Source organism: Tritonibacter mobilis F1926, from assembly GCF_000376545.2.
GTDB lineage: Bacteria > Pseudomonadota > Alphaproteobacteria > Rhodobacterales > Rhodobacteraceae > Epibacterium > Epibacterium mobile.
The window spans coordinates 1-57,671 of record NZ_CP015230.1 but is presented as its reverse complement, the minus strand read 5'-3'; the positions used below and the strand labels follow the sequence as shown (position 1 = coordinate 57,671).

The following is a 57,671-nucleotide window of genomic DNA, read 5'->3' as shown; positions in this document are numbered from 1 at the left end:
CACGCCATGACTGTCCAATTCCGCGAGCCATGCCCGCAACAGAGGCGATCCTTTCATAACGGTAGGAAAGACCCGCCCCGTAGAGCCTGTAAACAGCTCCTGCCCCAATCCACGCGCCCAATCCTGCACCGCGGCTGCATCAAAAGCCCGGATCATCGGCCCCAGCCACTCTGCTGCTTCACGGTAATGCTCCAGCAACGCCTCACAAGGTTCGTCCTTGGTCAGGTTCAGGCCGGATTTCCCTGCCATCAGGAATTTGCGGGCTGGTGAGGGCTTGGCCTCAACCAACAGAACCCGGTGACCCTGGCGTGCGATTTCGCCCGCAGCCATTAACCCGGCCGGGCCACCACCGATCACGACTGCATCCCAGTCCTGCATGCTTTTGCCTCTTGCTTGCCTTCGCGATGTGGGATCTGCCGGAAGCATATGCCCGCAGCCCTTACATCCCACGTCCTGCCGGTCATCACCAGACATGATGCGCGCCTGCGTCTGCACAGATCCCTCACAGTTGCAGCGGACGCGCCTATGGTGCCACTCTTGCAAAACACGTATAGCGATGCCGGGATTGAAACCGCCCCACGCATTTGACATAGAAATACACCGCCATGATCCGACAGTTTTTCGACTATTATCGCCCGTGGAAGACCCTGTTCTTTCTCGATTTTGGCTGCGCCGTCGCTTCCGGCTTATTGGAGCTTGCGTTCCCTGTGGCCATCAAAGGTTTTATCGATGTTTTGCTCCCGCGTGGCGATTTGTGGCTCACGGTTCTAGCCGCGATTGGCCTGCTGGCTATCTATCTGGTCAACTCCGGATTGATGGCCATTGTGATCTACTGGGGGCACAAGCTGGGCATCAACATCGAAACCGAGATGCGTCGCAAAGCCTTTGACCAGCTGCAACGGCTGTCGTTTTCCTATTTCGACAAAGTCCGCACCGGCAAACTGGTCGCGCGCGTGACCCGCGATCTGGAAGAAATCGGCGAGGTTGCGCACCACGGCCCCGAAGATCTCTTTGTCGCGCTTATGACCTTTATCGGCGCGTTTCTCATGATGCTGATGATCGACATGCGTCTTGCGCTCATTACCGCGACGATTTTCCCGCTCTGCGTAATTATCGTAATGGTCTTTGGTGGGCGCATGACGCGCACATGGCAGGCGATCTATTCTCGCGTCGCGGATTTCAATATTCGCCTTGAGGAAAATGTCGGTGGTATTCGCGTGGTGCAGGCCTTTGCCAATGAAGAGCATGAAAAGCGACTCTTTGCCGACGATAACGCCCGCTACCGCGACACCAAGCTTGCGGCCTATAAGGTCATGGCCGCCTCCTCGACCATCAACTATATGGGCATGCGCTTTGTGCAGGTTCTGGTGATGGTGGCAGGCGCAATCTTCGTGCTGCGCGGAGAGCTGACAACCGGCGGCTTTGTCGCCTTCCTGTTGCTGGTCGGGCTGTTCTTTCGCCCACTCGAAAAAATCGCTGCCGTGATCGAACTTTACCCACGTGGGATTGCCGGGTTTAAACGATATCTGGAGCTTCTGGCCATTGAGCCAGAGGTGGAAGACAGCCCCGATGCCCGCCCTGCCCCCAATCTGCGCGGCGCAGTTCGGTTTGAAAACGTGACCTTCGGCTATGACCAAGAGCGCCCGGTGCTCGACGGGATCTCGCTTGATGTCGCCGCTGGCGAAACCGTGGCCTTTGTCGGCCCGTCCGGCGCGGGCAAGACGTCGCTATTGGCGCTGGTGCCACGTTTCTATGAACCCCAGTCTGGCCGGGTGCTGATCGACGGGCATGATATTCGCGCGCTTACTTTGCGCTCCTTGCGCACGCAGATCGGGATCGTCAGTCAGGATGTATTCCTGTTTGGCGGCACGCTGCGCGAAAACATCGCCTATGGACGATTGGACGCCACCGAAGAAGAAATCCGCCTCGCCGCCGAAAAAGCCCGCCTGAGCGATATGATCAATCAATTGCCAGACGGGCTTGATACTATCGTGGGCGAACGGGGCGTAACGCTCTCGGGCGGGCAGAAACAACGTGTGGCCATCGCCCGGATTTTCCTGCGCAACCCGCCAATCCTCATTCTGGATGAGGCCACTTCCGCACTTGATACCGAGACCGAACGCCAGATCCAACGAGCCCTCGAAGATCTCTCGGTCGGGCGCACGACATTTGTGATCGCCCATCGGCTCAGCACGATCCGCGATGCGGACCATATCGCCGTGATGGAAGCCGGGCGCATTGTAGAAGTTGGCACCCATACGGAACTCCTCGCCCGAAATGGGAGCTATTCAAGGCTGAGTGCTGCGTGAAACAAATAAGCGGGCCGGTGAGATCCCACTCACCGGCCCGCATCATTAATACCCTAAGCTTAGCGCGTGACGTGGTCGCGGGCGAGCATGTGGTAGACCACGCCCCCCAGAAGCGCGCCAATTACCCAATTGTAGCCTGACAGGAAGGCAAACCATGGCACCCAGACGGTTGCGACCGAGAAGATCGCCGCCAGCCCAAAGGCCTTGACCGCTGCACCGTTCCAACCCTCGTTGTAATGATAGGTGCCGCCATCCATGTTATAGAGATCATCTACGTTGAGCTGTTCTTTGCGGTGGACGTAGTAATCCACGATCATGATCCCAAAGATCGGGGCGAGCGTTGCGCCGAGTGTATTCACAAAACCGCCGATGCCGAACTGACTAATAAAGCTGGTCCAGAAGCCGCCAATGACCAGCGCAAACACCGATGTAATCAGGCCCGCTTTGCGAAAGCTGATCTTTTCAGGAGACAGGTTGGCAATACCATTCACCGCAGGGATGAAATTTGCCACGAGGTTGATGCCGACTGTTGCCGCAAAGAAGGTGATCGCTGCGATGATGCCCAGCAGCACACTGTCCGTGCGCTCCACAATTTCAGCCGGGTTGATGATCGCCTCGCCGTAAACCACCGCCGCACCACCGGTCGTCAACAGGGCCAATGCTGAGAACAGGATCATGTTGAAGGGCAACCCCGCAAGGTTTCCGAGCACCATCGTCGGCTTGTCCTTGGCGTAGCGGGAAAAGTCGCTGAAGTTGATCATCACCGCCGCGAAATAGGCGACCATCGTGCCAACGATGGCAATAAACCCTTTGAATTCAGTCCAGAAAGTGCCCTCTGGATTGGCAAAGATGGTAGCCGTCGCCGCCAACAGCTGCCCGTCCGAGCGCTGCCAAAGTACAGCCAGCAACCCGATCATGACCAGATAGACAAACGGCCCCGCGATATTGAGGAAGGTCTCTACCCAGCCCATGCCGCGCCAGAAGATCACGATGTGAAACGCCCAGACCATCACAAACGAAATCCAGTCGATCCCTGTGAGGCCCAGTATCTCCGCACCTCCGCCAAGGCCGGTAATCGACCGGATCAACAGCGCCAATGCGGTTGAGGCAAAATAGACCTGCACCCCATACCAGAACACCGCAACCGTTGCGCGCAATACTGCAGGCAACTTCGCGCCCTGTGTACCGAGGCTCGCGCGTGCCAGCACCGGGTAAGGAATGCCATATTTCTCACCCGCAGCGCCGGAGAGATTCACCATCCACATCACAAAGACCCCAGAGGCAATCAGCGCTGCAAACGCTGTCCAGCCGCCAACCCCATAGGAGATGAACAGCGACGCCACCAATGAGTAGCCAAAGAGCGACTGCACATCATTTGCCCAGATGTTGAAAATGGCAAACCAGCCCCAGGTTTTTTCATCCTTGCCAACAGGGTTGAGTGTATTGCCGTCCGGGTCCAGCGTATCGCCGCTGGTCACATGTATTTCATCAGTTGCGGTCATGTTTTTCTCCCTAAAGCCCCGTGCCCGGGCGACCGTCAACCGGGCCACCTCATTCATGCGATTATTGAGCTTGCAACTGACATGTTAGAAGGTATTCTAGAAACTACACTATAAAAAATTTTAGGTAGGACCTTACGGGAACTCTAGGAAATACCGCATGAGGGTCTGTCGATGAACCAGATGCAGGACGGCCAGCTTCTAGCAGAGCAGGCACAAGAGGCGCTTTGGGATGCGCTCCGCAACGGCACTCTGCGCGACGGGCAATTTCTGTCTATGTCTCAACTGGTTGAGATCCTTGAGTTTCCCCTTGCCGCGACTCGTGAGGCCGTGAAACAGGCGTGCTCACAAGGGCTGTTGACCACATGGCCCAAGCGCGGCGTACAGGTGATGGAAGCCCGCTCTGAAACGATCCGTGACTGTCTCGACTTTCGGATGGTGCTTGATCAGGAAGGCGCACGCAGGCGGATTCAGCAGGGCGACCTGACCGGGCTGGATACTTTGCGTGCGCAACATGAGGCGCTTCGCGACGCTGCTGCAAATAGCACTGCCAGCGATCTGCCGCCGAAAGCGATCGGGATTGATTTGTCGCTGCATGACTATCTGGCGGCGGGGTTGAATAATCCGCAATTGGCAGCGGCTTGTAGTGCCAATCGCATGCGTATGGCCATTATCCAGAATGTGCGCCCCTTCCTTCAGGTGCGGATTGTGTCCGCAATGGAAGAGCATCTTGCGATTATTGAAGCATTGCAGAGCGGGGACACAACCGCTGCAACCGATGCGATCCGCCATCATTGCGAACAAACTCTGCAATGGTGGGGCGTGGATTAGAGCCGCTCTTTTCTATCGCCAAAATCAGAACACCCCACCCGAAGACTCCCGGCTTTCGGTATTTTAGGCGCGCTCTGCGCTTCCAGAAATTTCGCCCTTAGGTGGAACTATTTTATTCACGTCTGCGTTGGGTCAACGCGCCTCCATCGGGCGCCAATAGTTGATTTATAGAACAAAGGGATCATTGGATGCAGGGATTGATTAAACGCCTCGGCCTCAGAACCGACCCATATATTTTCTTCATCTCCGCCATTTTTACAGCCCTATTTGTGCTCGCTCTGGTGATCGCTCCCGAAGAGATCGGCAACGCCTTTGCAGTGGGGCGCGCATGGATTGTTTCCCGGCTTGGCTGGTTTTTCATACTAGGTGTCAACGTCTGGCTCGGCTTCTTGATCTGGGCAGCGATGAGCCGCCACGGCCATATCCGCCTTGGGCCGCGGAACTGTCGACCGGACTACTCCAGCCTGTCATGGTTCACCATGTTGTTTGCCGGTGGGATCGGCACCGTTTTGATGTTCTGGGGTGTCGCTGAACCCATCAGCCATTTCTCCAACCCGCCGCTGCCGGGGGTTGCACCGCATTCTGAAGAGGCCGCGCGCGATGCGATGTCCATCGCGATCTACCATCTGGGCTTGCACACATGGACCATCTTCGCCCTTCCGGGGCTGGCCTTTGCCTATTTCATCAACCGTTATGATCTGCCGGTACGTGTGAGTTCCGTTTTCTATCCGCTCCTCAGAGAGCGCATCTATGGCCCATGGGGCAAAGCCATTGATATCGTTTCTATTCTTGGCACTTTGTTCGGTGTCGCCGTGTCGCTGGGCCTTGGTTCATCACAAATTGCGGCAGGCCTGTCCGCGCTCTTTGGCTGGGATGCGGGTGTGCCGCTCAAGGTCGCCATTCTCGCGGTACTCACCGGGGTTGCAGTAATCTCGATCGTGGCGGGCCTCGACAAAGGGGTGAAGCTGCTCTCCAATATCAACATCGGGATGGCAGTTGGCCTGATGGTGTTTGTGCTGGTCACCGGATCGACGCTGTTCCTCTTGCGCGGCATGGTCGAAACGCTCGGCCTCTATCTCAGCAACTTGCCGAGGCTCGCCTTTTGGAACGACATGCTGGCCAATACCAATCCAGATAACGGCGACTGGGGCTGGCAGGGCAGCTGGACTGTATTCTATTGGGCGTGGACTGTGACATGGTCGCCCTTCATCGGCCTGTTTGTGGCGCGTATCTCGCGTGGGCGCACCATTCGTGAGTTCGTGTTCGGCGTCCTGATGGCACCTTCGCTCTTTACCTTGGTGTGGTTCTCCATCTTCGGCTGGCAGGCCATGGAAATCGACGGCCTTGGTGTCGCCGCCCGTGCGGCATTGGGTGATCAGGCCGGAGCACTGAGTGCAGCCGTTTCCGAATCTGTCCCACTTGCCATGTTCGCGTTCTTTGAGAACTTTCCCTTCGCCACTTTTGTGCAGGGCATTGCGGTGTTGGTGGTTGCGATCTTCTTTGCCACCTCATCTGACTCGGCCTCTCTGGTGGTCGACATGCTCTGTACCGGCTCGTCCAAGCCCGGACCGGTCCAACAGCGCGTGTTCTGGGGCGTCTCAGAAGGGTTGGTGGCTGCGATGCTGCTGATACTGGCCGGGGATCTGGGACTTACGGCTTTGCAACAGGTCATCACTGTGGTCGGACTGCCGATCTTCTGCCTCGTGTTCATGATGATCCCCTCACTCATCCGAGGGTTCCGTAATGAGGATATCGACCATATCACCATCGGGAAACGGCCGGGCCTGAGAGAGTTCTGACTGGAAAGCCATTACAGAGCCACAAAAACTCAGAACCGGCTTAACCGGACAAAGCCTGTGATCGGCCCCACTGCGGGCCGATCTTAAGATATCAAAGCACAAGCCACAGCCACATCATCGGGCCACATGTGACGTGTCGAAGGATGCATTCTATCCGGTTTGTTTTTTGCACTGGACCAAGGGGGCTTATCTGCAGCGGCCGAGATCCGACGGTTTTCCGTCGGTCACATGCTCAAAACCGGGTGATGACGGTCGCGCCAACTGACTGGAATTTATCCATATTCATCAACGCTGATGGGGCTTCTTCAAGGCTGATTTCACGACCCACAAGTTTCTTTGGATCAAGTTTTCCCGAACCGATCATATCCAGCATGGCACCATAGCGATGCGCTTGCATCCCGTGAGACCCGAGGATTTCCAGCTCCTGCCCAATCACTTTTGCCATCGGAACCTGAGGGGAGCTATGTGCACCCAACATAAGGCCCACCTGGACGTGTTTACCACGCGGGCGCAAATTCTGGATAGAATTGAAACAAGTCACCGGATGCCCCAACGCATCCAAGGAGACATGCGCGCCGCCACGGGTCAATTCGATCACCGCCTCAGCCACATCCGCCACCTGAGCACCGTTGATGGCGGCAACCGCACCAAGCTCTCTGGCGAGCGCCAGTTTGTCATCGTCTATATCAATGGCGATGGCATTTGCCCCAACTGCATGGGCGATCATGACGGCCGACAAACCCACTCCGCCGCAGCCATGCACCGCAACCCATTGTCCAGCGCCAACTTTACCCTGATCGACGACAGCTCGGAATGAGGTTGCGAAACGACAGCCAAGGCTCGCGGCGGTCGCGAAATCCATAGCATCCGGCAGCGCCACCACATTCAGATCCGCCTGATGAATGCCAACGTATTCCGCAAATGACCCCCAGTGCGTAAACCCCGGTTGCTGCTGGTTGAGGCATACCTGTTGCTGGCCTGCGTGACATTCTGGGCATGAACCGCAGGCCGAAATGAATGGCACAGTCACACGATCACCGACCTTCCAGTTGGTCACGCTCCTGCCCACCGCTTCGATCACGCCAGCCAATTCGTGACCGGGTACATGTGGCAGATCAATGTCGCTGTCGTGCCCCATCCATCCATGCCAATCTGATCGGCACACACCAGTTGCCTCCACCTTGATGACCACACCATCAGGTTCTGGCGTCGGATCATCTACTGAGACGACCTTTGGAGCCTGTTCGAATTTCTCGTAGAGGACGGCTTTCATCGCGGCTGACCCTTCTGTAACGCGCTTGGATTGAGGTCACTCTACCCCGCAACAGCAAAATTACTTTGCCAATCTCCTCTGATCTGAAACAAAATGAGGCAGAACCCACTCGAATCCAGAAACAACGCAGAGGTTTCTGCCCCATGCCCGATATTGATGCCGCAAACGCCAAGATACTGTCTCTGCTGCAGGAGGATGGCCGCATGACCAATGCCCGTCTGGCTGAGCATTTGTCGATGAGCGAGACACCCTGCTGGCGTCGACTAAAACGGCTGGAAGACAGTGGCATTATCGAAGGCTATCAGGCCAATCTCAATCGTCGCAAACTGGGCCTTGGTGTCATGGCGTTTGTGCAGCTCAGCTGTTCAGAGCACGATCAAGCGGCCACCGCTGAGTTCCAGCGTATCGTAGAGATCACTCCCAACATCCTTGCCTGTCACAACACGACCGGGGCGGACGATTTCCTGTTGGTCGTGGTGGCGCGCGATCTGGATGACTACAGCCGGTTTATTGACACAACGCTGCGCCAACTACCGGGTGTGACCAGCATTCGATCCAACCTGTCGCTTAAAGAGATGAAATCGTCGAGCAAACTACCCGTCGAAATCAGCCGCAGCTGATCGCCTTTGCAAGAGGCTGGCAGCCATTCAGTTGCGCGACGACTCCCGCTCTATCCTTGCCAAGTGAAGAAACTTCGAGCAGGTTTTACTATAAGTTACCGATCACATAGAAGCGACAGCCCCCGTAGCGTGCGACAATGCACTGCGTTGGGGGAGCATATTTATTGGGTGGACAATGAAAACACCGCTGATTTTCGACGGTCACAACGATCTCCTGCTGCGCCTTCATAATGGCGATGTGAGCTTGGACGATGCCGGGGTTTTAGGGGGAGGAGGGCGTCAGATTGATGTCCAGAAAGCCCAAACCGGGGGATTTGCGGGCGGTTTTTTCGCAATCTTCATTCCGGGCGGAGATTCCCTTTCTCATGATGATGAGATGATGAAGGATTCCTATGATTTGCCACTGCCTGCGATGGTAGACTGGCAAGACGCGATCAAGGTTGCCTTGTCTCAGGCCTCAATCTTGATCGAGTTGGAGCGCCGGGGCGCTGTGCGCATCTGCCGTTCCACCGCAGATATTCGTGCCGCCATGAAGGAGGGCCGTATGGCCGCGATCCTGCATATGGAAGGCGCCGAAGCGATCGACCCGGAGTTCAATACGCTGGAGGTTCTACATGCGGCGGGCCTACGCTCGCTGGGGCCGGTCTGGAGCCGCCCGACGTTGTTTGGGCATGGTGTACCGTTTCGCTTTCCTTCCAGTGGTGACACTGGCGAAGGGCTGACACCCGACGGCATTCGCCTGATCAAACGCTGCAACGAACTGCGGGTAATGATCGATCTGTCGCATATGAACGAAGCAGGCTTTTGGGATGTCGCCCGCATCAGCGACGCGCCCTTGGTTGCAACACATTCGAACGCCGGGGCCCTGACGCGCCACAGCCGCAATCTCTCAGACCGCCAATTGCATGCGATCCGCGAGAGTGACGGGATTGTGGGACTGAACTTTGCCGTCGCTTTCCTGCGAGAGGACGGGCGGATGGACGAGAACACGCCAATTTCGCGAATGCTCGATCATCTGGACTATCTGATTGCGGAAATGGGTGAAGACCGGGTTGGCATGGGGTCCGATTTTGACGGTGCGACGGTGCCCGCGGAAATCGGCACCATCGCGGGATTGCCTGCCTTGCGCGAGGCCATGATCCAGCGCGGCTATGATGCCGCACTGATGAAGAAACTCTGCCATGAAAACTGGCTGCGTGTCCTTGGGGAAACCTGGGGAGAATAACAAAAAGCCGAAGAAAAAATCGGCACCATAATAACCAAATCACAAACAGGGAGTTCATTACATGAACGTGTTTACAAGACTGATTAGCTCGGCGGCTCTGGGGTTGGCCATGGGGATCACTGCACTGCCAGCATTATCCGCCACGCCGGACAATATGCTGGTGATCGCAAATCGCATCGACGACATCACCACGCTGGATCCAGCCCAGAGTTTTGAGTTTGCGGGCGCAGACGTCATCCGCAATATCTACGGCAAGCTGGTGAATTTCGACCCATCCAATCTCGACGCAGGTTATCAGCCCGACCTAGCAGAAAGCTGGACAGTCTCAGAAGATGGCAAGACGATTACTTTCACCATGCGTGAGGGCGTGAAGTTCCATTCCGGCAATCCCGTGCGCGCAGAGGATGCGGCCTTCTCGCTCCGACGGGTTGTCAAACTGAACAAAACGCCTGCGTTTATCCTGACGCAATTTGGCTTCACGCCTGAAAACGTGGATGACGTCATCACTGTCGACGGCAACACTCTGTCGATCACCACCGACAAACGCTATGCGACTTCGTTTGTCTTGAACTGTCTGACAGCAACGCTAGGCGCAATTGTCGACGAAAAACTGGTGATGGAGCACGAAAAAGACGGCGACATGGGCAACGAGTGGCTGATGACCAACTCTGCTGGGTCCGGCCCCTACACGCTGTCCTCTTGGAAGCCCAAGGAAAGCGTCACGCTGACTGCCAACCCAGATTACTACGATGGCGCACCTGCGATGCAGCGCGTTATCGTGCGTCACGTTCAGGAAAGCGCGACCCAGCGCCTGATGCTGGAACGCGGCGATGTCGACGTGGCGCGCGACCTGACGCCCGCTGATGTGGATGGCCTTGACGGCGTTGAGGGTGTCGGAGTCCAGCGCGAGATGCGTGGCCGCCTGATGTATGTGTCTTTCAACCAGAAACACCCCGAACTGTCGAAGCCACAGGTGCGTCAGGCGCTGAAGTACTTGATCGACTATGATGGGATGGAAAACAGCTTTCTCAAGAACTGGTATGTGAAGCACCAGAATTTCCTGCCCAAAACCTATCTAGGTGCGGTGGATGAAAATCCGTTCTCGCTCAATCTGGAAAAAGCAAAAGACCTGCTGGCAGAGGCGGGCGTCGCTGAAGGCATGGAGCTGACCGTGGGTGTGCGCGAAGCACAAGAGCGGCTGGAAATTGCACAATCGTTGCAAAACACCTTTGCGCAGGCAGGCATCAAGCTGAACCTTGAGGTGGGCACCGGCAAGCAGATCCTTGGGAAATACCGGGCGCGTGAGTTGGACATCTACCTCGGCGCATGGGGTCCGGATTACCCTGATCCGCAGACCAATGCGGGCACCTTTGCTTACAATCCAGACAACTCTGATGAGGCCAATGCCACCGGTCTCTTGGCATGGCGCAACGCATGGGACACCGGTGGGTTGACCACTGAGGTCGAGGCGGCTGTGGTTGAAGGCGACACTGAAAAGCGTGCTGAGATGTATCACCAGATTCAGGCTCAGTTCCGTGAAACCTCACCCTTTGCAATCATGTTCCAACTGGTCGAACAGGCCGGCATTAGCGAAAATGTCGAGGGCCTGAACCTTGGCGGTGCGATCACCGCTGCGGCGTATTGGGACGTGACCAAGTAAGATGGCGTTCTACAGCAACGTCCCGAAGAGGCAGCCTTGGCTGCCTCTTCCCCCATGGGCGCGAAGCATGGGGATTACCCTGCTTTCCGTGTCGATCACCATGCTCGGGCTTTTGTTCGTCACCTTCCTGATCGGGCGCGTCATGCCGATTGATCCGGTTCTGGCGGTTGTTGGCGAACGGGCGAGCGAAGAGCAATACAATGCCGTCTATCAAGAGCTCGGCCTTGATCGTTCGCTCATTGTTCAGTTTTTCTACTACGTCGGGGATGTGTTGCAGGGTGATTTCGGCAAATCGCTCCTGACCGCGCGCCCGGTGTCGCAGGACATCGTGCGTGTCTTTCCCGCCACGTTTGAGCTGGCAACCATCGGCATCATCTTCGGCTGTGTGCTCGGCATACCCCTTGGGGTCATCGCAGCTGTACGCCGGGGGAGCTGGGTCGACCAGATCGCTCGCGTGGTCGCGCTTGTGGGTTATTCGATGCCGATTTTCTGGCTGGGTCTGATGGGGCTTTTGCTGTTTTACGGCATGCTCGGCTGGGTCGGCGGCCCCGGACGGCAAGGGATCTTCTACGAAGATATGATCCCGTCGGTCACTGGCATGATCCTAGTGGATTCGATTATCGCAGGCGACTGGGGTGCCTTTTGGGATGCCTTTTCCCATATTGTGCTGCCCGCATCGATCTTGGGCTATTACTCGCTGGCCTACATCAGCCGGATGACGCGCTCTTTTATGCTGGAGCAGCTCTCGGCAGAATATATCACCACCGCACGTGTCAAAGGCATGAGCGAATGGGCCGTGGTCATGCATCATGCGTTCAAGAACATTCGCGTGCAGCTCATCACGGTGATCGCCCTGTCTTATGCCAACCTTCTGGAAGGGTCGGTTCTGACCGAGATCATCTTCTCGTGGCCGGGGATCGGAAACTACATCACCACGGCACTGCTGTCGGCAGATATGAACGCGGTGCTGGGCGGCACTGTCGTTGTGGGGCTGGTGTTTATCGTTCTCAATGTCTTTTCCGACCTCCTCTACAAAGTCTTTGATCCGAGGTCGAAATGAGCATCCAGAGCATGACACTTCGAGAGTGGCTTTTGTCGGAGACCCCCACGTCGCGCCGTCAGGCCAGACTGGCCGCTTATTACAAGGGTTGGCTGACGTTGCGGGCCAATCACATGGCGATGGCGGGGCTTGCCATCATTGTGCTGCTGGTTGGCGTTGCCATATTCGCGCCGCTGCTTGCGCCGCATGATCCCTATTATCAGGATCTGGGGAACAGGTTGCAGCCCCTGGGCACCGAGGGGCATATCCTCGGGACGGATTCACTGGGTCGCGACATCCTGAGCCGTTTGATCTGGGGGGCGCGGATCACGCTTTATATCGTGGCGCTGGTGGCGATGATCGCGCCCATTGTCGGTCTGCTGGTCGGAACCGTTTCCGGGTACGCGGGCGGCTGGGTCGATATCGTGCTGATGCGGGTGACGGATATTTTCCTCGCATTTCCCCGCCTTGTGCTGGCGCTGGCCTTTGTGGCGGCGCTCGGGGCCGGGATCGAGAATGCGGTTCTGGCAATCTCGCTCACAGCGTGGCCACCTTATGCGCGTCTGGCGCGGGCTGAAACCTTGACCATCCGTTCATCGGATTTCATCAGCGCGATCCGGTTGCAAGGGGCGGGGCCGCTTCTGATTATCACCAAACATATATGGCCGCTGTGCATTAGTTCGCTGATCGTGCGGGTGACGCTGGATATGGCAGGGATCATTCTGGCGGCGGCGGGCCTTGGCTTTCTGGGTCTTGGTGCGCAACCGCCAAGCCCCGAATGGGGCGCGATGATTTCCGAGGGGCGTCGGTTCATTCTGGATTACTGGTGGGTCGCCACCATGCCCGGTCTTGCCATCTTTGCCGTTTCGCTGGCCTTCAACCTGTTGGGGGATGGTCTGCGCGATGTGCTTGATCCAAAGGATAGCAGCTCATGAGCACGCTTCTGGATATTGAAAACCTCTGGGTGAAGTTCCCGACCCGCAGCGGCATGTTCGATGCAGTGCGCGGCGTGAGCTTTTCGCTCGGCAAGGAACGGCTTGGCATCGTGGGCGAAAGCGGCTCTGGCAAATCCATGACCGGGCGCGCCATCCTGCGACTGATCCGCAAACCCGGCATTGTCGAGGCCGGCCATATCAACCTACATGACACCAACCTTCTGGACCTGTCTGAGCGTGACATGCGCAAGGTGCGGGGCGAGAAGATTTCCATGGTGATGCAGGATCCCAAATTCTCGCTCAACCCGGTTGTCACGGTGGGCGATCAGATCATCGAGGCTTATCGCTTGCATGCCAAGGCCAGCAGGGCAGAGGCCCGCACCAAGGCCGTCGAGATGCTGGAGGCGGTGTCGATCCGTGACCCCGAACGGGTGATGAAAGCCTATCCGCACGAGATGTCGGGCGGCATGGGCCAACGCATCATGATCGCGATGATGCTGATCCCGAACCCGGAAATATTGATCGCTGATGAACCCACATCGGCGCTGGATGTTTCCGTACAGGGGCAGGTTCTGTCCATCATGGACAAGCTGGTGCGTGAACGTGGCATGGGGCTGATTTTCATCAGTCATGATCTCAATCTGGTGTCGCAGTTCTGTGACCGGGTGCTGATTATGTACGCGGGCCGCATCATCGAGGTCTGCGATGCGGATAAGCTTCATGAGGCTCAACATCCCTATACTCAGGGGCTCTTGGGGTCGTTGCCGCGGTTCGATCAACCCAAGGCGCGGCTGCAGGTGCTGGATCGCGACCCCGCATGGCGAGACGCCGCAAGCGTGGAGGGCAGACCATGAGCACAGCCATCGACATCAAAGGGTTGAACGTCTACTTTGGGGACAGTCACAACCTCTTTCACGCCGTCAAAAGTGCTACTTTTGCGGTGGAAAGCGGCGCGAGCTTTGGTCTTGTGGGCGAATCTGGATCAGGAAAATCCACGATCCTGAAGGCGATCACCGGCCTTGCGCCCTATTGGGAAGGCGAGATGACCGTGGCTGGCCAGCCGCTCGCGGCCAAGCGCGACCGAGCTTTTTACAAGACGGTGCAGATGGTGTTTCAGGACCCCTATGCATCGCTGCATCCGCGCCAGTCGGTCGATCAGGTGCTGTCGGAAACCCTGCGGCTGCACGGGTTCAAGGACATCAACGACCGGGTCGACCAACTGCTGAGGGATGTCGGTCTTGGACCGGCGTTCCGGTTTCGCTATCCGCATCAGCTCTCGGGCGGGCAGCGCCAGCGCGTCGCCATTGCCCGTGCGCTTGCGCCAAACCCAAAAATCCTGCTGCTGGATGAGCCAACATCGGCGCTGGATGTCTCGGTGCAGGCCGAAATCCTCAATTTGTTGAAGGATCTGCAGGCCGAGCATGACCTGACTTATGTGATGGTTTCGCATGATCTCGCAGTCGTGGCGCATATGTGTGATGCGGCAGCGGTGATGCGAAATGGTGAGATTGTGGAGATCCTCAGCATCGAGAATATGCGCGCCGGCAAAACCGCGCATGACTACACAATGCAGTTGTTGAACGCGTCAGCAAACCGCGTCGCCACAGTGGCGGCGGACTAAGCATAGGTGCGGGGCTGGCAAAACAGTCACCCGGCCCTGCACCCATTAGATCGCCGTGATGCGGCTACTGATCGGTTTTGCCGCCCATTCGACCAATCCGTGTCGCGAGTGGCGTGGACGTCAGCCCATGCAACAGGATCGACAGGCCCACCGTCAATGTCACACAGGCCAGCAATTCTTCTTCGTTTGGAATATCAAACTGATCCATCATCAACAGGGTGAACAGGATTGAGGCCAGCCCACGCGGCCCGAACCACCCAAGAAACAGCTTTTCTCTGGTCGCCAACCCACTGCCCGACAGGGATAGAAAGATTGGGACCACGCGCACCACTGTCAGAAACAAGAGCGCAAGTATCACTGTGGACATGCCAGCATGTGCCAACCCGTCAGGCAACAGAAATGCCCCAAAAACCAAGAACGCAGCCATGGTGAGCAATTGCCCAGCGCCCTCCATAAACTCGCTGATGAAGTGAATATTGTGGCGATAGGAGTTGCCAAAAACCATCCCTGCAACAAAAGCGGCTATGAAGCCGTTGCCGTGGATTGCAACCGCCAAGAGATAGGCGGCGAAGGCCGTGACCAAAAACACAATAGCGCCCGCCGCTTCCTGCATCACATCGCGGTTTTGCGCCCAATCCATCATCTTGGCAGCAGTCCACCCCACCGCAATTCCTGCCAGCGGACCAAGGATCACTTCGATCAGCGCCTCAAGTGCCAGCCCATCGGTATTGGCTTCTCCGCCGACAGCAGAGGCCAGAATTGCCCCCGTAAGCACAAAGGGTAAAACCAGCCCATCGTTCAACCCGCTCTCAATATTGATCGTTTGCGCCAAGCGGTCGGGAACATCCGGGCTGTTGACAACAGATTGCCCCAGCGCCGCATCGGTCGGCGTCAGCACAGCCGCCGTAAGCAATGCGACAGCCAGACCAGAGGTCGGGTTCAGCCAAAATGCCACGGCGGTCCCCAGCGCAATCGTAAGCGGCAAACCAATGACCAGCATGCGCGTGGGATATTGCCAGTCCATCACGAGCTTGCGAAATCGTACGTGGCTCGCATCTGAAAAAAGCACGAGGATCAATGTCACCTCGGCGAGGCCCTTCTTACCCTCATGGATCACATCACCCGGCAGCGCGTTCTGAAGTGGGGCAGAAAGTGCCAAGCCAAGACCAGTAAACAAAATTGGCAACGTCAAAAGGCTTCGATCAATTGCTTTACTGAAAAGGGAGTAAGCAGCAAAGGCAACGAGAACGATCAAAAAGAGTTCAGTCATTGGGCGTCTGGTTCCTCGTATCGTACCTTACGTTTTTCAAAGAATCCCTCGGAGAAGTAGCTCGCTGAGGGTGTCATTTGGTCGGACGCATCGCGACATTCTATGTACTTCGGCCCGAAAGCCCTGCTCTCGATACTGGCTGACATACGCATTCCTCGAGTTTGCAGATGGCGCGCCACTCAAATTCTGTCTTTGCGCCGCCTACAACGGCATTCGACCCTTTGCTTCCTGACAACAGGCACTGCGAGACCCGATTACGCCAGACATTTATTACATAAGGAAATCATAAATTGGATTGCGGTGGAACTGCAGACCCCTCTTCGAACATGGGTAGAGGCCAGAGACTGCGTTGATATACCCCAAGGGAGACATCTGCCTACATTTGGACTATCAAAATAAGGATGCAGGACATGTGATATTCGGTGCTAGGACATGTTGACAAAAGGGATTCACACTGGGGCTTCGACGTGATTCAAGCTGGTATCTGCTATGGAGATCAGCTTGCCCCGAAACCTGATGAGCGACGACGAGTGGTCGCTGTTTGAATACTTCATTCTTGCGATCCGAGCCCGGAATGGGCGCAAGCCTACCAACCATCGCCTTGTACTGGATGGGATATTCTGGATTGCACGCACCGGATCACCTTGGCGAGATTTGCCCGAAGAGTTTGGCAAATGGTCCAGTGTTTACCGCCAATTCCGGCGCTGGACGTTGGCTGGGCTGTGGGAGGACATACTCGAAGCCTTGAACCAAAGCGGGGCCGTTCCAAACGCTCTCCAAATGATCGACAGCACTGTTATTCGCGCGCATCATCAAGCAGCGGGCGCAAAAGGGGGACTCCGAGACAGGGTTTTGGCCGTTCAAGAGGTGGCTTCACGACCAAGATCCACCTCCGCGTCAACGCGCACGGGTTGCCCATGAGAACAGACATCACACCGGGGCAAACTTCGGACTACCTTGGTTTTGATCTCGTCATGTCTGATAATCTGCCTGAGCCGAAAGTGCTACTGGCAGATCGGGGCTATGATGCTGATCGCATTCGGAAAAACATGAATGAACGTGATATCCTGACCCAAATTCCGATGCGAAAGACCCGCAAGATGCGCGTCGGCGTGGATCATGGGCTGTATCGATTGAGAAACCTGGTCGAACGGTGTTTCAATAAGCTCAAGAACGCCCGCCGCGTTGCTACCCGGTATGACAAAACTGCAGAAAGTTACCTCGGGTTCATCGACATCACATCCATCCGGCTCTGGGTGCGCCATTTGTCAACATGACCTAGGTTGAGGTCATGAAACGCTTTTTTCGAAAACTTGCTGCCCTTGGTATTTTCTTGGCCGTGTTGGTCATGTTGGCACGAATTGCATTCCCCCTGCCTGACCTGTCAGATCGCCCCGCAAGCAACGCAATTGCCGCAAGTCGCGACACCCAGATCGGTGCCGCCGTGACACAAGCCAGTGCCGCTCATAGTGGTCAGACAGGTGTCATCGCGCTGCAAAATGGTCATGACGCTTTGGCGAGTAGAATTGAACTTGCCGCGGTCGCTGAACAGTCCATCGATGCGCAGTATTACATCTGGCACAATGACACCTCCGGGATCATGTTGCTCGGTGCGTTACTGGATGCCGCAGCGCGCGGAGTTCGCGTGCGTTTGCTTTTAGATGACAATGGTGTGCCCGGACTTGACGACATCATGGCCACCCTGAACGCACAGGAAAACTTTGAAATCCGGCTCTTTAACCCCTCAACCGTCCGCCAGCCCAAACTTCTTGGATACGCCTTCGATTTCTTCCGCATGAACCGACGGATGCACAATAAATCCTTCATTGTGGATGGGTCGGTTGCGATCATCGGTGGACGCAACATTGGGGATGAGTATTTCGACGCCGGTGCAGATAGTTTCTACATCGATATGGACGTGCTGGCAGCAGGACAGGTGGTGCCGGAAACCGCTCAGGTTTTTGATGAGTATTGGAACAGCGCATCTGTGTTCGAGCTAGAGACAATCGTTGATGGCACAGGTGATCTACCCGCGTTTGAGGCACGCGTTAGGGACGTGATGCAAAGCCTAGAGGCACTCACCCTCATCGGCAATATTCAAAGCAGCGCGGATCGATTTGCGCGTGGCGAAATGCCGATGGAATGGACGACCGTTCAACTGGTTGCAGATGACCCTGTTAAAGGACTGGGAATAGCCACCCCTGACCAGTTGATGATAAGCCGTCTCGGCGAAATTTTGGGCGAGGTCGAGAGGCGCATGGACGTGGTCTCAGCCTATTTCGTGCCAGGACGCAGGGGGACCGAGTATCTCGCAGGTTTAGCCGCCGCCGGCGTTGATGTGCGCGTGCTAACCAATGCGATGAATACAACCGACGTCCTGATGGTGCATTCTGGGTACACGCGGTACCGGCGGGAGTTGCTCGAGGCGGATGTATCGCTCTATGAGTTGAAGCTGCGCGGTGAGATGTCTCCTGAGGCTGACATGCAAGTCAAACCCTTCGGGTTGTCTGGGGCCAGTCTCCACGCAAAGACATTTGCGGTGGATGGGGAGCGTATTTTTATCGGATCGTTTAATTTCGACCCGAGGTCGGCAATCCTGAATTGTGAAATGGGCTTTTTGATCGAAAGCCCCACGCTCGCCGGTCGGGTGAATGCGGGCTTTGATGGTCCTTTGGAGACGATTACCTATCAGCCCGCGCTCACGCCCGAGGGTAAAATGGTGTGGCAAGAACCGCTGAAGGACCAAGATACCGTTATCTACCAAGAAGAGCCGGGGGCGACGTGGTTTCAACAAATCGCGATTGCCGTGATCGGAATATTGCCGGTGGAGTGGCTCCTCTAGAGATCCTTACTGACGGTAGGTGTCTCTGTGGTACAGGGTTAAGGAAACTCCGTTCAGCGATCCACGCGCAACCCGCTGGGAACGCTTTCGGGCACCCCGAGCCGCCCCGCTGCCGCGTCCTCATCTGTCAGCGCCCGTAAAAAAGCGACAATATCAGCCACTTCATCCGGATTAAGTGATATCGGTGGCACGTCCACAGGTGCGATGAGAGCAGCGCGCTCTTGTGCGTTTTGTTGAATGTTCCAGTCTTCCGCCCCGTCCAGATTGGGAAGTATGGCTTCTGTTGTGTCATACCCATTTAAGGACTGCTCAGGCGACATGTGGTGCTGCACCACCCCCTCCAGCGTCGTAAACGCACCAGAATGGCCATATGGCGCAGTGAGGCTCACGTTTCGCAAAGAGGGCGTGCGAAAGGCAAAGGCATCCTGTGATTTGCCTGTGACGCGGATGCGGCCTTCGTCGCGGTTGTGGGTCTCGAACCGCGCAGCCTTGCCCGGCCCGATCTGCGGCATTGCGAGCGCGTGAAAATCATGATCGGTCTGAAACCAGCCGGAGTGGCACTGGCTGCAATTGGCCTTGTTGTAAAACAGCTCCATTCCGCGCAAGGCGGGCGCGGGCAGATCGCCCTGCCCCAGCATATAGGCGTCAAAGGGGCTCATATCGGCGCGCCACTCGAACCGGATGAAATCCGCTAACACATTTCCGATGTCGGCAAAGGTGATGGGCGCGCCCTCCCCCAGCACCGCATCAAAACCAGCGCGATAGGCTGGGATGGCCTCAACGCGTGCGGCGATCCGGTCCCATGCGCCACCCGGTGTGGACAGTTGCCCCAGCCGCACCGCCTCTGCGACCTCGTTTTCCGAGTAATGCCCGGCCATCTCATCGGCAGAGAGCACCGGGAACATGGCCTGTGCGGCAAGCGCGTCGTCAAAGCCAGCAACCATATCATCACCCAAGGGGGTGCGGATACCGCCGGGGTGCTCAGGGTTATCCTCCAGTCGTCCATCGTGAAACATCACGGTGAATTCCGGTGCCCCAAGGTTCCACAGACCCGGCGCATTGCGCGGGATGCGCTGTTCCGGCAGGTTTGCGGGATCAGCGCGCCGGTCAGGTCCAAGGCCGATGCCGCCCTCGCCCAAGCCCAGCGACAGACCATCGCCGGTGCCAAAGCGCGGGTGATGGCAGGTGGCGCAAGAGATGTTGCGATTGCCCGACAGGATCGGGTCGTAAAACAACATTTGCCCTAGCTCCACCGCCGCCATATCCGGTGCCGGGAACTGCGGGCGCGGGCCAAGGTCAGGGCGCATATCCGCCTGTGCGGACGTAGCTCCCAGCAGGGCAAGCGCGATCATCCGGTGCATCAGATCCTCCCGAGTTCAAGACGCAGGCGTTGACGGTAGGGGTGATCCGGGGTCGCGATCACGCTGGGAAACTGCGGCAGGTTTACCGCGTTGGGAAAGCCCTGCGGCTCAAAACAGACTCCCATGGCGGGGCCGATCTGCTGTCCTGACAGAGCACCGGACTGGGGCGGCAGGGCGGCGGCGGTATAGATCTGCGCGCAGGGCTGATCGCTGACGATCCGCATCTGCAGCCCATCCGGTGCGGTCAGTGTCGCCACCGGCAATTGCGGATCACGGCAGGTGTCGAACACAAGCGCCACATCGCTGCCTCGGTGTTCCGGGTCGAGGTCGGCAAAACTGCGCCCCAGACGAAGGTCATGATGGCTGCCATCCAGCGCCGCGATTTCACCGGTCGGGACATTGGCGTCGTCCAATAAGAGAAAGCTGCTGGCGTCCACTTGCAGGCTGTGATCGCGGACCGGCTGCGCGCCGCCCGTCAGGTTATAATAGTTGTGCTGCGCGAGGCTGATCGGGGTCGCTGCGCTCACGTCCGCCCGCATGTCATAGACAATCGTCAGCCCATCCAGCGTGACAGTCAGAGACACATCCACTGCGCCGGGAAACCCCGCCTCATCCTCCGGTGAGTGGTAGCGCAGGCGCGCGCTGGCATCAGAGAGCAGTTCAAGCTCCCAGAACACATGAGAAAGCCCCTGTGCCCCGCCATGCAGCAGCGTATCGCCTTCATTTGCTGCGAGTTGGTAGCTCTGCCCATCAAGGGCAAAGCGCGCGTTTTTGATCCGCCCGGCCACGCGGCCCGCAATCACCCCGAGATAGCCCGGGTTGTACAGATAGGCGGCCGGGTCCTCAAACCCGAGGACCAGCGGGCGGTTGCCCTGCAAAAGACGCAGATCGCGGGTCACGGCACCAATGTTCAGCAGGCTGACGGAGAGGCCCGCGCTATGCAACCGCGCTTCTTTCAGCATGTGGCCTTGGTGGAGGCCGTGATCCACGATCTGCGCGTTGCTCATTCAGACAAACCGGTTGATGACGTTTTCCAGATATTCCTGCCGCCCGGACCGGGGTTTGGGGTTGATGTCTTCGGCTTCGACCCGGTGTGCGATGTCCTCCAGCGACAACTTGCCCGAGAGCATATCCTGCGCGTCGTCCCGCTGCCACCCGGCGTAGCGGTCGGTGACGAACTGATCCAATGTGCCGTCCTCGATCATCGCCGCAGCGGCCTTAAACCCACGGGCACAGATGTCCATGCCGCCGATATGCGCCATCAGCAGATCCTCCGGGTCGATGGACTGGCGGCGCAGCTTGGCATCAAAATTGGTGCCGCCCGAGGTAAAGCCGCCGTGTTTCAAGATGTGGTAATAGGCCAGCGCCACCTCCGGCGTGTTGTTCGGGAATTGATCGGTGTCCCAGCCGGACTGGTAATCGTTGCGGTTCATGTCAATCGAACCAAAGACGCCCAATGCCTGAGCGGTGGCAATCTCGTGCTCGAACGAATGTCCCGCGAGGATTGCGTGGCCCTGCTCCAGGTTCAGTTTGACCTCGTTTTCCAGCCCGTGGCGCTTGAGGAAGCCATAGACGGTCGCAGCGTCGTAGTCGTACTGGTGTTTGGAAGGTTCCTGCGGTTTCGGCTCCACCAGGATCGCACCCTTGAAGCCGATCTTGTGTTTGTAGTCGACCACCATGTTGAGCATGCGGCCCATCTGCTGATCTTCTTGTGCAAGATCGGTGTTCAGCAGGGTTTCATAGCCCTCACGACCGCCCCAGAGCACATAGTTTTCGCCGCCCAGACGGTGGGTTGCGTCCATACAGGTCTTGATGGTCGCCGCCGAAAAGGCAAAGACATCCGGGTCCGGGTTGGTTGACGCCCCTGACATAAACCGCGCGTTGGAAAACAGGTTGGCGGTGCCCCAGAGCAGTTTGACGCCGGTTTCTTCCTGTTTTTGCGCGAAATACTCGACGATCTCATTCAGATTGCGGGTGTTTTCCGCAAAATTCGCCCCCTCCGGCCGCACATCCGCGTCGTGGAAACAGTAGTAGGGCGACTGCAACAGGGTGAACATCTCAAACGCCACATCGGCCTTCAGCTTGGCCGCTTCCATCGTGTCCTTGAACCATGGGCGGTCAAAGGTCTGGCCACCAAACGGATCGCCGCCCGGCCACACAAAGTTGTGCCAGTAGCAGGTGGCAAAGCGCAGATGTTCTTCCATCCGCTTGCCGAGGATCACCTCGTCGGGGTTGTAGTGGCGAAAGGTCAGCGGGTTGGTGCTGTCTGCGCCTTCATATTGGATTTTGGAAACGTCGCCAAAGAAACCGGTGGTCATGTCATCAGTGCCTTCATGTTGGGATAGAGCGCGCGATACCGGGCGTAGGAGGCATCATAGGCCTCGGTCAGGTCGCGGCGTGGATCAATGGTGTGGGCGATGGGCGGTGCAGTCATCACGGCGGAAATGTCGGCGCCGGTGGCCGTCATCGCCAGTCGGGCGGCGCCCAATGCTGCGCCAAACTCGCCCTTGTCGGGAATGTCGAGGGACACGCCAAGGACAGTCGCGAGGGTTTCCACCCAATAGGGCGACCGGGTGCCACCCCCCACCGCAAGCAGGCGCGTGAGGTTGGTGTCGGTGCCCTTGAGCGCCTCAAGGCAATCGCGCAGGGCAAAGGCCACGCCCTCCATCACCGCCTGTGTCAGCTCTGCCGGGCCATCGCCAATATCAAGCCCTGCAAGCGTGGCGCGAATGCGGGCATCGTTGTGCGGTGTGCGCTCGCCAGAAAGATAGGGCAGGAACGTCACCGAAGACGGATCCGAAATCTGGTCCGGCAGCAGTCCTGCCAGCGTTGCCGGGGTCTGCCCAAGCGTGCGCGACAACCAATTGAGACAGTCCGTTGCCGCCAGGATCACCCCCATCTGATACCACGTATCCGGCACCGCGTGGCAGAAGGTATGCACAGCCGAGGCCGGGTCAGGTTTATAAGCGGCTTTGGCGGCCAGGAGCACGCCGGAGGTGCCAAGGCTCACAAAGCCCTCACCCTCACGGAAACACCCGGCCCCGCAGGCGGCAACCGCATTGTCGCCACCGCCCCCGGCGACAACCACCGGGCCGTCGATGCCCCATTCATCGCGAAGCGCGTCACGCAGATCGCCGCTGGCGGCGGAGCCTTCGACGAGATCGGGCATCTGATCCCGGCGCATGCCGGACACTTCCAGCAGCTGCTCCGACCAATCCCGCGCGCCTACATCAAGCCATGACGTCCCGGCGCTGTCTGACATGTCAGAGACATAGGCGCCGGTCAGCCAGTAGCGCAGATAATCCTTTGGGAGCAGAACCTTGGCGACCTGAGCATAGATCTCCGGCTCATGCGCCTTGACCCACGCCAGTTTCGGCGCGGTGAAGCCGGGAAACACGATATTGCCCGACAGATCCCGCACGCCTTCTGTACCATCCAGCTTGGCCGCCTCGGCAGCCGAACGCGTGTCATTCCACAGGATACAGGGGCGCAGAACCTTGCCCGCCGCATCCAGCAGAGTGGCCCCGTGCATGTGCCCGCTGAGGCCGATGCCGCGCAGGGCAGCCAGCTCGGTCGGGTGGTCCCGACGCAACGCCGCAATCGCGGTCTGGCAGGCAGTGATCCAGTCCTGCGGGTCCTGTTCGCTCCATCCCGTACGTGGGTGCGAGACCCCATAAGCTGCATCCGCCACGCCAATGACATTGCCACCCTCATCGGCCAGCAACGCGCGCAGCCCCGACGTTCCCACGTCAAGACCAAGAAACATAAGATGTCCTCCCAATCGCCAGACGCACACGTCTCTCATGATCGTGCACATATTTATTTCGGCTAATAAAATAAAAACAGATTTAGCGCGGGCTGTCAATCGGCGAGCAGACAAACAGGTGCATCGACTGGACCAGTGGCCAGCCGGTTTAAGATCTCTGATTTTGAGGGGAGGAGGGCCTGACCATCTCACGAAGCATCGCGTGTGGTATCAGTTTGCCTCAGCACGTGGCGCGTGGGCGGGCGTCATTAACTGCGACGCCAATCAAGGTCCGCATCTTTGCGGGAACGCCTGCGGAAGCATTCTCCGCAGGCGCATCTTCGTCGCTTAGGAATTCATTTCTTCCAGCAAGCCATCGTAATACTCGCACACTTCGGACAGGTCCTCGGCGTTTTCGAACATGGCGGATTTCTCCATCATCTCAGTGGCCACTTCCTGCATGCGCTGCGGATCCTTGGCTGCCAACTTCTGCAGACCTGCGTTTACTTCCATGGATTTCGCCTGTGCAAGTTCCGCGGTGCACTCCTCAGCAAGAGCGGGTGCGGAGAACGCAACGGTCAGTGCGAGTGCGGCAAGTTTCGTTTTCATAACAATAGCCTATAAATCAGTGGTGATAGTCATGCGCCGGTCAATCCGGGCCGCGCTCACCTACTCAGATCGCGCAGGGCGTTCCAGCCCAGAAGCAGGCTCAACCAAAAGAGGAGCGAAATTTCGCCAACTGTGGCAGGAAATCGCCACACCCCGACGGTGGAATGCGGCGAATTCAAGGGCGTGTTTAGCCGAGATACACATCGCCTTTGGGATACCGCACCCGTGGCCTGCTGTGGGTCGCAAGGAAAAACCCAAGCGTCAGAGGCCCAACTCGGCCCAAGAACATGATCGCGATGATCACCGCCCGGCCAAAGCCATCAAGTTCCCCAGTGGCACCGCGCGAAAGACCAACGGTTCCAAAGGCAGAGGTGGCTTCGAACGCAAGGTCCAGAAACTCTTCGTCATGAGAAATCGAAATCAAGAAGATCCCCGCCAACACGATGAATATGCTGATGGTGGTCAGCGCCATCACTTTCATCACATCCTCCACCCCGAGGCTGCGACCAAAGACGTGCAGCGCGGTTTGGCGGCGAAAGAATGCAACAGTGCCGATCAACAGGACGATAAGCGTCGTCACCTTGATACCACCCGCCGTGGAGGTGCTGCCGCCCCCCACCAGCATCAGCGACATGGTCATAAGCGTGGTGCTGTCGTGCATACCGCCTGTGTCGATTGTGTTGAAACCGGCTGTGCGCGGGGTCACCGCTTGAAACCAACTGGCCCAAAGGCGACTGGCCGTGTCCGGCAAACCACCAAGCGTCGCCGGATTTGTCCATTCAAGCGCGGCAAAACCCACCCAACCCAAAAGGATCAGCGACAAGGTGCCCGTCAGCATCAACTTACTGTGGAGATTGAGCCGCCGCCACGACCGCGCCCGCACCAGATCCCCCACCACAACAAAGCCCAGCCCCCCGAGAATGAACAGTGCCGGGATGGTCAGATTAATGATCGGGTCATTTACATAGCCCGAAAGACTATCGGAATAGAGCGCAAAACCTGCGTTATTGAAGGCTGAAATGCTGTGAAACACCGCATGCCATAGTCCCATCGGCCAGCCTAGATCCGGCACAAACACAAAAGACAAAATTGCGGCTCCGGCCAGTTCGCACACCAATGCCACCAGCATGATTGTCCGCACGATGATCGCCAGCCCGCCAAGGGAACGCTGGTTGAGATCTTCTCGTAGCACCAGCCTTTGCGGCAAGCCGACCGGGAGGCCCAGCGCCGACAGCAAAAGGACCGCAAAAGCCATCAACCCCAACCCACCGAGCTGGATGAGCAAGGCCAAGATAACCTGCCCGATCACCGTAAGATCACTGCCGGTATCGACAACCGCCAGCCCCGTCACCGTCACAGCCGAGGCAGAGGTGAAAAACGCATCACCAAATCCGACCGCACCGGTATGCGACATTGGCATCCACAAGAGCAGCGCCCCGACAAAGATGCTGGAAAAGTAAAGAAGAGCCAAAATAAGTGGCGGCGGCAGCCCGCGTTCAACCGGCGGAGCGGTCTTGATTGTAGGGCGTTTCACGACAGGCTCGCTGCAAAATTGCGCAGGTCAGAGCGTTTGCCCAGCAGGATCAACAGATCATCCTGCGCAAGGGTACAATCAGAGCCATCCTGACCAAGAAACTCGGTCCCGCGCATCACGCCGATGCAGCGTAGATTGTGGCCTGAAGCGTAGGGGATATCCACCAGTGCCTTGCCTTCCAGCGACTGCGGGATCTTAAAGTTCACTACATGATAGCCATTTCCAAGGCTGACATAATCACGCACCAATGGGTTGTGGAGAACCTGCGCGATGTGCATGCCCACGTCGACCTCTGGGTGGATGATCCGATCCACCTTCAGTTTGCTGAGGATGCGGTGATGAGTTTTGGTGGTCGCCTTGGCCCAGACCACAGGCACACCGATGGTTTTCAGGTTGATGGCCGCCAGGATAGAGGCCTCCAGATCCGATCCCATGGCGACCAGCGCCACGTCACAATCCGCAATCCCGGCCTGTCGCAGAGCGAGATCATCACGGGCATCGATTATTAGGGCCTGAGACAGCTCATCAGCGCATTGGCTGACTCGAGCTTCGTTGCAGTCCACCCCAATCACATGATTGCCGAAGCGGCTCAATTCTCGGGCGACGGTAGTTCCGAAGTTTCCAAGACCCACAATCACAAAGGTCTGGCGTCGCTCCGCGCTTTTGCGTTTGGCAGTTAGCATGCGCGTTTTGCTCTCTGTGGCGTTGCCGGCTATGTCCGGCGACTCTTGGACAGAGCAAAGCCCTACGCGCTTGGCAAGCCTTTCTGACGGCTGTTCACTGACATTCCCTCAGGGCACATCTCGATCACAAATACAGAAGGAGCGCCCAAACGGGCGCTCCTCTCAATCTGATAACATGTTGTGATCAAAAAGATTTCACCAGCGTCAGGGTTGCCTCACGACCGCCCCCATAAGAACAGACATAGGCCGTTTGGCACCCAGTCACATATGCATCATCTGCAAGGTTGGTGATCGCCAGACGCATATCTATGCCATTGTTAAAGCCATAACTGACATAGGCATCATAGAGTGTGGCGCTTGGAACCTGCAGCGTATTGGCGGCATTTGCCTGACTGGCACCGCGATGACGCAGACCTGCGCCGATACGCAATCCATTCAACTGCGGTGTGCTAAATTCATACTCAGCCAACAGACTCAACTCCAGTTCCGGCACCAGTGTCGGAGACAGCCCGATCAGGCTGGAATTGCTGTCCGCAGTGATCTCTGCATCAAGCTTGGTTGCAACACCGCGCAGATGCAGACCATTGCCATAATCATAGGCTGCTTCCAGTTCCACCCCGCGCATGCGCACTTCTCCGAGTTGATCAAAAGTCGGCCATGCGCCCGTGACGACGTTTTCCTGATCGATCTGGAAAATCGCCCCGGCGAGGCTGAAATTCCCACCCGTAGGCATCCACTTGAACCCCAGCTCAAGCTGGTTGCCCTGCTCGGGCATGGTAACGCCGTTCGCGGGTGAGGAGATCAGCGGGTTAAAGAAGCTCGCATAACTCAGGTAGGGCGTGAAACCATTGGCAAACTCATAAGCTGCGGCCGCGCGATAGGAGGTCTCACTATCGGAGCGCTCAAACCCGGCGCTACCGTCTTGTTTTGTTTCCACCCAGTCGTGGCGAAGGTTCCCGGTAAGGATCAGGCCGCTCGCAAAAGTGATCTGGTCCTGCAGATAAAGACCAACCTGTGTCTGGGTGGTCAGCGCGTCCTGATACACCGAGGTCACGGGCGTGCCCGGCGCGGTGGGGTTCACCACCGTGTTGGAGCCAAAGCCAGAAGCCTGAACTTCGTCCAGTTGGTAGCGGCGCGCATCCAGACCAAAGAGCAGATTATGTTCTGCGCCGCCGGTGTTCACGCGACCGAAATACCGGATATCCGCCTGTGCACTGCGTACAGTGGTGTCATGCTCAAAGGCGATAAGGCTGAGGGTGCCATTGGGGTCCGCTGGTTGCAGTGCGTAGCCTGCGTAGCCATAGGGGTAGTAATAAAACTCCTCGACCGAGGCATAGCCCAAGCGTGTAATCCCGGTCAGGGTAAACCCATTGGCGAACTCATGCTCAACGATCGCAGAAACGGTAGCCTGATCGCGGCGATAGCTGTCCCAGTTGGGGTCGGAAAAGTTGGTGTCAGGGTCGATATAGCCAAATTCTGCGGTGGGCACGACCGTGCCATAATAGGGCAGAAAGGTGCTGCCGTTATGTTGCTCATCCGCCTTATGGAGATTTGCGAGCAGGGTAATTTCGGTGCCCGTATCAAGCGCCATTTTGAAGCCACCCGCCAAGGTGCCGCGCCAGCCGGAATTCAGATCGTCATAGCTGTCGCCCGCCTGCAAGCGCCCGGTTAGGCGAAAGGCACGATCCGCGCTCAGGTCCTCGCCATAGTCAAATGCCAGACTGCTCTGCCCCGCATCATTGATACTAAGGGACAGTTCGCCCACATGTCCGCCCGGACGTTTGGACACGTAATTCAGAATACCGCCGGGATTAGACCCCCCATATAGGGCCGAGGATGGTCCGCGCAGCACCTCGATGCGTTCCAGCGTATAGGGGTCGATAAAGAAAGATCCGAACGCAAACGCGAGGTTCTGGGCATTATCGAGGTAAACTCCCGTCTGGTCGGCCTGAAAGCCGCGTACGCGAATCCAGTCGTAGTCCTGATCGTTGCCGAAAACCTCTGTGGTGACGCCTGCGGTGTAACGCAGGGCTTCGCCGACTTGCGAGGCGGAAAAGGTCTCAATCTCTTGGCGTCCCAATACCGAGATCGACTGCGGCACCCGGTTTACCTCAAGTGGAACCTTGCCGCCCGTTGCCGTGAGTGGATTCACAGTCCCATTGACCGGCCCGGTGGCGCTTTCGGTATAGGCCACGTTGATGTCCTGTAGAACAATGACATCCTCACCGATCGTCTGAGACGATGCAGATGTTGCACTACACAGGAGGAGGGCTGTGGCCGACATGCAGAACACATCCGACCTGAATAGAGTTTTTTGCACTGGCATGGAGCGCCCCTGTTTCGTTTCGATACGCTAGGCCCGTGGCCTGCGGTTCCCGAAAACTGTGGTCCGTGGGGCGGGCGGGTGCGGTTCCATAGATCAAGTCAGGAGGCGCGGTCTTGTAGGATCGGCGCAGAAACTGATTGGGTTGGTTCATTCATCCAATCGCTGGGCACCTGCCCGGTCAGGGATTTGAACACCCGGTTGAAGTGCGCCTGATCCGCAAACCCCGAATGCAATGCCACCTCGGCAAAGCTCTGCCCACTCGCAAGCTGCGCTTTGGCATGCTCGATGCGTTGCGCCAAGACCCAGCGGTACGGCGACAGGCCAGACGTGCGGCGCATCACGCGGTTGAGCTGGCTGCGTGACAAGCCAACATCAGCGGCCATGCCATCAACTCCGATCTTGCGGTCGAGGTTTTGACGGACATACCCCTGCAGACGGCCCACCACATGCGCATCTGAGACAATCTCGCGTTGCGTCGAACGCTGATTGAGAAGCTCCAGAATAATGCAATCAGCAAGCTTCTCGCGCAGCGGCTCCGGTCGGTCAGGGTCCGCCAGCATTTGAACCAGAGGGCTGATGGTGCGTAAATCGCGCAGGAAGAATGGAGCAACGGTTTCGGGCGGACGCCCCATCAACCCGTGTAGCCGATCCTGTGACACATGGATATCCATGTGGCGCAACGTGCCGGGTTGCGCGATCTTGCTCCAGACCTCCATGCCTGCGGGAACAAAACAGGCGGCGCAATGCTGCAGATCACCATCTCGGGTCTCGCTCAGTGGGATGCGATACCCATCGCGCATAATCACAAAACGGGGATGACGTGACACATAATGCCCGCCCGCATGCGCGCTGTTGCGGACATGCCAACAATCCACCGCTAAGCCGTCTGCGGTAAACGTGCTGCTGTCAGAAAGCGGCGTAAAGCCATGAATGGCAGCCATCATACGGGGGTGAAAACTCATAACATCCTCAGACCTTACAGGTATTCGCGCAGACAATGACGCGCGAGAATACGATCAACAGGCTGGACTGAGGACTCAATCTAGCTGTCAGATATTAGCATTTCACGATATACAACGCCACAGGGAGCAATGCATCGGGCGATAATGGGATCGAGATGCGCGCTTTCCCCCTGTTCCGGAGGGGCGAGCCTGTTGAGTTCACCATCCAAAGCGCCTATGTCGATCTCAATTCACATCACACAGCCAGATCAGGGACCGCGACGTGGCCACGCATCTATACCAGAACGACCTTCCGGATTCTGTCGATCTGGGTCCCGTGGTTGCCATTGACTGCGAAACCATGGGTCTGAACCCGCATCGCGACCGCCTGTGTGTGGTGCAAATGTCGGGCGGTGATGGAGATGCACATCTGGTGCAGATCAGCAAAGATCAGACCGAAGCACCGAACCTGACCTCAATGCTGACCAACCCGGACGTGCTGAAGCTGTTTCATTACGGCCGGTTTGACATTGCCGCGCTTTACCACCGCTTTGGCGCACTGACCGCGCCGGTTTACTGCACCAAGATCGCCAGCCGATTGGTACGAACCTACACCGACCGTCATGGGCTGAAGAACCTGACACAGGATCTGCTGGGACAGGATATCTCCAAGCAGCAGCAGATGAGCGACTGGGGTGCGGACACGCTCACTCGGGCGCAGATGGACTATGCGGCTTCGGATGTATTGCACCTGCACCGGCTGCGCGACGCGCTGGATCTACGACTGGCCCGCGAAGGGCGCAGCGATCTGGCGCAAGCCTGTTTTGATTTTCTGCCAACCCGCGCACGACTGGATCTGGCTGGCTGGCCGGATACCGATATTTTCGCCCATTCCTGACGTCATCTCGCCGTATCACGCATTGAGTGCGGCATTAATAGCAACACGATAACAGAGAGGAGACACAGCCATGGATCGCTATTCTCGCGTCGTCTCTTATCTCAAGGTTGCGCTACCGCTGGCCGCACTGGCGCTGCTGTCGACGCTGTTTTTGATCTCGCGAACCATCAATACCGACCCCTCGATCCCATTTGCGGATTTTGAGCTGGAAAACCGGCTGCGCGGCCAACAGGTAACCGCTCCCTTCTTTACCGGCACAACGGCCACCGGGCAGGAAATTACCATTGCCGCCACCAAAGCGTTGCCCGGCGGTGGTGGCGAAGGGGCCTCTGCCAGCGACCTCGAAGCGGAGATCCTCACCACCGAGGGCCGCCGTATTCTGATGCTCTCGGACAGCGGCTCCATTCGCCCGGATCAGGACAGCGCCATATTGATGGGCAATGTGCGGATTTTGACCCCCGATGGAACCCGTGTTGAAACCGAGCGGTTGAATGCACAGCTCAGCGGTCTGGAGGTGATCAGCCCCGGCGCTGTCACCGCGGAGGGGCCAATGGGAGATTTTAGCGCCGGAACAATGCGGATCTTCACGGATTCGAAGAACGCCCCGGTACATATAGAGTTCACGGAAGGCGTAAAGCTGGTGTACGATCCTGCAAAAGTAGAAAGATAACCCGTGCGACGACTGACATTTGTTATTCTCTTTGGTTTGACAGCCCTTGTGCATGCCCCCGCCCTGATGGCGCAGGGGACAGGTGTATCCTTTGGGGTGCTGCAGACGGACACGTCGCAACCTGTCGACATTACCTCCGACAATATGAGCGTAAATCAGGAAGATGGCTCTGCATTGCTGACCGGTAGCGTGTTGATCATTCAAGGCGAGATGCGCCTGAGTGCGGACAATGTTCTGGTGGTCAGACGAGCCGAGGGCAACGGGATCGAACGCCTAGAAGCACGCGGCAATGTGTTGCTGGTCAGCGGCGAGGATGCTGCCGAGGCGCGCGAGGCCGATTACACCATTGAGAGCGGCACGGTAATGATGCGCGGCAATGTGCTTTTGACCCAACAGGGCAATACGCTGGGCGCAGAACAGATGACAGTCAATATCACCACCGGAAACGCCACTCTGAGCGGTCGCGTCCGTACCACTCTACCGGGCAGTGGCGGCAACTGATGGCCAAACCAAAGTTAGAAGTCACCTCCGGCTCATCCGGGCTGCGCATTGAAAAGATGCGCAAGAGCTATCGCAAACGCGTGGTGATCCGCGACGTGTCGATGGAACTCAACCGCGGTGAAGTGGTGGCGCTGCTGGGGCCGAATGGCTCTGGCAAGACCACCAGTTTTTACACCATCGCCGGGCTGGTCTTTCCTGAGGCCGGGCGGGTCACGCTTGACGGCCAGAATGTCACCTCATTGCCGATGTATCGCCGCGCGCGCATGGGTATCGGCTATCTGCCGCAGGAAATGTCGATCTTCCGCGGCCTCTCGGTTGAGGACAATATCTCGGCGGTATTGGATATTGCGGTCTCTGATGACCACAAACGCCGTGAACGCCTCGAAGAACTGCTTTCGGATTTCTCTATCGAACATCTGCGTCGCGCCCCTGCGCTGGCACTGTCGGGGGGGGAACGCCGCCGAGTGGAGATCGCACGCTGCCTTGCGGCTGATCCAAAATATCTGCTTCTTGATGAGCCTTTTGCGGGCGTTGACCCGATTTCCGTCGGCGACATCCGGAATCTTGTGGCGGACCTTAAGACGCGGGGCATCGGCGTTTTGATCACGGATCACAACGTTCGCGAAACGCTGGAAATCGTCGATCGGGCCTATATCCTGCACGACGGACAAGTACTGATGTCCGGCAGCCCCTCTGAGGTAGTCGAGAACGAAAACGTCCGGCGGGTCTATCTTGGTGACAACTTCCGCATTTCCTGACCTTGGCTGTGTCCACTGGTCTTTGGGCATATAATGGCGGTCATACGATCACTTAACGCTCTCATTTGGCGAGGGCTCGCCGACAAGTTGTCTACCCCCGCAAAATGCACGCTGAATTGCATTGACTCCGTGCGGGCTTTGTCATCGAATTGACGTATGGCACATGTGCAACCCGCTGCAGTCTACCTGGCAATCCCGATTTCGGGGTACCGCTTTCTGCATGCTGCATATTGTGCCCATCCTTCCTGGCGATCCTGAAACAGACTGTGCACACACTTCGCACCCTGCTGTGCGGACCCAGGCAACACAAAAAGGAGATCACATGCGTTACAAAGTCAGCGGAAAACAGATCGACATCGGCGAATCTCTGCAAACTCACGTAGAGACGGAGCTAAGTGCGGTCTTGGAGAAATACGCAGGCCGACCGACTGATGCTCAGGTCGTTTTCTCCCGCAACGCGCATGAATTTGTCTGCGAAGCAATCGTGCACCTGTCCACCGGGCTTACCTGTCAGGCAAAAGCTCATGCTACTGAGATCTATGCGTCTTTTGAGGCCTGCCTTGAAAAGATGGACAAACAGCTACGCCGTTACAAGCGGCGGTTGAAGGACCATCACCGCGATCGGGCCGAGCCGGTTGAACTTATGGGGGCTAGCTCGTATATCCTCGCGTCTGAAGAAGTGGAATCCGACGTGGAGCCGGACTCGCTGCAGCCCATTATTGTGGCGGAGATGGAAACCAAGATCCCATCGCTGTCGGTGGGTGAGGCCGTCATGCAGATGGAGCTTGCTGGCTCTCCCGTTCTGGTATTCCGCAACGAAGGTAAAGACGGACTGAACGTGGTGTATCGGCGCGAAGATGGCAACATCGGCTGGATCGATCCCTGATTGAATTGCGAAGGGGCCAGGATAAGGCCCCTTCACCCCGAATGGAGCAGTGGCAATGCAGATTTCGAACATCCTCAAGCAGGAGGCCGTCCGTGTTATCGGAGCGGCGTCGAGTAAAAAGCGCCTGTTTCAGGAAGTGGCTGAAGTTGCGCAAGCAGCCTACGGGTTAAAAGCCCAACTCACTGTCGAAGCGCTTCTCGATCGAGAGAGCCTCGGACCAACCGGTGTGGGACATGGCGTCGCCCTGCCCCACGCACGCCTCGACGGGATTGATCGCGTTGTTGGTGTCTTTATTTCCTTGGAAAAACCACTGGATTTCGGCGCAGTGGATCGCCAACCCGTAGATATTGTCTTTGCCCTACTCGCACCGGTAGATGCGGGTGTTGAGCACCTGAAAGCCCTTGCTTTGGTGTCACGGACCCTACGTGAGCAGAGCTTTTGCACCAAATTGCGGGCCAACCCGGACCCGGCGACCTTGCATACTATTCTCACTGAGAGTCAGTCGGTTCAGGCCGCTTAGATCGGCGACCTGATCAGGTATCAGCCCTCTGGTCGTGCCCAATCCTCAAAACCGAAGGTCAGATAGTCGCGCGCATAAACCGCGCGACAAAGAGCTTCGAGTTTCTCATCATAGATATCAGCGAGCGCAATAGGCCGATCATCAGGCACAGGTGGCACATCGCCCGGAGCCATTCGTCCGAGCTTGCGTGCCAGCCACGGTAAATCCTCTGCCAGTTCACCCTCACGCAGGATCAGATCAGGAGCACCAAGGTCTGCGAAACCGCTGATAATCTGCGCCTGACTGGCCCAGCGCGCGTCCACTCTGATCGCGGTCTGCCCCGCCAGATTGGCCTTGAGAAAGGTCAGGAACTGCTCGAATGCGGCGCGATGCATCGGGCGGGTATAGCTCTCATCCGGGTTGTCCTGCGGAATCTCGAGATTAAACTGCCGCCGCAGCGTATTTCGGATCTGTTTCATCGTGCCCGGACCACGCGACAGGATCTTGGTGCAAAAGACATCATGCGCACGCGCCAAAGGGTGACGCACCACGGTAAAGCTGCGATAGCCCGGGTTGCTATGTCGCCATTGCCGCAACTGCTTTTGGTTCATCCCGGTGATCAGCCCATCGGCAGAAACTTTATCAAGTCCACCCATCCAGTTGGTCACATGCGTCTCCAGACCATTGCGGACGGGCATATAGAGGATCGGCGTTACCACACCCGCGACATATCCCGGCACGGCAGGCCCACGGCGCGGTTCAAAATTCGGGGTGAGTGTCAGGTTAAACCGATCCATTCCCGAAAGCGCACCGATCATTTCGTCCGGGTTTTTGACTTTAGAGATTACTGGCGCAGGGTTCTGGCGCTTTAGCTTGTCATCCAGCGCATCTAAGCGCGCAGGGACCCCCAGCCACGCCGCCAACCCGTTCATTACATCAAGGTCCTGAAGATCCTCATAAGCGATATAAAACGCAGTCTGGCCACTGCGTTGCAGATGGTTCAACACAGCTACCTGAAACTCTTGCAGCCGATCTACATGTTCGCCAAATTCATCGACATCAAATATGGCTTTGGCATCTTTGCGCCGTTTAACATTGGTAAGCTTCCACTGCCCTGTGGCCTGCGCGATCTTCCACGACACATAACTATCGAGTGGATTACGGGTCAGGATGATCTTTGCCACCTGCGGATCATCAAGGATCGTATCAAGGATGCGGGGATCGTGATCATGAAAATAGCGAAATCCACCTAGGTCTGCGTCATCACGGATCGCCGCCAAAAGCTGGTGCGGGTCATCCTCGCGCCCCTGTTGCGAGATGCCAAGGATCTCTGTGGAATTGGGGTAGCCGATGAAATGCGGGTTAAACGCCTCGCCATGGCAAGTCACCCCCTCAAGTGCATTGAGGTTCGCCTCGAGAAAATTCGAACCGGTGCGCATCTCTGCGAGCACCACAAAGGAGGTAAAACTGCCGGACATCTGGCTACTTCACTACATAGGTTTTACGCATCTGGCGCGCAGGGCGCGCCGGTGCGGGTGTGGTGGGGAAATCGCCCATCAGGTAGGGATGCATTCCCTGATTTTTCAGGTTTTGCAGAAACTGGCCAAAGCCGGTCAGATCCACCATGCGCGGAGCCTCTGCGATATGGCTGCGCGAGATTGGACCGATTTCATCAATAATGGTTTGCAGGTTCTCCATCGGGGCCTCAATGAACTCCGCCATACTCCAGACCCGAATACGCGCGTTGGTCCAGTGTCCGCGCAGGATTTTCAGATGCTCCGCTTCAATTCGCTGCAACTTTGCCGCCTCACGACGTAGATCCGCAAAGCTGCGATTGGTCTTGAACAACGACACGGACCACGCCCCGGAAATCACCGAGATTTGCGCATTGCTGTCCTGCGCAATGAACCAGTTGGCCGCCTGAGTGTCGCGTGGGCCGAACTGAAAACACTGACGCTCGCCCCGAGTGTTCCAGATCAAATTGGTGAGAAAGCTTTGTGGATTGCGGTCGCGGTGCAATGCACTGTCACTGAGACAGCCATTGAACAATTTCTGCCCGCCGGAAAACTCTGCCCGCTCTGGGGCAAAGAGATGACCATGCACCCGCGCGCCCGTGGCGCGTGCAAGCCAGCTCTCAAAGTCTTCAAACAGCTCTGAGAAGCCCTGAAACATCGAATAGGCCCCGCAGGTCTGCTGATTTTCAACTCCTTTTGCGGGGTAGCGGCTCTGCATATAGAGACCCTTACGCCCCCGCGTGCGCCGCTCTACCGCCTTGGCAAAGATCCGGTCGATCTTACCCGGATTGGGTTCGGTGCGGTTGATATCGGCGGCTGTGGGCGACAGGAACGCCTGATAAAGCCGCTCCGCATGGGGCCAGATCTTGCGCGCGACAAAGCAATCCGAGCGACGCAATAATTGCAGATGGTCGTCGTAAAAAACATGCGGCTTGCCCTGATAGTCAAATTTCGACAGCGTCAGAGAACGGCTCTCGATATTGTCGGAATGCAGGCGTGCGAGGGTCTGATAGTAGCTCTCGTCCGGTATCCAGACGTGGCGAAAATAGGCGTCATATCGCGCCCGGTCCGCATCCGTGAGAATAGCCGTGAGGGTGCGACGGGTTAGGCACCACCATTGGCTTCCCATATGCGGTACCAGCCCGGCTGGGATACGGCGGCGCAGTTTCAGCCTACGTTGCAACCGCACATAGCCGTCAAACAATCTGCGGCGTTTTTTCCACGAGAACGGGAACCGCAAGGTAAAGCGTTCAGTGCTGAGACCGCCCACGATCCACGGGACATCCGCAGTTGTGGCGCTCTCGATAAAATCGATATCAGGCCGTGCTGCCAGATAGGTCTGCAATTCCTGAACGGGGCGCAAAGGCAAGCAAGAACCGGATGCCAAGTAGACATGATCTACATCAGCAAACTCTGAAAGCATTAACTCAGACGCACATTGAGAGGCTTCGACGATCCCCCATGTGCCCCATTCGCAGCGATGACGGCGTGAAAACCGCACCAATGGATCATTCTTCAGGCGCGCGCAAAACGCCTGAAACACCTTTCGGTCTACCTGTCGGTCTACATGCAATACCACGGGGCAGCCTGAGGCCGTCCAATGCCGCACAACCTGTTCCGCGCGGTCCAAAGCCGTGTGCACCAGCATGATTACGCCAACATTGCTCATGCCCAGTTCCCTTTGGACATCAGGCCGAGGATCTCCAACTGGCGCCAGTTGATGTATTTTTCGCTCCACTTGCACCACAGCTCAGGCGCGGCGTCGGCTGTTTTGGCGTAGGCCGTATATTCAATAGAGCCCGCGTAATGCTGCCGACGTTTGAGTTCCTCTTCGGCCTTGGCAGTGAAAGTGTTGAGGAACTTCGTGTGCATCAGGATGCCGCTGGCTTTTTCGCCGCCATCGGTTTCATAAACCTGATTGAGACCACGCGGCAAAAGCATATGGGTTGAACTGACATAGGCGTAGCGACGATCCCATTTGACCAGTGGGATTTTATTCAGCGCAGGTGCTAGCTTAGGCCGATCAGCAAAGAACACCCGCGCACGCGGGCCACCCTGTATCCACAGGTTTCCGTAACGCGCATTTCGCGTGATCGTGTAATTTCCGCTGTCGAACCAATGGGCAATGTCCAGCGGATCCTGCCCCGGTTGGTAAGGCTCCTCGTCAATGCGCCCCTTGGGATAGACATCCAGAAGCATCGCGGAAAAGCTGCGAATTTGCGAACTGTCCAGCCAATCTGTGAGCGCGCGCACCGGGCGCGTATCGCAAAAAGGATAGACGAACAGCTCATCTGCGTCGACGACAAGGCACCAGTGGTCATGGCCGTATTTGCGCAACAACGCATTGACCCAATCGACGCCAAAAGTGGCCCGCTTATAGCTGCCGCGTGCATTCCAGACAGAGACGTCTCCCATGCCCGACAAATAGCCCTGCGCACCATCGCTTGAGCCATTGTCGATAAACAGGAAGTGATTGACCCCGAGGCTGCGATAATACTGCAGAAAGTAAGGCAGTCGGATCTGCTCGTTGCGAAAGGTGCAGACCAGCAAAATATCACCAGGACGGATGCGACCCGTATTGTTTTGCACGCAGCGTAAATTTCGAGATTTCCTTAACGCACGCAGAAGCCGGCGCTTGCGCCTGATCCGCATACGGTAAGAGTCCCAAAGCCCCAATTCAGTATCCCCGCTCTCCGGAATCTGCCCCAAGACCCCGATACAGGCGCCGGTCGCCTCAACCCGCGCAAGTTCGCATTAATATGTCATGTCCACGATTAGGAAACAATGCGTTTAGAATTGGTTACGCTGCGAGGGTAGGCTTGTGACATCTTCGTCAAAACCCCGACAAAGCCCAAGGTCCGCCAGCTGCTCCGGCGTACGATATTGCTGCGCCTCGGGGTGCCAGAGGTCGGGTCGGGTTTCAATCTGTCTGTAGTAGCCGTCAAACATCGACGGTGTGTGGAAATGTTCAGCGCGGTTGCGTTCAACTGCCGCTTTACCGACCACTTCGGGTAGAAATTTCGTATGGAGCAATACGCCTGAGGGCAGCTGCCCTTTTACACCATCATAGAGCGCGTTTAACGCACGCGGCAAAAGCGCGTGGGTCGAATTGGTATAGGCATAGCGCCAGTGCCAGCGGATCAAGGGGATCTTGTTCAGCGTTGGACTGCGTTCGGGCGCAGCGCTAAAAAACGCGCGCTCACGTGCGCCACCCTGAAGCCAGAGGTTGCCCTGCGGGGCCTGCCGCACCGCGCGATAGGAGGCTTCGTCAAACCACCGAAGTACCTCTGCCGGATCCTGACCGGCGCGGTAGTCCTGCGCCCCCAATGGCCCTTTCGGGTAGAGGTCAAGCATCAACGCGCCAAACCCCGTCTGCCCAATCTGTTCAAGCCGGTCGGTCAACATAGGGAGCGGCATCTGGTCCATCTCGGGGTAGACCAGCAACTCATCCACATCCACGGTGAGGCACCAATGGCGATGACCGAAATGCATCAAGAGCCAGCCGGACCAATCCAGACCAAAACGGCTGTCACGATAGCTGCCATCCGCCTGCCAGATAGACAGGTCCCCACGCTTTGCTTCGCGTTGCAACAGCGCGAGACTGCCATCGTCGCTGGCATTATCCACCACAAGAAAATGCGCCGCGCCTAGCCTGCGATAATGCTCCAGAAAGTAAGGCAAGCGCAGAGACTCATTGCGCAGAACCACTACGACGAGGATATCATTTTGCGCGATATTGGCCGTGTTGTCCGCTATGGCGCGCAGATCTCGACGTGCCCGAAAGGCACGCCACAGATACCGCCGCCGCTTCATGCGCAGCCGATAGGCTGACATAAGCGAGATCGGAGGCAACTGCGGCGCAGTCACATTAACGCTCGTAATGGCCGCTTTGATGCCAGCGCCACGCATCGGCAATCATCTGATCCAGGGTGGAGCGTTTTGGCTCCCAGCCCAGTTCATGACCTGCGCGCACAGACCCGGACACCAGTTTGGTGCAATCACCGGCGCGGCGCTCTCCAATCACATGGGGCACTTCGGTGTTGGTAACGGCCCGAGAATGCGACAGCACTTCCTTTACGGAAAATCCGCTTCCGGTGCCTAGATTGAAAACACGGCTGCCCTTGCCTTCCTCAAGCCATTTAAGGCCAAGGATATGAGCATCGACCAAATCGCAAACATGGACATAATCACGAATGCAGGTGCCGTCCGGCGTGTCATAGTCGGTGCCAAACACGGTGAGCGCCGCGCGCTCGCCCTTTATGGCTTGGATCATCAGTGGCACCAAATGCGTTTCCGGCTGATGGAATTCCCCGACTTCAGCCTCCGGGTCTGCACCCGCCACGTTAAAATAGCGAAAGATCACACTGCGCAGCCCATGAGCGGCCTCGAAATCCCTCAGGATATCCTCAACCGCGCGTTTTGACGCTCCATAGGCATTCAGCGGCTGTTGCGGCGTGTTTTCATCCAACACCACATTGTCATGTTCGCCGTAAGTGGCACAGGTGGAGGAGAAGACGAAATCCAGACATCCGGCAGCAACCGCGGCCTCGATCAAACACAAGGAGCCACCCACATTATTGGCCCAATAGCGCCCCGGCTCTGACATCGCCTCGCCCACTTGACTGAGGGCGGCAAAGTGCATGACCGCAACGGGTTGATAGCGGGCGAACACCTCGTCAAGGCGGGTTCGATCCGTCAAGTCGCCCTGCTCAAAGGGGCCGAATTTGACCGCATCCTGCCAGCCGGTCACCAAATTGTCGTATGTGACAGGCGTATAGCCTGCCTGTTTGAGTGCCTTACACGCATGGGAGCCGATGTAGCCCGCTCCTCCCGTCACCAATACATAGGTCACTCTCGCCTGCCTCCTCGATGAAATCTGTATCTATAATGCGTAGAAAAAAGCCGCCCCGCAAAAGGGGGCGGGCCTAAATTCGGGGAGTGGAGCGCCACTTATTCCGCAGCGCTGCGAGAAGGTACGACCGTGGAGATATACTCCATCAGGTCATCACGCAGCTCTTCGCGCTCCAGTGCAAAGGCAACCGTCGCCTGCAGGAAACCGGATTTCGAACCGCAGTCAAAACGGCGCCCATTAAAGCGATAGCCATAGACCGGAACGTCGCGCGCAATATCCTCGGCGATTGCATCGGTCAACTGGATTTCACCACCGGCACCCTGTTTGCGCTTGTTGAGGTTATTCAGCACCGAAGGTGACAGGATGTAACGCCCAATCACCGCAAGATTTGAGGGCGCGTCTTCACTTTTGGGCTTTTCGACCATCCCGTTCACCGAAACCACAGCGTCGTTGCTGTCTTTGACGTCCAGAATACCGTATGATGAGGTTTTCTCTGGCGCGACTTCCATCGCCGCAACCATGTTGCCGCCAGTTTCCTCGTAAGCCTCAACCATCTGCTGCAAGCAGGGTTTTTCCGCAGCAATCACATCGTCGGGCAGCATTACAGCGAAAGGCTCATCTCCGATCAGGCGGCGGGCACACCATACCGCGTGCCCCAAACCAAGCGCTTTGTGTTGGCGGATATAGGCGATCGCGCCAGAATCCATGTTGGTAGATTTAAGAACTTCGAGCAGTTCATCCTTGCCCTTCTTGCGAAGTTCCTGCTCCAGAACAGGTGCGTGGTCAAAATAGTCTTCGAGAGCGCCTTTGCCGCGCGAGGTGACAAAGATAAATTCCTTGATGCCAGCAGCACGCGCCTCATCGATTGCGTATTGCACCAGCGGGCGGTCAACGAGAGTCATAATCTCCTTTGGCACCGATTTCGTTGCTGGAAGGAAGCGCGTGCCGAGGCCCGCCACGGGGAAAATAGCTTTTGTTACTTTTCTAGGCATTCAAACTCTCAATTTTTATCGAAGTTGACCCGGACCGACAGACGTCACCCATTCAACCACAGTTTCATGACGACTGTAGGGCGAACCCCAAACTGCGTCATAAGTTTCAGGCCAGCACCGGTTATTTAAACCAGTTTTGCGCAAATTCGCCTATTCCAGCCCCATCTTTAGCATCATTGATTCAATTTTTGGCATGTCTTGTGGGTTATTGAGTTCCCAGAACTCGCGCCCCCGTGCCTCAACAACCACACACAGGATCTTGCGCCCGTTCTCAAGAAAGCGCAGCTGTTCTAGCCCCTCAAGTGTTTCCAGCGGACCCACCGGCCAATCCGGATAAGCCGCAAGCGCATCCGGGCGGTAGGCATAAACGCCGACATGATGAAACACAGGGGTGTCGTCGGCATCCTCATAAGTACCTGACTGGTAAGGGATTACCTCCTTAGAGAAGTAAAGCGCGCTGTGATCTGCGGCAAAAACCGCAGTGGTGCCGCCAACCCGCCCTTCTCGGCGATCCTGCAACAAACTGTTGAGCGTCGCGCCATCGCATCGCAATACAGGTGTGGCGAGCCCCATATCAGGTGCAGCTTTCAACCCGTTCACCAAGTCCTCGATGAACCATGGCGGCGTCAGCGGCGCGTCACCCTGAAGGTTCACGACCACCTCAAAGTTTCCGCCCAATGCCGCATGCGCCTCTGCACAACGTTCGGTCCCATTGGCGCATTCGGTTGAGGTCATAACCACCTCCGCCCCGAACCCTTCAGCGGCCGCTTTAATGCGGTCATCGTCCGTCGCGACCACCACGCGGTCCACGCCGTCAACATCACAGGCCGCGCGCCAGGAGCGTTCAATCAAGGTGCGCGTTTTGCCGGTTGCGCCAGTGAGTTCCGCGAGCGGTTTACCCGGGTAACGGGTGGACGCATAGCGCGCCGGGATCACAATCAGGACGGACATTTATGCCTCTTTCAACTCGACGGCTGGCGCATGAGCGATGAAGAACGGGTTTGCGAAACCTTCTTTGCCGTAACGCAGCGTGCTGTGGTCATCAAACCGCACCACCGTACCACCGGCCCCATTCAAAACGGCGTGACCGGCTGCAGTGTCCCACTCCATCGTGCGACCAACCCGTGGGTAGAGATCTGCCTCGCCGGTAGCCACAAGGCAAAACTTGAGAGACGAGCCGGCACTGCGGGTGTCTTTGACATTGTATTTGTTGATGTAATCGTCCGTCGCCTGATCACGATGGGATTTCGACGCAACGACCAGCAACGCATTGTTGTCACTGTCGGCAACGCGAAGGGCAACGGTCTCACCTGCAACATCTTTTGCAAAAGGGCCTTTTTCCTCGACAGAAGAGCCATCTGCGAGCGTGTAGAACATCCGTTCGCGCGCGGGCGCATAGACCACGCCACGGGTCGGCACACCTGCTTCGACGTAAGCGATATTGACGGTAAAATCACCGCGCCGATTGATGAATTCTTTGGTGCCATCCAGCGGATCGACGATCAGGAAAGTGTCGCCCTTGGCGCTGTGAGACTCTGCCTGTTCCTCAGTCACCAGCAACACACCTGGAAATGCCGCCCGCAAGCCTGCGGAGATCAAGGCATCGGCGGCCTCATCGGCGGCAGTCACCGGGCTGTCGTCGGACTTCTGTTTTACCTCGAAGTCATCCGCATTGTAGATCTCCATGATCTTGTCCCCGGCCTCCAGTGCCAGACGCCGCATCACCACCACCAGATCGTCATAATTCACTCGAAGACCTCCCGAAGACCCACATATTGCCACAAAGATTTGTGCTTCTTATGCTTACTTCGCAATGGATCAGCAAGAAATCCATGCGAGAATAAGCCACATACTGCTGAATCCTGAGGCCATGTTTCGTTATCGTACCGATAAATCGTCGCTTTCACGCGCCATCACGCTGAGTGAAGTTGTCTTTCACTCGGTGGTGAGGAGTGTCCGGTCGAAACATAACAACGCATTCATGGCCCTCGGCACAAATATCGTCCAGTCGGTGATGTTTGTGCTGTTCTTCTACTTCATGTTCACTGTGATGGGCATCAAAGGCGCTGCGATCCGCGGCGACTTCCTCCTTTACATGATGTCTGGCGTATTCCTGTTCATGACCCATACCAAAACAGTGGGTGCGGTTGTGGGGGCAGAAGGGGCATCAAGCCCGATGATGCAGCACGCCCCGATGAATACCACGATCGCCATCCTATCGGCTGCGCTTGGAGCGCTGTATCTACAGGTGTTGTCGATGCTGATTATTCTGTTTGCCTATCACGTAGCCTTTACCCCGATCCATATCGAGGAGCCCATTCCGGCGTTTGGAATGATGCTCCTGTCATGGGCCTCTGGCGCGGCAATCGGGCTGGTTCTTTATGTATTGAAACCCTGGCTGCCAGGAGCAATTGGGATCATCTCCACGATCTATCAGCGCTCTAACATGTTGTTTTCAGGAAAAATGGTTTTGGCAAACACGCTCCCCGGATACATGTTGCCAATGTTCATCTGGAATCCGCTGTTCCACACGATCGATCAGGCGCGTGGCTATATTTTTATAAACTACAACCCGCACGTCACATGGTGGGAATATACCGTGTGGCTCGCACTAATCTTCCTTGTGCTGGGGCTTATGGGCGAATTTTATACACGTCGCTCGGTGTCGCTCAGTTGGGGTGCAAAGCGCTGATATACGCGCTTTGCCGCTCAGGTCACAACTCGCAGTGTGAGGTTCACGCGACCACCTTTCGGCAACAGTCGGGAGGAGCGAAACCGAATGCGATCCACCCCATGATAAGCCAGACGCGCATCCCCTCCCATTACCACAACGTCGCCAGAGTTGAGCCAGATCGATTCCGTCTTCTCTTTGCGTGACGTGCCCCCAACACGCAGCAAGCCGTCATCACCCAAAGATATCGACACCACCGGATAGGAAAAATCCGCTTCGTCTTTGTCCTGATGCAGGCCCATGCGAGCGCCTTCGCCATAATAGTTGAACAGACAGCAATCCGGCATTCGATCCCGGTCAATGAGCGCAGTCCAGATTTTCAGGACTTCGGCCGGAATCTCCGGCCATGCCTGCCCCGATGGGTGGCGATCTGCGTACCGGTACCCGCTTTTATCGCTAAACCACCCAAAGGCACCAGCAGAGGTCATGCGAACCGACATCTGACCGCCCCCGGGGACTTCTGGCGAAAACAAAGGCGCTGCACGCAGCACCGGGCGCAACGCCTGAATCAACTCCCGCTGCGCTTCGGCGGCGAGAAAACCCTTGTGAATTTCGAATCCGCGCACCTTTAGCCGTGCCATTTACCCAATCTTCACTCTGTTTGTCGCAAAACCGCCCATAATTGCCTATGACTGGGCAATCGCGCGGTTGCAGGGGTGATTTTCGCTCCCTATATACGCCGGGAAGCGGTCGGGTGCAGACCCTATCGCAACTGAATCGGGGCCGGAATGCCAAAACGGGTTTCGGCTTCGGGTAATCGCCTTGTGAAGTAAAAGGGATCGAACACAATGAGCAAAGTGATCGGGATTGACCTCGGTACCACCAACTCCTGCGTTGCCATCATGGATGGCTCTCAACCCCGCGTGATTGAGAACGCAGAAGGTGCACGCACCACCCCCTCCATCGTCGCCTTCACCGATGAAGAGCGCCTTGTTGGCCAACCTGCAAAACGTCAGGCCGTGACCAACCCGGACAACACTATTTTTGGTGTGAAGCGCCTCATCGGTCGCCGGTTCGACGACAGCGACCTCGCCAAAGACAAAAAGAACCTGCCGTTCAACGTGATCGACGGCGGTAATGGCGACGCTTGGGTAGAAGCCAAATCCGAGAAATACTCCCCCTCCCAGATTTCCGCTTTCATCCTCGGTAAGATGAAAGAAACCGCCGAGAGCTATCTTGGTGAAGAAGTAACGCAAGCGGTCATCACCGTTCCAGCGTATTTCAACGACGCCCAGCGTCAGGCCACCAAAGACGCCGGCAAAATTGCTGGCCTCGAAGTGCTGCGCATCATCAACGAGCCGACCGCGGCTGCGCTTGCCTATGGCCTCGACAAAGCCGAGACTCAGACCATCGCAGTCTATGACCTTGGTGGCGGTACCTTTGACGTTACCATCCTCGAGATCGACGACGGCCTGTTTGAAGTGAAATCCACCAACGGTGACACGTTCCTCGGTGGTGAAGACTTCGACATGCGCATCGTGAACTACCTCGCGGATGAGTTCAAAAAAGAACACGGCGTTGATCTGACCAAAGACAAGATGGCGCTGCAGCGTCTGAAAGAGGCGGCCGAAAAAGCCAAGATCGAGCTGTCCTCCTCCAGTCAGACCGAGATCAACCAGCCGTTCATCTCGATGAATTCTTCGACCGGCCAGCCGCTTCACATGGTGATGAAGCTGACCCGCGCGAAGCTGGAGACCCTCGTTGGCGACCTGATCAAGAACTCCATGAAGCCTTGCGCCGCCGCGCTGAAGGATGCCGGTCTGTCCGCGTCCGACATCGACGAGGTGGTTCTGGTCGGCGGTATGACCCGCATGCCGAAAGTCATCGAAGAGGTGACCAAATTCTTCGGTAAGGAACCGCACAAGGGTGTGAACCCTGACGAAGTGGTTGCTATGGGTGCCGCCATTCAGGCCGGTGTTCTGCAAGGCGACGTGAAGGACGTTGTTCTTCTCGACGTGACCCCGCTGTCCCTGGGCATCGAGACCCTCGGCGGTGTCTTCACCCGTCTGATCGACCGCAACACCACCATCCCGACGAAAAAGTCGCAGGTCTTCTCCACTGCCGAAGACAACCAGAATGCTGTGACCATTCGCGTGTTCCAGGGTGAGCGCGAGATGGCGGCCGACAATAAGATGCTCGGTCAGTTCAATCTCGAAGACATCCCGCCCGCACCGCGTGGCATGCCACAGATCGAGGTGACCTTCGACATCGACGCCAATGGTATCGTCTCTGTCTCTGCCAAGGACAAAGGCACTGGCAAAGAGCAGAACATCACCATTCAGGCATCCGGCGGTCTCTCTGACGAGGACATCGAAAAGATGGTCAAGGACGCCGAGGACAATGCCGAGGCGGACAAGGAACGTCGTGAGCTCATTGAAGCACGCAACCAGGCCGAAAGCCTGATCCACTCGACCGAGAAATCGATCGAAGATCACGGCGACAAGGTTGACCCCTCCACGATTGAGGCGATCGAACTGGCCATTGCCGCGCTCAAGGACGACCTCGAAGGCGACAAAGCCAATGCCGAGAAAATCAAATCCGGCATCCAGAACGTCACCGAGGCGGCTATGCGTCTTGGCGAAGCGATCTACAAGGCTCAGGCCGAAGACGGCGACTCTGACGAGCCGACCGCCGCTGACGAAGGTTCCTCTGCAGGGTCCGACGACGACATCGTCGATGCCGAGTTCGAGGATCTGGACGACAACAAGCGCTAAGGCTGCACCTTGGCCAAAGATGGGCCGGTCCGACCCCGGACCGGCCCTCTTTCGTTGAGGCAGAAGGGATATTCCGATGTCAAAACGTGACTATTACGAGGTGCTCGGTGTCTCTAAGGGGGCAAGCGCCGACGAAATCAAGAAAGGCTTTCGCAAGAAAGCCAAGGAACTGCACCCGGACCGCAACGCGGACAATCCAGATGCAGAAGCGCAGTTCAAAGAAGCCAATGAAGCCTATGACGTTCTAAAAGATCCAGAGCGCAAGGCTGCCTATGATCGCTATGGTCATGCCGCATTTGAAAACGGCATGGGTGGTGGTGGCGGCGGTCGCGCAGGTGGGCATCCCGGAGGGGACTTCTCCTCTGCCTTCTCCGATGTCTTCGATGATCTCTTTGGAGACTTCATGGGTGGTGGCGGTGGCCGCGGCAGCGCACGGCAACGGGCAACCCGCGGTGCGGATCTGCGCTACAACCTGCGCCTCTCCCTGGAAGAGGCGTTTGCCGGGCTGCACAAGACCATCAACGTGCCCACTTCCGTCAGCTGTACGTCCTGTGACGGCACCGGTGCTGAGGGCGGCGCAGAACCGACGACATGCCCGACCTGTTCGGGCATGGGTAAAGTGCGCGCGCAGCAGGGCTTTTTCACGGTTGAACGCACCTGTCCGACATGCTCCGGCCTCGGTCAGATGATCAAAAACCCCTGTAAGACCTGCCACGGTCATGGCCGGGTAGAAAAGGACCGCTCGCTTTCCGTGAACATCCCGGCAGGTGTGGAAACCGGCACACGCATCCGCCTTGCCGGTGAAGGTGAGGCAGGCCTGCGCGGTGGCCCTCCGGGCGATCTTTATATCTTTATTGAGGTCGCGCGCCACGAGTTGTTTGAGCGTGAAGGCAACAATCTCCACTGCCGCGTGCCGGTTTCCATGGCCAAAGCAGCGCTGGGCGGTGCCATAGAGGTTCCCACCATCGACGGGGGCCGAGGCCGCGTACAGATCCCAGAAGGCAGCCAGTCTGGACGCCAGATGCGTTTGCGAGGCAAAGGCATGCCCGCACTCCGGGGCGGGGGAACCGGTGACATGTTCATCGAGCTTGCGGTGGAAACCCCGGTCAACTTGACCCCTCGCCAGAAGGAGATCCTGAAGGAGTTTGACGAGATTTCAGAGGAAAACACCAACCCTGAAACCCGCAGCTTCTTCTCCTCGGTCAAAAGCTTCTGGGACGGCATGAAGGGCTGATCTCGGCCCAACCGACGGGCCTTCGGGCCCGTCTTAACCTGCAAAACGCCCTTCGGGGCGTTTTTCTTTTTGCTAGCCTCACGATCCGCGCCCCGCATATTAACGCCTCGATAACCAAAATGGCCACACGATGGCGATATGGGAAAATCGGGCCGCTTTGAGGAACAGATGCTGCCCCTCTTTGGGGAGCGGGTTGGGGATAGTGATGAAGCCCCTGCCCTTCCTGTGCAACAGGGTCGTCTGCCATCATACATCAAGGATCATCGCGCCCGCCTGCGCGCTCGCTTCATGAGCGGGGGGGCGGCAGCATTGCCTGACTATGAACTCCTTGAGTTGATCCTGTTTCGCTCCATCCCACGCAGAGATGTTAAACCCTTGGCGCATCAGTTGCTGACACAGTTTGGCGACTTTAATCGCGTGCTATCCGCTTCGCCAGAACGGTTATCAGAGGTGCAGGGCATCGGTCAGGCGGTGATCTGCGATCTAAAGATCCTCGAGGCTACCGCGCAGCGCATGGCACGCGCAAAAGTGATGCAGCGGCAAGTGATAGCAAGCTGGGACGCGCTTTTGGATTATTGCCACACTGCTATGGCCCATCGCGAGACCGAGCAGTTCCGAGTGCTCTATCTGGATCGTAAAAACGTCCTGATCGCAGATGAAGAACAAGGACGCGGCACGGTCGATCATGTGCCGGTATATCCGCGCGAGGTTGCAAAACGGGCGCTGGAACTCAATTCCAGCGCCCTGATTTTAGTGCACAATCACCCTTCGGGCGACCCCACGCCCTCGCAGGCAGATATTGCTATGACCCGCAAGGTAGAGGCCGCACTGGACGCGCTTGGCATCACCTTACATGACCACTTGATCATTGGGGCCTCGGACGAGTTGTCCTTTCGCTCCGAGGGGCTGCTTTAGAAGTCCAGATTTTCCACGCTCAGTGCGTTTTTCTGAATGAACTCACGGCGCGGCTCGACCACGTCACCCATCAGTTTGGTGAAGAGATCATCTGCTTCGATCATATCGTCCACGCGCACTTGCAACAGGGTCCGGGCATCCGGGTCCAATGTGGTTTCCCACAGCTGATCCGGGTTCATCTCGCCCAGGCCTTTGTAACGCTGCAACGTCAGGCCCTTTTCACCTTCTTCCAGAATGGCTTTCAGCAGATCAAGCGGTCCGTAGATGGCTTGCTGGCGATCCTTGCGGTGCAGCACGGCCGGTGCACCATAGATCTCTTGCAAGGATTTGGTGAAGCTGCCTGTCTTGCGCGCTTCACCAGAGCGCAGCATCGGCCCATCCAGCGTGCGGACTTCTTCCACACCGCGCAAGATACGTGCCAGACGGATGCCGTGATCCTGTGTGATGCGCCCTTGCCAGCCGCGCTCATATTCCAGCGCAATCAGGTCAAGGCGGGTTGCAACTTTATCGGCCACGCCCTGCAGATCGCTGTCCACAGCACCAGGTACAAACGCACCTGCAATCGCGGCCTGCTCAAGGATGTGACGCGGATAATGGGTCGGGAACGCATCCAGAAGACGATTTAGACGGCGCGCCTCATCCACCACGCGGGTCAGGTCTTGACCAGCGATCTCAGATCCATCTCCGAGGCGCAGGATGGCTCCATCAACCCCTTGATTGATAAGGTATTCCTCCATCGCGGCCTGATCCTTCAGGTAGACTTCGGACTTGCCACGGCTCACTTTGTAAAGCGGCGGCTGCGCGATATAGAGATAGCCCCCTTCAATCAGCTCCGGCATCTGGCGGTAGAAGAAGGTGAGGAGGAGTGTCCGGATGTGCGCACCATCGACGTCCGCGTCGGTCATGATGACGATCTTGTGGTAGCGCAGCTTCTCGATGTTGAATTCATCGCGTCCAATGCCGGTGCCAAGCGCCATCACAAGGTTGCCAATCTCTTGGCTGCCAAGCATCCGGTCAAAGCGGGCGCGCTCCACATTCAGGATCTTACCTTTCAGGGGCAGGATGGCCTGTGTCTGACGATCGCGTCCGGTTTGCGCAGAGCCGCCCGCAGAGTCACCCTCGACGAGGAAGACTTCGGTCTTTGAGGGGTCTTTCTCGGAACAATCCTTGAGCTTGCCTGCAAGGAAATTCACGTCCATCGCGGTTTTGCGGCGGGTGAGTTCGCGGGCCTTGCGCGCCGCTTCTCGGGCCAGTGCGGCCTCGATGATTTTGCCGACGACCTGCTTGGCCACTTGGGGATTTTCTTCAAACCACTCGGCGAGTTTTTCACCCATTAGGCTCTCAACCACCGGGCGCACCTCGGAAGAGACAAGCTTATCCTTGGTCTGAGAGGAAAATTTCGGGTCCGGCACTTTTACCGACAGCACACAGGTCAGACCTTCGCGCGCATCATCGCCAGTGAAGGAGACCTTTTCCTTTTTGGCAATCCCAGAGGATTGTGCATAGTTGTTGATGGTGCGGGTCAGCGCACCGCGGAAGCCCGCCACATGGGTACCTCCGTCGCGCTGGGGAATGTTGTTGGTAAAAGGCAGCACCGTCTCATGGTAGCTGTCATTCCACCACATAGCGATCTCGACGCCGATGTCGTCTTTTTCGCCTTTAATGTAGATCGGCGCATCCATCACGGGCGTCTTTGAGCGGTCAAGATATTTGACGAACTCATTGACGCCGCCCTCATAGAACAGCTCGTTCTCAAGCCTCTCCGCAGGGCGTTCGTCCGACACAACAATGCGCACGCCGGAGTTCAGGAAAGCCAGTTCCCGCAAACGCTTTTCCAGCGTCTCGAAGGAGTATTCGAGGTTGGAGAACGTGTCGGTCGAGGCAAGGAAGCGCACTTCGGTTCCCGTGCGATCACCGCAGTCGCCCACCACGGTCAAATGCTTCACCGTGTCACCGCGTTCAAAACGGGCCACGTGTTCTTTGCCATTGCGCCAGATACGTAGTTCCAGCCAATCAGAGAGCGCGTTCACAACCGAAACGCCCACCCCGTGCAGACCGCCTGAAACCTTGTAGGAATTGCTGTCAAATTTCCCGCCCGCGTGGAGCTGGGTCATGATGACCTCGGCCGCAGAGACGCCTTCCTCAGCGTGAATGTCGACCGGGATACCGCGTCCGTTATCGCTTACTGAAACGCTGGAATCCGCGTGGATTGTGACCGTTACACGGTCCGCATGTCCCGCCAGCGCCTCGTCGATACCGTTGTCCACGACCTCATAGACCATGTGGTGCAGACCGGAGCCGTCGTCGGTGTCGCCGATGTACATGCCGGGCCGTTTACGCACGGCCTCCAACCCCTTGAGAACTTTGATGGAATCTGCGCCATATTCTGTCGGAGCTTGCTCGTTTTCGGACATTCACGTCATCCTATTCTTGCTTTCGGATTTTATACGCGTTCCGGGGGGGGATGTCACGCGCAACCCCCCTTTTTTCTTGGCAGAATCACGCAGCGGCTCGACCTAGTTCCGCCACTGTTTTCTGCCAGTTTTCCACCTGCCCCGGTTTGGGTTCTGAAGCTGGGGCGAAACTGGTGTAACGCACGGGTTTAATCCCGACAAAACCGAGGATTTGCCGCGACAGGATTTTCTTGATCGCGTTGCCGTAAGAGAGCCGCAGAAACCACGCCGGTGTATCTGACGTCATCAGAACACGCGCGGTTTTTCCTGACAGCATGGGAGCAGGCAAACCCAAAGCAGAGGTGTTCCGGGTATCAAAAGCCTGTCCCGGCAAAAGCGCGCGATCAAACAACCCTTTGAGCTTTGCCGGGAACGCGCCCCACCACAGCGGCATGGTGAGGACCAGATGTTCGGCCCACTGCAAATCCGAGACAAAGTTCTGCAGATCGACCTCCAGTGGTTTTGTATTTTGATAGCCTCCTTGACCAAAATCCATATCAAACTGCATTTGCGACAGGTCGTGATAGCGCACCTCATGACCGGCTTTTTCAGCCGCCTGCAGATATTGATCCGCAAGGGATTTATTGAGTGACGTCTGACCGGGATGGCCATTCAGAATGATAATCTTTCGCGTGGACATGAGAGGCTCCGCATAGCAAAATGTGACTTCGGTCAACTTAAAGACTGAACAAATGACCATGGTCAATTATAATATTGACCGAGGTCATTATTTTTGTGCAGGAGATAAATGCTCATGACCCGTGCGCCACAAAAACGCCGATTGGAAACAAGGGCAAAGCTCTTGTCGGTTGCCGAGGATCTCATCGATGCCAATGGCGTATCTGCCTTGCGGGTTGAGGATGTTGTAGCCCGTGCAGGCGTCGCTAAGGGAACGTTCTTTTCCCATTTCGGCGACAAAGACGGATTACTTGCGGTGATTCTGGGGGCCCAGGTGATGCGCCACATAGAGGACATGGACGCCACTCCCGCCCCGAACACGCCTGCCGAGATCGCACAACGGCTCTCGCCGTTGTTGGATTTCATCTCCCAAGACCGGATGATTTTTGACCTGCTGCTGCGCTATTCCGGCACCACCGGCGCGGAGGTAGACGAGGTCGTTACCCAAGGCTTCCTGCGTCAGATTTCGATGTTCACGGGGTGGATCTCTCAGATGCAGGCCGCTGGCACATTGCGCGGCGATGCCAATCCGGAATTTTTGGCCGAAGGGATACAGGCCTTTTTAAACCATGTGCTGGCCACGGGGTTCTGCATGGAGCATGGCGATTTGCCGCCTCCGGCAGAGGCACTTGTTCCTTATCTGGAACAGTGGCTACTCACGTGAAGGGAATGATACAGGCCACTGCAATCAGCAGATAGCCTGCGCCAAGGTTCATCCGTTTTAATGCTGTGGGCGAGGACAAGAGCACTCGAACCTTGCTCACAAATCCAGCCAAAATCACATTGCCAAGCATTGGAACGACCATAGACACACCGATTATCGCGGCCATGTCGCTTGGCGTTACCGCTGATAAGTCAAAAAAGCCCGGCAAGATTCCCATGTAGAAAAGCGCAGCCTTTGGATTGCCAAGGATCACGATGACGCCCGCTAAAAACCCCGCCCATCTGCCCGGTTTGGTCAAACGATTGTTGCCCGAAATAGGTGTTCCAGCACTGCGAATGGTGCTGATCCCCATCACCAGAAACATAAGAACGGCAACACCTTTCAAAACCAGCGCAATCTGCTCGGATGCTGCCGAGAGGGAGCTGACCCCGATCACCGCGATGAGCGGCCAGAACATGTCTCCGACTGCGACGCCCAGCGCCAACGGCCAGCCCGCGTGAAATCCGCCTGACATGGAGCGTGCAACAAGCGCGAGCCAAACCGGACCCGGCGTCAGAAACAGGACGAATACCGCGCCTGCATAGATCGCCAGATCCCAAGCCGTTAATGTCATTCTTGAACCACTTCACTCAGACCATTCTGGTCAACGACTTCCAAATGCTGGGCGCGATCCCCGAGCTCCTGAAACAACTCAGGGCCGGTTCCTGTCATCCATGCCTGTGTCCCCAAAGCGCAAATTTCATCATAGAGCGCCGCCCGCCGATTCCCGTCAAGATGCGCCGCGACCTCATCCAACAACAGGATTGGCGCGGACCCTTCTTCGGCTTGTAGGGCACGCGCGTTGGCAAGGATTAGCGACACCAACAGCGCCTTCTGCTCACCAGTGGAGCAATCCCTGGCAGGTAGTCCCTTGGCAGCATACGCCCCCATAAGGTCACTGCGATGCGGCCCTACCAAGGTCCGTCCAACGGCCAGATCCCGCGCACGCCCCGCATCCAGTGCAACGCGGAGATCATCAGCACTTTCGGGCATCTCACCTTCAGCCTGAATGAGCTGTAGCTCCGCCACCGGAAAAGCGGTTTCCGCTTCCATTTGCGCGGCAGTCAGCCGCGTCACCGCATCCACACGGGTCTGATGAATGCGAAATCCGGCTTCGGCCATCTGCCCTTCCAGCACCCGATACCATGCAGCATCGCGCACATTGTCCTTCAGCAGGCGGTTGCGTTCTCGCATCGCTTTTTCATAGGCCAGAGTCGCCTCGGCATGATCCGGGTCAAAGCTGAGCGCGATACGGTCCAGAAACCGCCGCCGCCCCTCTGCCCCTTCGATCCACAACCGATCCATCGCCGGAATGAGCCAGACCACTCGCGCAATGCGCCCCAAGGCAACCTGACTGGCCGCTTTGTTGTCGATCTTCACCTGTCGGGCATTGCCACCTTCTGATGAGGTCTCAACCTCAAAGGTCGGACCGGTGGTTTGCAACAGTCCCTTCAGCTTCCAGCCCAGAGCCTCCGGTCGGCGCGCCATATCCGCAGCGGACGCCCGCCTGATCCCACGTCCAGGCGAAAACAGAGACACTGCCTCAAGTATATTGGTCTTGCCCGCGCCATTGTTGCCATGGATGGCGACGGGGCGCGCATCCAAATGCAAATCCGCCCGCAGATGCGAGCGGAAATGAGACATGAACAGGGAGGTCAGTGCCAGCACGGGCCTTCAACTTTTCCAAAATACCTCCGCCGGAGGCCGGGCCCTCAGGCCCGTTCCAACGATGCGTCAGACGCGCATCGGCATGACCACATAGACCGCGCTCTCGTCGCTGCCTTCGCGCATCAATGTCGGATCGCCAGAGGAGTTGAACATAAACACGGCGTTTTCACGATCCACCTGATTGGCGATCTCAAGGAGGTATTTGGCGTTAAAACCAATCTCCAACCGCTCGTCGCTATAAGCTACAGCAAGCTCTTCTTCTGCGGCACCGCTGTCTGGCGCGTTCACCGACAGGACCAAACGATCCTCATCCAGTTGCAGCTTCACGGCGCGAGAGCGTTCCGAAGACACGGTTGCGACCCGGTCCACTGCCTTTGCAAACTCGCTCGCATCGACCTCGAGACGGCGGGTGTTGCCGACCGGAATAACGCGAGTGTAGTCAGGGAATGTACCGTCGATGACCTTCGACGTCAGGGTAATGTTCGGCGTCGCAAACCGCACCTTGGTTTCCGACACAGACACAGCGATGTCCATCTCATCATCATCCAGAAGCTTGCGCAGCTCGCCCACGGTTTTGCGTGGAACGATGACGCCGGGCATATCCTCGGCCCCCATCGGCAGGTCCGCATCAATGCGCGCCAGACGGTGTCCATCGGTCGCCACACAACGCAGGGCCTTACCACCGCTTTCGCCGGTGGCCACATGCATATAGACACCGTTCAAATAGTAGCGGGTCTCCTCAGTGGAGATGGCAAACTTCGATTTATCAAACAGACGTCGCAGCACCGCAGCATTGGCGGTGAAGTTGGAGTGATACTCCGATGTGGCCATCACCGGAAAATCCTCGCGCGGCAGGGTTGCCAGCGAGAAGTTCGACCGGCCGGCCTCGACGGTCAGGCGACCGGTGGCAGCATCCGCATTCAGCGTCACCAGCGCCCCATCGGGGAGTTTGCGGACAATCTCATGCAAGGTGGTGGCGGCAACTGTAGTGGCACCAGCGCGCTCCACCTGAGCGGGCGCTTTGTCGACCACCTCAATATCAAGGTCGGTGGCGCGGAACATCACATCACTGCCCTCGGCCTCGATGAGGACATTTGCGAGGATCGGAATGGTGTTGCGGCGCTCAACCACCGACTGCGCTTGGGCCACAGCCTTCAGAAGCGTTGCGCGTTCAATGCTGATCTTCATTTCCCTCTATCCTCTTCGGCTGGCAGTCTTTGGAAACATGTGGTTCGAGCGGAACGGCAGATTAACCTTCCTGCCCCTCAACACAAGGTTTTTTATTGATTTCTCCAAGGGAATGAGAAGGGCGTCAAGAGCAGAGCGACATGCCTGCCCACAAAGTCACAAAACAGTCAAAGATGCATCAGGTTTACCGCTTGCAATAACAAAACGGCCCCGGTGGGCATCCGGGGCCGTGATCTCTTGGCAGGCGGGGTTGAGGCGCAGCCTGCCGATCTATGTTTGTCGTTACGCCTCGAGCGAACGACGCAGCATTTCGACGTCTTCGGCGATCTGCCCGTCGATGGTCTTGAGCTCTTCGATGCGGCGCACACCATGCATTACTGTGGTGTGATCACGACCACCAAAGCGACGGCCGATCTCTGGCAGCGAGCGGCTGGTCAACTGTTTGCACAGATACATTGCCACCTGACGGGGCCGTGCATAAGACCGCAGACGCTTGGGACCGATGATGTCGGACATGCGGATATTGTAGTATTCTGAAACTTTACGCTGGATTTCCTCGACGGTGATTTTTCGCTCGGAAGCACGCAACACATCCGCCAGACAATCCTGGGTCAGGTCCATGTCGATCTCACGACCGACGAGGGAGGCAAAGGCGAACAGACGGGTCAGCGCCCCTTCGAGAACCCGCACATTGGTCGAGATGCGATGCGCGAGCAGTTCCAACACACCATCTGCGATTTTCAGATCCGGGTAGTTCTTGCGGTTCTGTTGCACCTTGGTCTGTAGAATTCCCAGACGCAGCTCATAATCGGTCGGGTGCAAATCCACCACGAGACCACATTGCAGGCGCGATTTCACACGATCCTCAAGATCCTTGATCTCGCCGGGTGCGCGATCTGCGGAAATGATGATCTGCTTGTTCTGGTCCACCAGCGCATTGAAAGTATGGAAGAACTCTTCCTGCGTGGAATCTTTGCCAGCGATGAACTGAACGTCATCCACCATCAACACGTCCACCGAGCGGAAGAGGTGTTTAAAGTCCATCATCTTGCGCTCACGCAGGGCCTGCACAAAGCGATACATGAACTGTTCTGCTGACAGATACAGAACGTTCAGGTCCGGATTGCGCTCTTTCAGCTCCCACGCGATGGCGTGCATCAGGTGCGTTTTACCAAGGCCCACGCCGCCATAAAGCACCAGCGGGTTAAAGGTCACAGGACCACCCTCACCGACGCGGCGCGCGGCAGCATGCGCCAGTTCGTTGGGTTTGCCGACAACAAAGCTGTCGAAGGTGAAACGCGGATCCAAAGGCGCCGCCTGCAGTTCTTCCAGCGGCGATTTCACGGAGGCGCTTCCTTCCTGAGTGGTCCCCTGATCCACAATGGTTGTCGGAGCAGGAGTAGGCTCTTCGATAGCTTCGGACACCGTCGGCTGAACCGGACGGGTTGGAGAGTTTGCGGCAACCTTGAAGGCCAGTCGCTGCACAGGTTCCCCCGATTTGTTGAACTCATGCAGAATCAGATCTGCAAAGTTCTGGCTGACGTAGTTGCCCATAAAATTGGTAGGCACGTGGAATGTTGCCACGCCTCCGTCGACCTGATCCAGCTCAAGCGGCTCAATCCATGTTGTAAAGTTGTTCTGCCCGACCGTCTTTAGCAAACGTTTTCTTAGTAGACCCCATGTGTCGTCTGTCAT

General features: G+C 57.1%; 51 protein-coding genes (1 of these 51 running past the window's edge). 23 read left to right on the top strand and 28 right to left on the bottom strand.

What is annotated here, in order from left to right; translation table 11 throughout:
- Positions 1-378, bottom strand: partial view of a TIGR03862 family flavoprotein gene (locus K529_RS00260; protein ID WP_046002194.1) — the 5' end (the start) only. It extends 819 nt beyond the left edge of the window; only the first 378 of its 1,197 coding nucleotides appear in the window; its start codon is at positions 376-378; the stop codon falls past the left edge of the window.
- Positions 379-605: 227 nt separating this feature from the next.
- Here K529_RS00260 and K529_RS00255 point away from each other — a divergent pair, with 227 nt between their 5' ends.
- On the top strand, positions 606-2,309 hold the full coding sequence (locus K529_RS00255; protein WP_005622901.1) for an ABC transporter ATP-binding protein: 1,704 nt from the start codon (positions 606-608) through the stop codon (positions 2,307-2,309).
- Between the two features lie 59 nt (positions 2,310-2,368).
- On the opposite strand, the gene K529_RS00250 is transcribed toward K529_RS00255, so the two are convergent.
- Positions 2,369-3,811 (bottom strand): NCS1 family nucleobase:cation symporter-1, encoded by a 1,443-nt coding sequence (locus K529_RS00250; protein ID WP_005622900.1) that lies wholly within the window; start codon positions 3,809-3,811, stop codon positions 2,369-2,371.
- Positions 3,812-3,982: 171 nt separating this feature from the next.
- On the opposite strand from K529_RS00250, the gene K529_RS00245 reads away from it, so the two are divergent.
- A complete protein-coding gene (locus K529_RS00245; protein WP_005622899.1) occupies positions 3,983-4,639 on the top strand; it encodes a GntR family transcriptional regulator in 657 nt (218 codons plus the stop codon).
- Positions 4,640-4,827: 188 nt separating this feature from the next.
- Complete coding sequence (locus tag K529_RS00240) at positions 4,828-6,438, top strand: BCCT family transporter (RefSeq protein WP_005622898.1); 1,611 nt, start codon at positions 4,828-4,830, stop codon at positions 6,436-6,438.
- 232 nt (positions 6,439-6,670) lie between these two features.
- Here the strand turns inward: K529_RS00240 and K529_RS00235 are convergent, their stop codons facing one another.
- On the bottom strand, positions 6,671-7,711 hold the full coding sequence (locus K529_RS00235; protein WP_005622897.1) for an arabinose dehydrogenase: 1,041 nt from the start codon (positions 7,709-7,711) through the stop codon (positions 6,671-6,673).
- Between the two features lie 143 nt (positions 7,712-7,854).
- Here K529_RS00235 and K529_RS00230 point away from each other — a divergent pair, with 143 nt between their 5' ends.
- The 7 genes from K529_RS00230 (at position 7,855) to K529_RS00200 (ending at position 14,811) form a co-directional block, all read left to right on the top strand.
- Positions 7,855-8,331, top strand: coding sequence for an Lrp/AsnC family transcriptional regulator (locus K529_RS00230; RefSeq protein WP_005622896.1), 477 nt, complete (start codon positions 7,855-7,857; stop codon positions 8,329-8,331).
- A 175-nt stretch (positions 8,332-8,506) separates the two neighbouring features.
- On the top strand, positions 8,507-9,556 hold the full coding sequence (locus K529_RS00225; protein ID WP_005622895.1) for a dipeptidase: 1,050 nt from the start codon (positions 8,507-8,509) through the stop codon (positions 9,554-9,556).
- A gap of 61 nt (positions 9,557-9,617) precedes the next feature.
- A complete protein-coding gene (locus K529_RS00220) occupies positions 9,618-11,216 on the top strand; it encodes an ABC transporter substrate-binding protein (RefSeq protein WP_005622888.1) in 1,599 nt (532 codons plus the stop codon).
- A 67-nt stretch (positions 11,217-11,283) separates the two neighbouring features.
- On the top strand, positions 11,284-12,276 hold the full coding sequence (locus K529_RS00215) for an ABC transporter permease (protein ID WP_005622886.1): 993 nt from the start codon (positions 11,284-11,286) through the stop codon (positions 12,274-12,276).
- Positions 12,273-13,190 (top strand): ABC transporter permease, encoded by a 918-nt coding sequence (locus K529_RS00210; protein WP_005622884.1) that lies wholly within the window; start codon positions 12,273-12,275, stop codon positions 13,188-13,190. Before K529_RS00215 ends, K529_RS00210 begins: the two co-directional genes overlap by 4 nt.
- Positions 13,187-14,044 carry an ABC transporter ATP-binding protein gene (locus K529_RS00205; protein WP_005622883.1) on the top strand — a complete coding sequence of 286 codons (858 nt, stop codon included), beginning with the start codon at positions 13,187-13,189 and terminating at the stop codon, positions 14,042-14,044. Before K529_RS00210 ends, K529_RS00205 begins: the two co-directional genes overlap by 4 nt.
- Positions 14,041-14,811: an ABC transporter ATP-binding protein gene (locus K529_RS00200; protein ID WP_005622882.1), complete on the top strand. Its 771-nt coding sequence runs from the start codon at positions 14,041-14,043 to the stop codon at positions 14,809-14,811. The genes K529_RS00205 and K529_RS00200 overlap by 4 nt, the downstream gene beginning before the upstream one ends.
- Before the next feature lie 64 nt (positions 14,812-14,875).
- Here K529_RS00200 and K529_RS00195 read toward each other — a convergent pair whose 3' ends face one another.
- Positions 14,876-16,081 carry a cation:proton antiporter gene (locus K529_RS00195; RefSeq protein WP_005622880.1) on the bottom strand — a complete coding sequence of 402 codons (1,206 nt, stop codon included), beginning with the start codon at positions 16,079-16,081 and terminating at the stop codon, positions 14,876-14,878.
- 489 nt (positions 16,082-16,570) lie between these two features.
- Here K529_RS00195 and K529_RS22975 point away from each other — a divergent pair.
- Together K529_RS22975 and K529_RS00180 are read left to right on the top strand one after the other, a co-directional pair.
- Positions 16,571-17,358 (top strand): IS5 family transposase gene (locus K529_RS22975; RefSeq protein WP_157888506.1). Its coding sequence is split into 2 segments (ribosomal slippage): positions 16,571-16,907 and positions 16,907-17,358, totalling 789 coding nucleotides; the frame shifts between segments, so codons are not numbered across the junction.
- Between the two features lie 14 nt (positions 17,359-17,372).
- Entirely contained in the window at positions 17,373-18,923 is a 1,551-nt protein-coding gene (locus K529_RS00180; RefSeq protein ID WP_005631403.1) for a phospholipase D family protein, read from the top strand.
- A 53-nt stretch (positions 18,924-18,976) separates the two neighbouring features.
- Here the strand turns inward: K529_RS00180 and K529_RS00175 are convergent, their stop codons facing one another.
- The 9 genes from K529_RS00175 to K529_RS00135 all read right to left on the bottom strand — a co-directional run bounded on the left by K529_RS00175 (position 18,977) and on the right by K529_RS00135 (position 30,143).
- A complete protein-coding gene (locus K529_RS00175; RefSeq protein ID WP_046002042.1) occupies positions 18,977-20,284 on the bottom strand; it encodes a cytochrome-c peroxidase in 1,308 nt (435 codons plus the stop codon).
- Positions 20,284-21,291, bottom strand: coding sequence for an aldose epimerase family protein (locus tag K529_RS00170; protein ID WP_005627221.1), 1,008 nt, complete (start codon positions 21,289-21,291; stop codon positions 20,284-20,286). The genes K529_RS00175 and K529_RS00170 overlap by 1 nt, the downstream gene beginning before the upstream one ends.
- Positions 21,292-22,602: a xylose isomerase gene (xylA, locus tag K529_RS00165; protein ID WP_005627224.1), complete on the bottom strand. Its 1,311-nt coding sequence runs from the start codon at positions 22,600-22,602 to the stop codon at positions 21,292-21,294. It lies immediately after the preceding gene.
- Positions 22,599-24,050, bottom strand: a complete 1,452-nt coding sequence (gene xylB, locus K529_RS00160; RefSeq protein WP_046002041.1) for a xylulokinase — start codon at positions 24,048-24,050, stop codon at positions 22,599-22,601. The genes xylA and xylB overlap by 4 nt, the downstream gene beginning before the upstream one ends.
- A gap of 327 nt (positions 24,051-24,377) precedes the next feature.
- Positions 24,378-24,638 (bottom strand): hypothetical protein, encoded by a 261-nt coding sequence (locus tag K529_RS00155; RefSeq protein ID WP_005608901.1) that lies wholly within the window; start codon positions 24,636-24,638, stop codon positions 24,378-24,380.
- Between the two features lie 187 nt (positions 24,639-24,825).
- Positions 24,826-26,172 carry a TrkH family potassium uptake protein gene (locus K529_RS00150; RefSeq protein ID WP_005608899.1) on the bottom strand — a complete coding sequence of 449 codons (1,347 nt, stop codon included), beginning with the start codon at positions 26,170-26,172 and terminating at the stop codon, positions 24,826-24,828.
- Positions 26,169-26,855 carry a potassium channel family protein gene (locus K529_RS00145; RefSeq protein WP_005608897.1) on the bottom strand — a complete coding sequence of 229 codons (687 nt, stop codon included), beginning with the start codon at positions 26,853-26,855 and terminating at the stop codon, positions 26,169-26,171. Before K529_RS00145 ends, K529_RS00150 begins: the two co-directional genes overlap by 4 nt.
- A gap of 184 nt (positions 26,856-27,039) precedes the next feature.
- Positions 27,040-29,139, bottom strand: coding sequence for a TonB-dependent siderophore receptor (locus K529_RS00140; RefSeq protein ID WP_005608895.1), 2,100 nt, complete (start codon positions 29,137-29,139; stop codon positions 27,040-27,042).
- Between the two features lie 140 nt (positions 29,140-29,279).
- Entirely contained in the window at positions 29,280-30,143 is an 864-nt protein-coding gene (locus tag K529_RS00135) for an AraC family transcriptional regulator (protein WP_005608893.1), read from the bottom strand.
- 262 nt (positions 30,144-30,405) lie between these two features.
- Here K529_RS00135 and K529_RS00130 point away from each other — a divergent pair, with 262 nt between their 5' ends.
- The 6 genes from K529_RS00130 to K529_RS00105 all read left to right on the top strand — a co-directional run bounded on the left by K529_RS00130 (position 30,406) and on the right by K529_RS00105 (position 34,355).
- Positions 30,406-31,020 (top strand): ribonuclease D, encoded by a 615-nt coding sequence (locus K529_RS00130; protein ID WP_005608890.1) that lies wholly within the window; start codon positions 30,406-30,408, stop codon positions 31,018-31,020.
- Positions 31,021-31,090: 70 nt separating this feature from the next.
- Positions 31,091-31,690 (top strand): LptA/OstA family protein, encoded by a 600-nt coding sequence (locus K529_RS00125; RefSeq protein WP_005608886.1) that lies wholly within the window; start codon positions 31,091-31,093, stop codon positions 31,688-31,690.
- A 3-nt stretch (positions 31,691-31,693) separates the two neighbouring features.
- On the top strand, positions 31,694-32,191 hold the full coding sequence (locus K529_RS00120; protein ID WP_005608883.1) for an LptA/OstA family protein: 498 nt from the start codon (positions 31,694-31,696) through the stop codon (positions 32,189-32,191).
- Positions 32,191-32,949 carry an LPS export ABC transporter ATP-binding protein gene (lptB, locus tag K529_RS00115; protein WP_005608879.1) on the top strand — a complete coding sequence of 253 codons (759 nt, stop codon included), beginning with the start codon at positions 32,191-32,193 and terminating at the stop codon, positions 32,947-32,949. Before K529_RS00120 ends, lptB begins: the two co-directional genes overlap by 1 nt.
- A 322-nt stretch (positions 32,950-33,271) precedes the next feature.
- On the top strand, positions 33,272-33,835 hold the full coding sequence (gene hpf, locus K529_RS00110) for a ribosome hibernation-promoting factor, HPF/YfiA family (RefSeq protein WP_005608877.1): 564 nt from the start codon (positions 33,272-33,274) through the stop codon (positions 33,833-33,835).
- Between the two features lie 55 nt (positions 33,836-33,890).
- Positions 33,891-34,355: a PTS sugar transporter subunit IIA gene (locus tag K529_RS00105; RefSeq protein ID WP_005608874.1), complete on the top strand. Its 465-nt coding sequence runs from the start codon at positions 33,891-33,893 to the stop codon at positions 34,353-34,355.
- Between the two features lie 20 nt (positions 34,356-34,375).
- Here K529_RS00105 and K529_RS00100 read toward each other — a convergent pair whose 3' ends face one another.
- The 8 genes from K529_RS00100 to cysQ all read right to left on the bottom strand — a co-directional run bounded on the left by K529_RS00100 (position 34,376) and on the right by cysQ (position 43,441).
- Positions 34,376-35,812, bottom strand: coding sequence for a hypothetical protein (locus tag K529_RS00100; protein WP_005608872.1), 1,437 nt, complete (start codon positions 35,810-35,812; stop codon positions 34,376-34,378).
- 4 nt (positions 35,813-35,816) lie between these two features.
- The gene (locus K529_RS00095) at positions 35,817-37,517 is read right to left on the bottom strand and encodes a DUF5927 domain-containing protein (protein ID WP_005608868.1); all 1,701 of its coding nucleotides are present in this window, start codon (positions 37,515-37,517) and stop codon (positions 35,817-35,819) included.
- Positions 37,514-38,500 (bottom strand): glycosyltransferase family 2 protein, encoded by a 987-nt coding sequence (locus K529_RS00090; protein ID WP_040641289.1) that lies wholly within the window; start codon positions 38,498-38,500, stop codon positions 37,514-37,516. The genes K529_RS00095 and K529_RS00090 overlap by 4 nt, the downstream gene beginning before the upstream one ends.
- A gap of 138 nt (positions 38,501-38,638) precedes the next feature.
- Complete coding sequence (locus K529_RS00085) at positions 38,639-39,757, bottom strand: glycosyltransferase family 2 protein (protein WP_005608862.1); 1,119 nt, start codon at positions 39,755-39,757, stop codon at positions 38,639-38,641.
- A complete protein-coding gene (gene galE / locus K529_RS00080) occupies positions 39,717-40,700 on the bottom strand; it encodes a UDP-glucose 4-epimerase GalE (protein ID WP_005608859.1) in 984 nt (327 codons plus the stop codon). Before galE ends, K529_RS00085 begins: the two co-directional genes overlap by 41 nt.
- 98 nt (positions 40,701-40,798) lie before the next feature.
- Positions 40,799-41,692, bottom strand: coding sequence for a UTP--glucose-1-phosphate uridylyltransferase GalU (galU, locus tag K529_RS00075; RefSeq protein ID WP_005608857.1), 894 nt, complete (start codon positions 41,690-41,692; stop codon positions 40,799-40,801).
- A gap of 150 nt (positions 41,693-41,842) precedes the next feature.
- Positions 41,843-42,643 carry a 3-deoxy-manno-octulosonate cytidylyltransferase gene (locus K529_RS00070; protein WP_005608855.1) on the bottom strand — a complete coding sequence of 267 codons (801 nt, stop codon included), beginning with the start codon at positions 42,641-42,643 and terminating at the stop codon, positions 41,843-41,845.
- Positions 42,644-43,441 carry a 3'(2'),5'-bisphosphate nucleotidase CysQ gene (cysQ, locus tag K529_RS00065; RefSeq protein ID WP_005608853.1) on the bottom strand — a complete coding sequence of 266 codons (798 nt, stop codon included), beginning with the start codon at positions 43,439-43,441 and terminating at the stop codon, positions 42,644-42,646.
- Between the two features lie 121 nt (positions 43,442-43,562).
- Here cysQ and K529_RS00060 point away from each other — a divergent pair, with 121 nt between their 5' ends.
- The gene (locus K529_RS00060) at positions 43,563-44,384 is read left to right on the top strand and encodes an ABC transporter permease (protein ID WP_005608852.1); all 822 of its coding nucleotides are present in this window, start codon (positions 43,563-43,565) and stop codon (positions 44,382-44,384) included.
- A 17-nt stretch (positions 44,385-44,401) separates the two neighbouring features.
- Here K529_RS00060 and K529_RS00055 read toward each other — a convergent pair whose 3' ends face one another.
- Entirely contained in the window at positions 44,402-45,004 is a 603-nt protein-coding gene (locus tag K529_RS00055) for an alpha-ketoglutarate-dependent dioxygenase AlkB family protein (RefSeq protein WP_005608850.1), read from the bottom strand.
- A gap of 207 nt (positions 45,005-45,211) precedes the next feature.
- On the opposite strand from K529_RS00055, the gene dnaK reads away from it, so the two are divergent.
- The 3 genes from dnaK to radC all read left to right on the top strand — a co-directional run bounded on the left by dnaK (position 45,212) and on the right by radC (position 49,286).
- Positions 45,212-47,137: a molecular chaperone DnaK gene (gene dnaK / locus K529_RS00050; RefSeq protein WP_005608849.1), complete on the top strand. Its 1,926-nt coding sequence runs from the start codon at positions 45,212-45,214 to the stop codon at positions 47,135-47,137.
- A gap of 76 nt (positions 47,138-47,213) precedes the next feature.
- Entirely contained in the window at positions 47,214-48,371 is a 1,158-nt protein-coding gene (dnaJ, locus tag K529_RS00045; protein ID WP_005608847.1) for a molecular chaperone DnaJ, read from the top strand.
- Between the two features lie 138 nt (positions 48,372-48,509).
- Positions 48,510-49,286: a RadC family protein gene (radC, locus tag K529_RS00040; protein ID WP_005608845.1), complete on the top strand. Its 777-nt coding sequence runs from the start codon at positions 48,510-48,512 to the stop codon at positions 49,284-49,286.
- On the opposite strand, the gene gyrB is transcribed toward radC, so the two are convergent.
- Positions 49,283-51,700, bottom strand: coding sequence for a DNA topoisomerase (ATP-hydrolyzing) subunit B (gene gyrB / locus K529_RS00035; RefSeq protein WP_005608842.1), 2,418 nt, complete (start codon positions 51,698-51,700; stop codon positions 49,283-49,285). The genes radC and gyrB overlap by 4 nt on opposite strands.
- Positions 51,701-51,785: 85 nt before the next feature.
- Positions 51,786-52,379, bottom strand: coding sequence for an NAD(P)H-dependent oxidoreductase (locus K529_RS00030; RefSeq protein WP_005608841.1), 594 nt, complete (start codon positions 52,377-52,379; stop codon positions 51,786-51,788).
- Positions 52,380-52,493: 114 nt separating this feature from the next.
- Here K529_RS00030 and K529_RS00025 point away from each other — a divergent pair, with 114 nt between their 5' ends.
- A complete protein-coding gene (locus tag K529_RS00025) occupies positions 52,494-53,081 on the top strand; it encodes a TetR/AcrR family transcriptional regulator (protein WP_040641295.1) in 588 nt (195 codons plus the stop codon).
- Here the strand turns inward: K529_RS00025 and K529_RS00020 are convergent.
- The 4 genes from K529_RS00020 to dnaA form a co-directional block, all read right to left on the bottom strand.
- The gene (locus tag K529_RS00020) at positions 53,074-53,694 is read right to left on the bottom strand and encodes a LysE family translocator (protein ID WP_005608836.1); all 621 of its coding nucleotides are present in this window, start codon (positions 53,692-53,694) and stop codon (positions 53,074-53,076) included. The two genes, K529_RS00025 and K529_RS00020, sit on opposite strands and share 8 nt — an antisense overlap.
- Entirely contained in the window at positions 53,691-54,788 is a 1,098-nt protein-coding gene (gene recF, locus K529_RS00015; RefSeq protein WP_005608835.1) for a DNA replication/repair protein RecF, read from the bottom strand. The genes K529_RS00020 and recF overlap by 4 nt, the downstream gene beginning before the upstream one ends.
- 66 nt (positions 54,789-54,854) lie before the next feature.
- A complete protein-coding gene (dnaN, locus tag K529_RS00010) occupies positions 54,855-55,976 on the bottom strand; it encodes a DNA polymerase III subunit beta (RefSeq protein ID WP_005608833.1) in 1,122 nt (373 codons plus the stop codon).
- Between the two features lie 282 nt (positions 55,977-56,258).
- On the bottom strand, positions 56,259-57,671 hold the full coding sequence (dnaA, locus tag K529_RS00005) for a chromosomal replication initiator protein DnaA (RefSeq protein WP_005608831.1): 1,413 nt from the start codon (positions 57,669-57,671) through the stop codon (positions 56,259-56,261).

Excerpts from the sequence above, each read along its gene's own strand:
- K529_RS00255 (WP_005622901.1), top strand. The coding sequence starts at position 606 with ATGATCCGACAGTTTTTCGACTATTATCGCCCGTGGAAGACCCTGTTC.
- K529_RS00250 (WP_005622900.1), bottom strand. The coding sequence starts at position 3,811 with ATGACCGCAACTGATGAAATACATGTGACCAGCGGCGATACGCTGGAC.
- K529_RS00245 (WP_005622899.1), top strand. The coding sequence starts at position 3,983 with ATGAACCAGATGCAGGACGGCCAGCTTCTAGCAGAGCAGGCACAAGAG.
- K529_RS00240 (WP_005622898.1), top strand. The coding sequence starts at position 4,828 with ATGCAGGGATTGATTAAACGCCTCGGCCTCAGAACCGACCCATATATT.
- K529_RS00235 (WP_005622897.1), bottom strand. The coding sequence starts at position 7,711 with ATGAAAGCCGTCCTCTACGAGAAATTCGAACAGGCTCCAAAGGTCGTC.
- K529_RS00230 (WP_005622896.1), top strand. The coding sequence starts at position 7,855 with ATGCCCGATATTGATGCCGCAAACGCCAAGATACTGTCTCTGCTGCAG.
- K529_RS00225 (WP_005622895.1), top strand. The coding sequence starts at position 8,507 with ATGAAAACACCGCTGATTTTCGACGGTCACAACGATCTCCTGCTGCGC.
- K529_RS00220 (WP_005622888.1), top strand. The coding sequence starts at position 9,618 with ATGAACGTGTTTACAAGACTGATTAGCTCGGCGGCTCTGGGGTTGGCC.
- K529_RS00215 (WP_005622886.1), top strand. The coding sequence starts at position 11,284 with ATGGGGATTACCCTGCTTTCCGTGTCGATCACCATGCTCGGGCTTTTG.
- K529_RS00210 (WP_005622884.1), top strand. The coding sequence starts at position 12,273 with ATGAGCATCCAGAGCATGACACTTCGAGAGTGGCTTTTGTCGGAGACC.
- K529_RS00205 (WP_005622883.1), top strand. The coding sequence starts at position 13,187 with ATGAGCACGCTTCTGGATATTGAAAACCTCTGGGTGAAGTTCCCGACC.
- K529_RS00200 (WP_005622882.1), top strand. The coding sequence starts at position 14,041 with ATGAGCACAGCCATCGACATCAAAGGGTTGAACGTCTACTTTGGGGAC.
- K529_RS00195 (WP_005622880.1), bottom strand. The coding sequence starts at position 16,081 with ATGACTGAACTCTTTTTGATCGTTCTCGTTGCCTTTGCTGCTTACTCC.
- K529_RS00180 (WP_005631403.1), top strand. The coding sequence starts at position 17,373 with ATGAAACGCTTTTTTCGAAAACTTGCTGCCCTTGGTATTTTCTTGGCC.
- K529_RS00175 (WP_046002042.1), bottom strand. The coding sequence starts at position 20,284 with ATGCACCGGATGATCGCGCTTGCCCTGCTGGGAGCTACGTCCGCACAG.
- K529_RS00170 (WP_005627221.1), bottom strand. The coding sequence starts at position 21,291 with ATGAGCAACGCGCAGATCGTGGATCACGGCCTCCACCAAGGCCACATG.
- xylA (WP_005627224.1), bottom strand. The coding sequence starts at position 22,602 with ATGACCACCGGTTTCTTTGGCGACGTTTCCAAAATCCAATATGAAGGC.
- xylB (WP_046002041.1), bottom strand. The coding sequence starts at position 24,050 with ATGTTTCTTGGTCTTGACGTGGGAACGTCGGGGCTGCGCGCGTTGCTG.
- K529_RS00155 (WP_005608901.1), bottom strand. The coding sequence starts at position 24,638 with ATGAAAACGAAACTTGCCGCACTCGCACTGACCGTTGCGTTCTCCGCA.
- K529_RS00145 (WP_005608897.1), bottom strand. The coding sequence starts at position 26,855 with ATGCTAACTGCCAAACGCAAAAGCGCGGAGCGACGCCAGACCTTTGTG.
- K529_RS00140 (WP_005608895.1), bottom strand. The coding sequence starts at position 29,139 with ATGTCGGCCACAGCCCTCCTCCTGTGTAGTGCAACATCTGCATCGTCT.
- K529_RS00135 (WP_005608893.1), bottom strand. The coding sequence starts at position 30,143 with ATGAGTTTTCACCCCCGTATGATGGCTGCCATTCATGGCTTTACGCCG.
- K529_RS00125 (WP_005608886.1), top strand. The coding sequence starts at position 31,091 with ATGGATCGCTATTCTCGCGTCGTCTCTTATCTCAAGGTTGCGCTACCG.
- lptB (WP_005608879.1), top strand. The coding sequence starts at position 32,191 with ATGGCCAAACCAAAGTTAGAAGTCACCTCCGGCTCATCCGGGCTGCGC.
- hpf (WP_005608877.1), top strand. The coding sequence starts at position 33,272 with ATGCGTTACAAAGTCAGCGGAAAACAGATCGACATCGGCGAATCTCTG.
- K529_RS00105 (WP_005608874.1), top strand. The coding sequence starts at position 33,891 with ATGCAGATTTCGAACATCCTCAAGCAGGAGGCCGTCCGTGTTATCGGA.
- K529_RS00100 (WP_005608872.1), bottom strand. The coding sequence starts at position 35,812 with ATGTCCGGCAGTTTTACCTCCTTTGTGGTGCTCGCAGAGATGCGCACC.
- K529_RS00095 (WP_005608868.1), bottom strand. The coding sequence starts at position 37,517 with ATGAGCAATGTTGGCGTAATCATGCTGGTGCACACGGCTTTGGACCGC.
- K529_RS00090 (WP_040641289.1), bottom strand. The coding sequence starts at position 38,500 with ATGCGGATCAGGCGCAAGCGCCGGCTTCTGCGTGCGTTAAGGAAATCT.
- K529_RS00085 (WP_005608862.1), bottom strand. The coding sequence starts at position 39,757 with ATGCGTGGCGCTGGCATCAAAGCGGCCATTACGAGCGTTAATGTGACT.
- galU (WP_005608857.1), bottom strand. The coding sequence starts at position 41,692 with ATGCCTAGAAAAGTAACAAAAGCTATTTTCCCCGTGGCGGGCCTCGGC.
- K529_RS00070 (WP_005608855.1), bottom strand. The coding sequence starts at position 42,643 with ATGTCCGTCCTGATTGTGATCCCGGCGCGCTATGCGTCCACCCGTTAC.
- K529_RS00060 (WP_005608852.1), top strand. The coding sequence starts at position 43,563 with ATGTTTCGTTATCGTACCGATAAATCGTCGCTTTCACGCGCCATCACG.
- K529_RS00055 (WP_005608850.1), bottom strand. The coding sequence starts at position 45,004 with ATGGCACGGCTAAAGGTGCGCGGATTCGAAATTCACAAGGGTTTTCTC.
- dnaK (WP_005608849.1), top strand. The coding sequence starts at position 45,212 with ATGAGCAAAGTGATCGGGATTGACCTCGGTACCACCAACTCCTGCGTT.
- dnaJ (WP_005608847.1), top strand. The coding sequence starts at position 47,214 with ATGTCAAAACGTGACTATTACGAGGTGCTCGGTGTCTCTAAGGGGGCA.
- radC (WP_005608845.1), top strand. The coding sequence starts at position 48,510 with ATGGGAAAATCGGGCCGCTTTGAGGAACAGATGCTGCCCCTCTTTGGG.
- gyrB (WP_005608842.1), bottom strand. The coding sequence starts at position 51,700 with ATGTCCGAAAACGAGCAAGCTCCGACAGAATATGGCGCAGATTCCATC.
- K529_RS00030 (WP_005608841.1), bottom strand. The coding sequence starts at position 52,379 with ATGTCCACGCGAAAGATTATCATTCTGAATGGCCATCCCGGTCAGACG.
- K529_RS00025 (WP_040641295.1), top strand. The coding sequence starts at position 52,494 with ATGACCCGTGCGCCACAAAAACGCCGATTGGAAACAAGGGCAAAGCTC.
- K529_RS00020 (WP_005608836.1), bottom strand. The coding sequence starts at position 53,694 with ATGACATTAACGGCTTGGGATCTGGCGATCTATGCAGGCGCGGTATTC.
- dnaN (WP_005608833.1), bottom strand. The coding sequence starts at position 55,976 with ATGAAGATCAGCATTGAACGCGCAACGCTTCTGAAGGCTGTGGCCCAA.
- dnaA (WP_005608831.1), bottom strand. The coding sequence starts at position 57,671 with ATGACAGACGACACATGGGGTCTACTAAGAAAACGTTTGCTAAAGACG.